The following is a 55982-nucleotide window of genomic DNA, read 5'->3' on the forward strand; positions in this document are numbered from 1 at the left end:
TGTTGCCTCTTACGATATAACCAGTCAAGAGCGTATCGTCCGTGGGCGTATGCCTACGCTGGAAATGATCAACGAGCGTTTCGCCCGTTATACTCGTATTAGTTTATTTAACTTGCTGCGCCGTACGGCAGACGTATCTTCTGGCGGTTTACAAATTATGAAGTTTGGCGAATATGTGCATACTTTGTATGTACCGACAAGTTTGAATTTGGTGAAATTTCGCCCGTTAAGGAGTACGGCTCTATTTATTTTGGATGCCAAATTGGTGTTCAAATTAGTAGATAACTTTTTTGGTGGGGATGGTCGCCATGCCAAAATCGAGGGGCGTGAATTTACCCCTACAGAAATCCGCATCGTTCAACTTATGCTGGAGCAAGTGTTTAAAGACTTGACAGAGGCTTGGGCCCCTGTACTAAAACTTGAGTTAGAATACATCAGCTCAGAAGTTAACCCTGCGATGGCCAATATCGTCAGTCCGAGTGAAGTGGTGGTGGTCTCTACTTTTCATATTGAATTGGATGGTGGGGGTGGGGAACTGCATATTACCCTACCTTATTCGATGATTGAGCCTGTGCGTGAACTGTTGGATGCAGGGGTGCAAAGTGACGTTGATGAAATGGATGACCGTTGGGGGAAATCCCTTGAGCAAGATGTGAAGGACATCAATGTTAACCTCAGAGTCAATGTAGCGAACCGTAAAATTTCGCTTGGTGATGTTTTAAAGTTCAAGGCAGGTGATATCATCCCTATTGAAATGCCCGAGTTCGTGACTGTAAGAGCGAACAATGTTCCTGCTTTTAAGGGAAAGTTGGGGGTTTCGAATGAGCGCTATTCTGTTCAGATGGAAGAAAGTTTTAAATCTAACAAGGTAAATAAGTAATATGGCTGAAGAGCAAAATCCTGATGCAGAGGGGATGGACGAAGGGCTTGCCGATGAGTGGGCGGCTGCCATGTCAGAAGCGGGAGAAACCGGAGGACAAGATGATGTCGATGACGAATGGGCTGCTGCGATGTCCGAGCAGGAGGCAAAGCCTGTTCAGCTAGAGTCACTGTCCGCACCTGCTGTGCCAAGTGGTGGTGTTGGGTCCGATCTTGACCTTATTATGGATATCCCTGTGACGCTATCTATGGAGCTTGGTAACACCGAAATTGCTATTCGAAATTTGATGCAGCTGACACAGGGGTCTGTTGTCGAGTTAGATCGCTTTGCGGGTGAACCCTTGGATGTATTGGTTAACGGTACGCTGATTGCTCATGGTGAAGTTGTTGTGGTGAATGATAAGTATGGTATCCGCCTAACAGATGTTGTTAGTCCTAGTGAGCGTATTAGAAGATTGAAGTAACCTCGTGACTGTTTATAGAAAATCGTACACATTTCTGATCACAGCCATGCTTTGCATGGCTGTTTCCTATGCGCATGCCAATTCTTTAGCCGATTCAGGGTCGATTCCTACCATGACATCGACTTATTCTATCTGGAAAGTGGTTGCGTCGCTGATTTTTATCATTGCTTTCATTCCTGCAAGTCTTTGGGTCGTGAAGAAGTTACAGTTTGCTCAGATGAAATTGAGTAAATCTGATATTCGAATTATTAGTAGTCAATCACTCGGAGCAAAGGAAAAGTTGATTCTTGTGGAGGTGGAAGAGGAGAAAATTTTGATTGGTGTTACACCTCACTCTATTAATCACATCAAAAGTTTCACGCCGAATAGTAAGGCCTTTGCGCAATTAATGGGGGAAGTGTCACTGCAAGACAAGGCTGATAACAGTACTGCTCACGATAATAGTACTTCTCATGATAATAGTATCTCCCCAAATGATGATAGCCCCACGACTCGCGAGGCCTCATCGTGATTCGTCTTCTATTATTGCTTAGTCTTTTAATATTACCTTCTATCTCTTGGGCTGAAGCTGGTTTGCCTGCGGTCAATGTGGTAACGAATCCGGACGGTAGTCAAGAGTACTCAGTATCCCTGCAAATTCTCTTCATAATGACCGCGTTAACCTTGTTACCAGCGGCATTGATGATGATGACGGCTTTTACACGAATTATTGTTGTATTAGCTATTTTGCGTCAGGCGATTGGTTTACAGCAGACACCTTCAAACCAAATTTTGATTGGTATGGCGCTTTTTTTGACCTTATTTATTATGACGCCAACGATGAATAAGATAAATGCAGTGGCTTTACAGCCTTACTTGAATAATAAAATGACCTCGTTACAGGCGGTCGAGGCAGCAGAAAAGCCTATGAGGGACTTTATGCTTGCTCAAACCCGTAAAGACGATATTGCTTTGTTTGTGAAGTTAGCTGGTAAAGAAGGGAAGATCCAGTCACTAAATACCTTACCTTTTACCATTCTAATGCCAGCGTTTGTGACCAGTGAGCTAAAAACGGCATTTCAAATTGGCTTTATGATCTTTATTCCATTTTTGATTGTAGACATGGTGGTGGCTAGTGTTTTGATGGCAATGGGGATGATGATGTTGTCTCCGGTGATCATTTCCTTGCCGTTTAAGATTATGCTTTTTGTGATGGTAGACGGTTGGTCTATGATTATGGGGACGCTTGCAGCAAGTTTTGGGATGTAGTTATGGATCCACAAGTTGTTTTAGATCTCTATGGACAAGGCTTTTATTTAATTGTTGTGATTGTTGCGGCTGTGATGGCGCCGAGTTTGGTTGTCGGTTTGATTGTTAGTGTTTTTCAGGCCGCCACACAGATTAACGAGCAAACCCTATCATTCCTCCCTCGTTTGATCGTGACTATTTTGGTTATTATGCAGCTTGGTCCGTGGATTTTAACTAAATTGATGGATTTTACCACTAACCTTTTTATTAATATTCCAATGATGATTGGCTAATGCTTGAGCTTCATCCGGATCAATTAATTAATCTTGTTATTAGTTTTTTACTGCCCTTTTTTCGTATCGCTGCCTTTTTCATGGCGCTGCCCCTGTTTGGTAGTCGGCTTGTTAATAGCCGTGTCCGTATCGCATTTTCATTTTTAGTTGCTATCATTATTACACCCGTTGTGAAAGTACCTCATTATGATGCGATTTCTCCTGCATTTGTGGTACTTATTGCTGAGCAACTGATTATTGGTTTTGCATTAGGTTTTGTGGTGACGATTTTATTCCAAACCTTTTCTATGGCTGGGCAGTTGGCGGCCATGAAAGCGGGGTTGGGGTTTGCTATGTCAAACGATCCAGCCAATGGGGTGTCGGTGGCGACCATGGGCCAATATTATATGTCGATGGTGGCGTTGGCGTTTTTAGGTACAGACGGTCATTTGGTGATGATCGAATACTTAGCGGAGAGCTTTAAATATTGGCCTATTGGTAGTGGATTTGATAGCCAACACTATTGGCAACTGGTTCAGTTAGGGAGTTGGATGTTTGAGAAAGCGTTGTTAGTAGTGCTGCCTTTGGCTATTGCTGTCCTAATTATGAATTTAGCCTTTGGTGTGGTGGCAAAGGCTTCCCCTCAGTTAAATGTTTTTGCGTTAGGTTTTCCTGTCATTATGCTTTTTTCTCTGTTCTTCTTCTGGATGATGTTAGGGGACTTTTTGGATATCTATCGTTTATTCTTTCATGAGTTAACGATCTGGATGAAAGATACATGGGGAGCTCGTTTACATGGCTGAAAACGAAGACGGTAGTGAAAAAACGGAAAGTGCCAGTAGTAAGAAGCTCGAGGATGCGCGAAAAAAGGGGAATATTGCTCGCTCAAAAGAGCTAAGCTCTGCTCTGTTGCTGATTGTGGCTGCTGTGGCGCTATATAGCACCGGAGTCTTGATGGCGAAGGACCTAGGAAGCGTGTTTCGTTTCAACTTTACGATGGATAGGTCTGACCTGTTTGATGTCAGTCGGATGATTTTTCATCTTTATGGTTCGATTGTTGAGATGATGAAATCGTTAATTGTGACCTTGTTGGTGCTGGCTGTAGCAGGGATTATTGGCAGTATTATGCTGGGAGGGCTGAATTTTTCATGGGAGCCCTTAATGCCTAAGTTCAGTAAGATCAATCCAATTACTGGCTTAAAAAGGATGTTTTCCGTTCAGTCTTTAGTTGAATTGCTCAAGTCAATCGCCAAAGTTGCTCTTGTTGCTTTTGTATCGACACTGGTTATTTATCACTATTTACCCGAAGCACTGGAGTTGACTTTTCAATCCATTCGTCCAGCCGTCTCTCATGGCATTGATATGGTGATGTGGGCGTTTATCTTTATTAGTTTGTCTTTGGCGTTGATTGCCGCAATAGATGTGCCGTTTCAGATTTGGTCCCATAAAGAAAAGTTAAAAATGACCAAACAAGAAGTGAAAGATGAGTACAAGCAGCAGGAAGGGGATCCTCAAGTTCGCGGACGTATTCGGCAGTTGCAACGTCAAGCCGCGATGAATCGCATGATGTCTGATGTCCCTGAAGCGGATGTTATTATTACCAACCCGACACACTTTTCTGTAGCATTGAAATATAATCAAAGTGGGGGGCAAGCTCCCATAATGATTGCTAAGGGAAGCGACTTTATGGCGTTGAAAATTCGTGAAGTAGGCAATCACTATGACATCCCTGTGATACAATCCCCAGCACTAACGCGAGCGATCTATCATCATACTAAGATCGGTGAGGAGATTCCCCATGGACTCTTTAAAGTAGTAGCGCAATTGCTCGCTTATGTTTATCAACTGCGTAACGCACGACATGGCGCGCCAAGGCCCGAAACCATGCCGCGTTTTGATATACCAGAAGAGTTTCAATGGGATGGTAATACCCCATCCTAGCTAAATTGATTGTTAATATCTGCGGGAACCGCGTGTGAATTTTGATCGCCAAAAAATGACTGGTCAGTTTAAAGGGATAGTGAGCGGGAATCTTGGGATTCCTATTTTGCTTCTGTCTCTTTTAGCCATGATGATACTGCCGATTCCAGCGTTTCTGCTTGATGTCCTCTTTACCTTTAATATTGCGCTCGCCATTGTGGTCTTGTTGGTCGCGATCTACTCTTTGCGACCATTAGATTTTGCTGTCTTTCCAACCGTTTTGCTGGTTTCAACCCTGATGCGTTTGGCATTAAACGTGGCTTCTACTCGTGTTGTTTTATTATATGGTCACGAAGGGGGAGATGCAGCTGGTAAGGTGATTCAAGCCTTCGGTGAGGTGGTGATTGGGGGTAACTATGTTGTCGGCTTTGTGGTCTTTGCCATCTTAATGATCATCAACTTTGCCGTTGTGACAAAAGGGGCGGGGCGTATATCCGAGGTGAGTGCTCGATTTACTTTGGATGCCATGCCTGGTAAACAAATGGCCATCGATGCTGACTTGAACGCAGGGATGATTGATGCGGACCAAGCCAAACAACGACGCATTGAAATCGCCTCAGAAGCAGAGTTTTATGGCTCCATGGACGGTGCTTCTAAGTTCGTAAAAGGGGATGCCATTGCGGGTTTGCTTATTTTGGGGATCAATATAATCGGTGGCTTGGCAATTGGGATGTCGCAACATGGTTTGACTTTTTCTGAAGCTATTCAGCGGTATTCTCTGTTGACCATTGGTGACGGTCTAGTGGCTCAGCTTCCTTCTTTGATGCTTTCTACTGCGGCTGCCATCATGGTGACTCGGGTTAACGAGTCGGGTGATATGGGGACGCAAATTGTCTCGCAGATGTTTGGTTCACCAAAGGCATTGTATATCGCCGCTGCGATCATGGGGATCATGGGGATTGTGCCAGGCATGCCGCATTTTGCGTTTTTGTCTCTGGCTATTGCTTTAGGCGGTTTTGCATATTTTCTTGAGTACCGTAAAAAGCGCAAAGCGATGGCAGGAGCTCAGTCTACAAGCAGATCGTCATCGTCGGATGTTTCACCTCCAGCGGAAAGCAAAGACCTGAGTTGGGATGATGTAGCGCCTGTTGATATGTTGGGGCTGGAAGTTGGCTATCGCTTAATTCCTCTAGTGGATAAATCCCAAGGTGGGGAGCTATTAGCAAGGATTAAAGGGGTTCGTCGAAAATTGTCGCAAGACTTGGGGTTTCTAGTGCCCAGTGTTCATATTCGAGATAACTTAGACCTGATGCCCAATGCCTATCGTGTCACCTTGATGGGGGTGAGTTTGGCTGAGGCGGAAGTGCATCCTGATAAAGATCTGGCAATCGATCCTGGGCAAGTATTTGGTTCTATTGATGGTATTGCAGGTAAGGATCCGTCTTTTGGTTTGGACGCTGTTTGGATTGACCCGAAAAAACGCGATCAAGCACAAACCTACGGTTATACTGTGGTGGATGTGAGTACGGTGGTGGCCACCCATATTAACCAAATTATGCACAAGCATGCCTATGAATTAATTGGTCATGATGAAGTCCAGCAATTGCTTAGCTTGCTCAAACAGTACAATCCGAAGTTGGCTGAGGAACTGGTGCCAAATACCATTCCGTTGAGTATTTTATTAAAAGTATTGCAGAACTTATTGATTGAGGGGGTTCCGCTTCGTGATATGCGCACCATTGCCGAGGCTATCATGGGTGTGCAGCCAAAAAGTCAGGATCCTATGGTGTTAACCGCAGCCGTTCGAACGGCTTTGTCTCGTTTAATTATCCAAACCTTAGCGGATGGAGTAGAGGAGATTCCTGTACTAACACTTGATCCTCAATTGGAAAAAATGCTGATGCAAACGGTTCAGCAGAGTCAGCAATCAGGCATTAAGAATGAAGAAGCGCTTATTTTAGAGCCAAAAATGGCTGAACAGTTACAATCTTCTCTTAAACAGTCTGCAGAACAGCAGGAAGCAATGGGAAATACACCTATACTGATAGTGTCAGCACCAATACGACCGATGCTAGCCCGTTTTATGCGCTATGGTATGGTGAATATGTCCGTTTTGTCTTACCAAGAAGTGCCAGATCATAAGCGAATTACCGTTGTTGGTGTGATTGGTCAATAGTCTGTAGCAATTGTGATCAATTAGTCTCTATATTTATCAAAGTCTTTCGGGTAAGCTATGGATTTGTAAGGTTAAATACACTAAAAGGATTCAATTATACATGCAAATTAGGCGGTTTCGAGCTCCCGACATGCGCCAAGCGATACGGAAAGTCCGTGACGCTGTGGGCCCTGATGCGGTTATTTTGTCGAATCAACGCCTCCCCACTGGTGAGATAGAGATTGTTATTGCGCTAGACTATGATGGTTCTTTGCCTTCAAGTATGGTGCAAAAAAAACCTTCTACATCAACGTTTAGACCTTCTGAAGAGCGTCGAAAAGAAGCGTATCAAGACCCTTCGGCTGAGTATTTTGAACGTATAGAAAGAGCAAAGCAGCAAACCCCAACAGACACCAGTCCTAAATCATCGTCGCCATCATTTGATATGCCACCTATCGAGGACGATGAAGACGAACCCGTATTGGAAGAAGCACTTTCTTTAAAACAAAATAAAGAAGGTGATAGTCAGCTTCATGCGATGGAGCAGGAACTACATCGCGTCAAAGAAATGTTGGAGCAACAGCGTCAACAGTCGTCGATGCAACCTAAAGAAAATTCTGTTGAAGCGAAAGCTAGAGAAAAGTTAAAGCGTTTGGGCTTGTCTGATTTGATAACCTCTAGACTATTAGATGATATTGATCTAAAGGGCCGAGAGGATGATTGGAATCGATTGCTTGCTCATCTTGCGGATTATATTCCTGTACGCTCAAGTTCGGCAGAGTTGAAAGGATGCATTGCTTTTATGGGGCCGACGGGAGTAGGAAAAACGACCTCCATTGGTAAAATTGCGGCCCAGCATGTTTTGAAATATGGCTCAGAAAGTATTGTATTAGTCACAACCGATACCTACCGGATTGCCGCCCATGAGCAATTACGTACTTTTGGTCGGATTTTAAATATTCCTGTAGAGGTTGTGAATGAATACTCTGATTTAAATGAAGTACTTGCTAAATACGCCCATTACTCTTTAGTTTTAGTCGACACTGCGGGGATGAATCCAAGGGATTCTAACCTTGAACGGCAATTGCTAATGATCAAAAGAGCGCGTTCCAGTTTGAAAAAACTGTTAGTTTTACCTTGTACAAGTCAAAGACAGGTGCTTAAGTCTGTTGTTGATGTGTATTCTCAAGTTCAGCTTGATGGGTGTGTATTAAGTAAATTAGACGAGTCAGCGTCTCTTGGTGAAGCCATTAGCGTGGTTATCGAAGAGGGCTTACCTGTTGTTTACATCGCCGATGGACAAAGAATTCCTGATGATATAGAACCTGCTCGTGCACATAACTTAATTAGCCGAGCCGTTTATACAGCAGAGCACTACAGCCAGATCTATGGGTCACTAAGATATGGTAGTTAGTAAAATTATGTTATTTGGATGAGCGCGATATGGAACTATGTAGTACAGTTATTCTGTGCATCAGACTCAAATAGTAAAAGGTTGCTGATTTATCTTTATGCAGACCAAAAACGGATACGACACCTATACTAGAAAAGCGACATTATCGATTGATGCCATTGTCGAGCAATACGGCTATTTAGTAAAAAAAATCGCTTATCACTTGTTAGCGCGTTTACCCAATACTGTGGACGTGAACGATCTGACACAAGCCGGAATGATGGGGCTGATAGAAGCCTATAAACGCTTTGAGTCTGATAAAGGTGCCAGTTTTGAAACCTATGCTGGTATTCGGATTCGTGGCTCTATTATGGATGAAATTCGTAAGACTGATTGGGCACCTCGCTCGGTAAGGCGCAATGGACGGGCGGTAAGTGCCGCCATTAAAGAACTCGAGGCTAAAGCTGGGCGTGATGTTTCCGATATGGAAGTAGCGGCCCACATGAATATCAGTATTGAGGAATATCACGACATCATTCACTCATCGATGACGACACAGCTATTTAGCTATGAAGAAATGTTAGAGTCGGATGATGGTGGTGTATTGGATACATTCAGTGACGAAGTAAGCACCACACCTTACTTTTTGGCTGAAGAAAGTGGGTTTCAAGATCAATTAGCAAATGAAATTGATCAATTACCAGAAAGAGAAAAACTGGTCTTATCTTTATATTATAATGATGAATTGAATTTAAAAGAAATTGGCGCTGTTTTAGGTGTTAGTGAATCGAGAGTCAGTCAAATTCATAGTCAGGCTGCTCTTAGATTAAGAGCTCGATTAAGTGATTGGCGAGATTAAATTATGAATTGTGAAATACTACCTTTGGGTTGTGGAGGTTGCATTGGATAAAAACATGAAGATCCTGATTGTTGATGATTTCTCGACAATGAGACGTATCATCAAAAACTTGTTACGGGATTTGGGATTTACCAATACAGTTGAAGCGGATGATGGAACGACAGCATTACCGATTCTTCAAGCAGGGACAATTGACTTCTTAGTAACCGATTGGAACATGCCCGGTATGACTGGAATTGAATTGCTTCGAGCGGTTAGAGCTGATGATAAACTCAAAAGTATTCCTGTATTGATGGTAACAGCGGAAGCCAAACGTGATCAGATCATTTCGGCAGCTCAAGCCGGGGTAAACGGTTATGTTGTTAAGCCTTTTACTGCCGTCGCACTCAAGGAAAAAATTGAGAAAATATTCGAACGAATAGATGCTGCTAAATAGGGGCTTTTGATGTCAAAGAAACTTGAATCAGGCTTGGGGGATTTTGAATCCCTAGTGAAGGATGGTGCTGTTGATCTTTTGAACCACATTGAAGTCGGTGACTTTAGTAGTGCGATAAAGGTTATTCAAGAGCTTAGCGAGGCTCGACATAATAGTTTCTATAAAGAAGTCGGGACGCTAACAAGAAGTCTCCATGACGCAATTCGCGATTTTCAAGTTGATTCAATGGACTTGGTGGTGGGTGAAGGGCACTCTGAATCTGGTAATACTAAAATTACAGATGCCTCTGACCGGTTGAAATATGTTATTGAATTAACAAGTTCAGCGGCCAATAAAACCATGGATATGGTGGATGGAAGTGTTCCTGTTGCAAGTGAGCTACAAAGCCAAGCAAGAGAGTTAAGAAAAGATTGGAATCGTTTGATTCAGCGCGATTTATCACCTCAAGAGTTTCGCGAACTATATAAGCGTATTGATGGTTTTTTAAAGTATGCAGATGACAGTGCGACAACCTTGCATTCCAACCTCAATACAATTCTTCTAGAGCAAGGTTATCAAGATTTAACTGGTCAAGTAATTACAAGAGTGAACGATCTAATTCGAGATGTAGAAGAACGCCTTGTACATCTCGTTGCTGTTGCAGGACGTGTTGATAGTATCTCCGGAATGGAGCATGACGATAGTGAAGCCGAGCACGACGACACTCGTGGTCATGGTCCAGCTATTAATAAACAAAACAACCCAGAAGTACTGAATAGTCAAGACGAAGTAGACGACTTGCTATCAAGTCTTGGTTTCTAAAGGGAGCTGAGGATGAGTTTCGAGGTCGATGAAGAAATTTTACAGGATTTTTTGGTAGAAGCTGGAGAGATCCTGGAACAGCTTTCCGAACAATTAGTAGATCTAGAGCAAAACCCAGACGATAAGCAATTATTGAATGCTATCTTTAGGGGTTTCCATACCGTTAAAGGGGGAGCGGGGTTTTTACAGTTAACGGCACTGGTCGATTGTTGTCATTATGCGGAAAACGTATTTGATATCTTGCGTAATGGCCAGCGTACTATTAATTCTGATTTGATGGACGTGGTACTGCAGGCTCTTGATGCAATCAATGAGATGTTTGAAGCTGTTCGTTCTGGTAATGAACCTGAGCGTGCTGATCCTGATCTGATTCAGGCTCTTAGTGTCTATGCAAAACCGCCCACTGCTGAAGAGTTAGCTGGCGGTAGCGTTGATGCTGATGAGGAGCCAGAAGATGAGTTATCTGATGAAAACATGGCAGTTGAGGAAGACGAGGCAGTTGAAGAAGAGCTAATCGATGATTCATCCGATGCGAGTGAGTCGGATGAGCCTGCGGATATTACCGACGATGAATTTGAATCTTTGCTTAATGCGCTAGGTGGTGAGGATACTCCAGCAGAAAAAGCAGACAGCAATACTGCCGCAGCAGAGGTGAGTTCAGATAATGCTTCTGATGAAATTACTGAGGATGAATTTGATCAGCTGCTTGATAAACTGCATGGTAATAGTGCACCGGGTCTTGATAGTAGCAAGGAGGCACAAAGCGCAGATCACTCCGAAAATGTATCAGAAGAATCGTCTGCCGAGTCTGATGAAATTACGGAAGACGAGTTTGAAAAATTACTCGACCAATTACACGGTGGAAGTGCGCCTGGTTTAGATAGTAATGATCAAGTTCAGGAGAATAAGGCCCCAGAAGCTAAGCCAAAAGAAGGTGGTGCGCCTTCCGAGGACAAAAAACCGGACGCTGAAGCAAGCACCTCTAGTGCTGATTCTGATTTGATCACAGAAGATGAGTTTGAGTCTTTACTGGACAGTCTTCATGGTAAGAAGGGGGCTCCTAAGGGGGATGCTGGTAAGGCTAGTGCTAAGAAAGAAGCGCCAGCGAAACCGAAAGCTGCACCTAAAAAGGTGGAGCCAAAAGTGGAGCCTAAGCCAGCTCCTCGGGCACCTAAGGCAGACGATACTCCTCCGCCATCGAATCATCATGCAAAAGATAAAGTCGCAGGTGTGCCAGTTACACAAGAAGCAACGGTTCGGGTAGATACAAAACGACTTGATGACATCATGAATATGGTGGGTGAGCTTGTTTTAGTGCGAAATCGTCTGGTGCGTCTTGGTTTGCAAAGTGAAGACGAATCCATGGGCAAGGCGGTTTCTAACCTTGACGTGGTAACGGGTGATTTGCAAAACGCTGTAATGAAGACCCGAATGCAGCCAATCAAGAAAGTATTCGGTAAGTTTCCTCGTGTGGTACGTGACTTAGCTCGCAACCTGAAGAAAGAAGTGAATCTCGAGCTTCGTGGGGAAGAAACAGACCTCGATAAAAACTTAGTAGAAGCACTTGCCGATCCACTTGTTCACTTAGTGAGAAACTCGGTTGACCATGGTGTTGAAGCGCCTGATGTTCGGGAAGCTAAGGGTAAGCCGAGAGTTGGTCACGTTATTTTGTCTGCTGAGCAGGAAGGTGATCATATTCTGCTATCCATCGATGATGATGGCGCGGGTATGGACTCTGACGTGCTACGTAAAAAAGCAGTTGAAAAAGGCTTGATGGATACAGATGCTGCGGAAAGGTTATCAGATGAAGAGGCCTTCAATCTTATATTTGCTCCAGGCTTTTCGACCAAAGTAGAGATTACAGATGTATCAGGCCGTGGTGTGGGAATGGACGTTGTTAAAACGAAAATTTCCCAACTAAATGGTACGTTACAGATTAAATCTGTTCTAGGACAGGGGTCACGCTTTATTATTAAAGTACCTTTGACCTTAGCGATTATGCCAACCTTGATGGTGACTTTAGCTGATCAATCGTTTGCTTTCCCGCTTGTTAGTGTGAATGAAATATTCCACTTGAACCTACAAAAAACCAACATTGTAGATGGTCAGCAAGTGGTTGTTATTCGAGGCAAAACACTTCCAATCTTCCATCTTAAGAGCTGGTTGATTAAAGGCGGAACGCGTGACACGACACCAAAAGAAGCGCATGTGGTTGTGGTCCAAGTGGGGATTAATGAAGTTGGCTTTGTAGTGGATCAGTTGGTTGGACAAGAAGAGGTGGTGATTAAACCTCTGGGTCGAATGCTACAAGGAACCGCAGGCATGGCTGGTGCGACGATTACTGGTGATGGCCGTATCGCATTAATTCTTGATGTACCTAGCATGTTAAAGAGTTACGCCTCTAGGTAGATAGATTTTGATTTGGGAGTGGCGGTATGCCGGTAAAGGTACTGGTTGTAGATGACTCCGGTTTTTTCCGACGTCGTCTAGTAGAAATTTTTGAAGCAGACCCGAGATTAACCGTTGTTGGAACGGCTAATAATGGCAAGGAAGCGGTTGATAAAGTGCAGTCTTTGTCGCCAGATGTGGTGACAATGGATTACGAAATGCCTGTTTTAGATGGTATTTCCGCTGTTGCTAATATTATGAAGCTCAAACCAACGCCTGTGTTAATGTTCTCCTCGTTAACGCATGAAGGGGCAAAAGTTACTCTTGATGCGCTTGAAGCGGGCGCGGTTGATTTCATGCCGAAGAATTTCGAGGATATTTCCCGAGATTCTACGGTGGTAAAACATACATTAGTTGAACGGGTGTTGACCGTTTCTCGAACGCGTCTTGGCGGATCAAGAGCCCCTGTCCAGAGTCTTGCGCCACGAGAGGCTCCAAAACCGATCGTCACTGAACGCGGAGTGATTATCCCGCGCTCTAGAAAAAAAGTGAGCTTGGTTGCGATAGGTACGTCAACGGGGGGGCCTATGGCCCTGCAAACGGTACTAACAAAGTTACCTGCTAATTTTCCCGCTCCTTTAGTGCTGGTTCAACATATGCCTGCTGCGTTTACTGGAGCATTTGCTGAAAGGCTAAATAATATTTGTAAAATTACCGTGAAAGAGGCCAAAGACGGCGATCGTTTGCAAGCTGGGGTTGCTTTACTGGCACCGGGTGGTAAGCAAATGATGGTGGATCCTCGCAATGGCGGCTGTGTCCGTATTTTGGATGGTGATGAGCGACTTAATTATAAGCCCTCTGTTGATGTAACGTTTGGGTCTGCCTCTAAATGTTATCCTGGTAAAGTACTGTCTGTTGTCATGACAGGCATGGGGGTTGATGGTCGAGAAGGTGCACGTATGCTGAAAAACTCCGGCTCCCGAGTCTGGATCCAAAGTGAAGAGTCCTGCGTCATATATGGTATGCCAATGGCAGTAGAAAAAGCCAATTTGGCTGATGATATTATCGATCTAAGTCATATTGGTGAGCGCCTAGCGCGTGAGGTTAGCTAGTGGATTTGGTGACGCTGGCTGGACTGCTTCTTGCGTTTGGCTCTGTCTTTTTATCTAACTGGCTTGGCGGAGGAGAAGTGATTCTCCTCCTTAATCTGCCTTCTGCAATTATTGTGATTTTGGGGAGTTTTGGTGCAACTTTGATGCAAAGTAGTATTCACGACGCCTCAAGAGCGATTTCTCTGGCTAAGTGGAGCCTGTTTCCCCCCACCTTTGATTTCTCCTTTGCTCGATCTACCATGATTACCCTGGCTTATAAAGCAAGGCGACTCTCTTTAATAGCTTTAGAAAGTGATATAGAACAGCTCTCAAATGAGTTTGCTATGCGAGCTTTTCAAATGGCTATCGATGGCGATGAAGCAGAGGAACTGGCGGATCGTTTGCACGATGAAGCCAATCGCATCCACGACCGTCGTATGTCCAGTGTGACCTTTATTGAATCCATTGGCGGTTACGCGCCGACGCTCGGTATTATGGGGTCTGTATTGGGGTTGATTCAAGCGATGGCGAATCTTGATAGTCCTGAGGCGTTAGGTCATGGTATCGCTGTGGCCTTTGTTTCTACGCTTTATGGGCAGGGTTTTGCGAATCTTGTTGTCTTCCCCATTGTTAGAAAGCTATCTAGCTACGCAGATCAAGAACTGCTTTATAATCAGTTGTTGATTGATGGTGTTTACGGTATCGCTACAGGTAAACATCCGCAACGTTTAGAGCGAGAGCTAACAAGTTATGAGTGATGAAGCTGTTTCTCCTGCGCCTTCACGTCGTCGACGTGTTCTAAAAAAGAAACGGCCACAGAATACCCAAAGTCGAGATCGTTGGGTGCTATCCTATGCCGATTTTATTACCTTGTTATTTGCCTTCTTCGTGGCTCTCTATTCCATTTCTATCCAGCATAAAGGGGATAATAAAAAAATAGCCGAAACGCTGAATGGTGTGTTTGATGCGGTGCAAAAGTCGATTAAGCCGATTACCGTTGGTAAGCCTATTATAGGTCAGCCAACTGAACAGGCCGCGGTGGACACTAAAATGATTCCAGCCACACCTTCTAAGACAGAGAATAAAGATAGCAATACGGCGCCATTGCCAATGACAATTTATGACGTCCTTAATACTACTATCAGTAATCAATTTCAGGGGCTAAGTGAGTCTGGAAAAATCGCAGTGAGCCAATCAAAACATTGGGTTAATTTGGAATTACAATCTAGCTTATTGTTTGGTGAAGGGGAATATCAGCTGACGAATGAGGCCGTTGCTGTGTTAATGGTTGTTTCAAAGGTATTAAAAGCTTATCCCTCTCCTGTGTTGGTGGTCGGGAATACCGATGATTTACCCGTAAAATCGAGTCGATTAATGTCGAATTGGCATTTATCTAGTTTAAGAGCGGCCTCGGTCGTAGACGAATTGGTCTATCAAGGAGTTAACCCAAAACTGATTGCACCGATTGGGTTTGCCAGTGAAGATCCAAAAGTCAGTAATACCAGTGAGGAGAATAGACGGAAAAATCGTCGTGTCACCTTGCGAATCAGTAAAAGTAACTTTGATAATCTTTATGATTACTTGTTTAAATAGCGCAATACTGTATATGATTGCAATGAAAGTGTAAGCAAAATAATAGCATAGAACTCAGGGGACATAGAGTGCACATTTGGGCAGTGGCAAATCAGAAAGGTGGTGTAGGAAAAACGACCACAGTGGTTTCATTGGCAGGATTATTGGCAGACGCTGGCAACAGGGTTCTGATGGTAGATCTTGATCCACATGGATCATTAACGAGTTATTTCCGTTTTGACCCAGACTCGATAGAACATAGTGCTTATGACCTTTTTCAAGTCAGTGGGAAAATACCAGACACTCTCCCACGCCAACTTATTTTAGAGACAGGCCATCCTAATCTTTCTTTGTTACCAGCTTCAACGGCATTGGCTACCTTGGAGAGACATGCCCAAGCACAAGGCGGTATGGGGTTAGTGATTTCCAAAACGCTTGCGATTTTATGGGATGATTATGACTATGTGTTGATTGATAGTCCGCCAGTGCTTGGGGTGCTCATGATTAATGCATTGGCGGCTTGCCAACAGTTAGTGATTCCGGTACAAACCGAGTTTTTGGCCATCAAAGGTTTGGAAAGAATGGTACGTACGTTGACTATGATTAACCGGGCGAGGAAACGGCCTGTTCCTTATTTGATTGTGCCGACCCTATTTGACCGACGTACACAAGCATCCAATAAAAGTTTGAGAAGCCTGAAAGACTCTTACGAAGAGCTTGTGTGGCACTCAGTTATCCCCGTCGATACTAAGTTACGCGACGCCAGTACCGCAGGAGTGGCTCCTTCTGCGCTTGATGCGAGTGCGCGAGGCGTAAAAGCGTATGCGAGTCTGATGGACTCCTTATTGAACCCAGCGGGTTAAAGGTTATGAAAGAAACGAAAACAAAAGATCAATTGGTTGGTCCCCAACTTGCGGTGCAGCGGTATCTTGATGATTTGCTGCAAGAGGCGACGATTATTGATTCCAATGAGCCAGAACTGTCTGAACAGGACGCCTTAGAAGAAGCATCGGATGAAGAGGTATTAGAGGAAGAAAATCTAGAGGATGAATCTAATGCCGTCGCAGAGGTAGATGAAGGGCGAGAAACAAAAGAAGAGCAGATCACAGAAAAGTCAGAAGATAGTGAGGAGACGTCAGCAGAAGATCGCTTATCTGAGGCTCCCTCTCTTGAAGAGTGGGGGTTAACGGAGGAAGGCGTTGAAAAAGAATACAATGAAGTATCTCTTGAGGCATTAGATGCTTCCTTTGCTGATTTTGAGAATGCCATTTCAGGTATGCAAGAAGTGGCCTTGCAAGAAAGTACAACAGAAGTAGAGGCTATTGAGCCAGAGCCAGAGCCAGAGCCAGAGCCAGAGCCAATAAAAAGCCGATGGGTGGCGAAAACCGAACCTTTGCCTTGGGCTAAGAGTCGTTTTGAATGTCTCTTGTTTTACGTTGGCGGGCTAAAAATGGCGGTTCCCTTAGTTGAACTTGGTGGTATACACCAAAGTAGCCATGACAAACTCACCGCCATTTTTGGACAACCTGATTGGTTTATGGGGGTCGCGAATGTCGGCGATTTCAACTTACGTACCGTGGATACGGCACGTTGGGTGATGCCAAATCACTATCAAGGTGATTTAAAAGAGCATTTTAAATTTGTGATTCAATTGGATCGATCCGATTGGTCTATTGCTTGTGAAAAAGTGGCCGAAGCCATTTCACTAGAACCGTCGCAAGTGAAGTGGCGTAGTGATAGGAGTAAACGACCTTGGTTGGCAGGTACGGTAATTGATCATATGTGTGCCATACTTGATGTGCAGGGCTTTATTGAGCTTTTGGAAGACCCCAACAACGGGTTTAAAAAACACCTCAAACAAAATTGATTGATCATGTAGAGTGATCATGGAGAGAGACGATGACAACAAAAAGCGTAGCGTTAAATGAATCTAAACAATCAGAAGATCCAATTCTTCAGTGGGTGACGTTTCGTTTAGAAAATGAGATCTATGGTGTGAATGTTATGCAAGTTAAAGAAGTCTTGCGATACACTGAGATTGCTCCGGTTCCAGGGGCGCCCAGTTTTGTGTTGGGTATTATCCATTTACGTGGTACGGTTGTCACCGTTATCGATACGCGTCAGCGTTTTGATCTGCCCTCAGGAGATATCACGGATTCGTCTCGTATTATGATTATGGAAGTGGAAGGGCATGTCATTGGTATTTTGGTGGATGCGGTTTCTGAGGTTGTTTATCTGCGCCAGTCTGAAATTGAAGTCTCTCCAAGTGTCGGTAATGACGAATCTTCAAAATTTATTCAAGGTGTATGCCATAAAAATGATATTCTGTTGATTCTCGTGGATCTCGATAAGCTTCTATCGGAAGATGAGTGGTCTGATATAGGTTCAATGTAAATTCGAAGGTAGTTGTACTCGATGGAATCTCAATGGTTGTTTAACCTTCTTCTCGTGCTTCAATTTATAATGTTAGTTGCGTTGGCTGTTTGGGGACTTCGTTTATCTAAGCGTGTAAAACGCATGCAACAAATGCATCAAGAAGCCGATTTGAATCAAAAAAAGCAAGTTCAAGTATTAGCGTCTGGATCAATCGGTATGGGAAGACGTTTGGTTGCCATTGAGAAGAAATTGAATATCGCCGTTGAGCGACAGTCAGAGCTTCTCTCTAAAGAAGGGAATATTTCCTATAATCGTGCGATGGATTTGTTGGAGATGGGGGCTACCGTTGATGACTTGGTATCTAAATGTGGTTTGATTAGAGCCGAGGCGGAGCTGATTAGTTTGTTGAAGAAAGAATCGCGTCGTAATTCAGACTATCACTAAAGTGATTTTCTTTTGGTGGAGATTAAGGCTGGATTGGCCGCCACTTTTGTTATGACCAGCGATGATTCTTTAAATTGTGAGCAAAGGCGATGATTTCTGCAACCGCTAAATAGAGTGATTCGGGAATTTCCTCGCCTAGTTCGACGGTGCTGAGCATTTCAACGAGTTCAGGGCTATGATGGAGCATAACGTCGTGCTCCTCCGCTATTTCTAAAATGCGCCTGGCAATAAATCCCTCTCCTTTCGCGGTGACCTTAGGTGCGCCAGCGTAATCGTATTTAAGGGCAACGGCTTTTTTCATTAAGTCCTCTCATCGATCAAAGTTGTGTGTTTGGGTTTGACTGGCGGATCCTCTTTTAGTTTACCTTGGAAAACGTCCAAACGTTCCACTTCTATGTCCTTTTCCCTAAGCTTTTGTTTCAGTTCTTCCATGTGCTGTCGAATCGCTGTTTGAGTGGTTTTTTGCTCAGCAGCAAAGACAATGCCGACTTTGTTACCCTGTATACTAAGACGAGTATCAAAGCGACCTGTTTCTTCAAAATCAAACTTCAGCTTTACTAGCCAGCGACGCTCTTCTTTTGGGAGTTCTTTGGTGGACGCATCTTGATCGATATCCAATTGTACAAGATGGTTTTGTTGTCCCTCTTTGATGGGTAAATCAATGTGCATGGGGAACATTTGTGCATAGGGCTGATTGCTGTCGGCAAAGTGTCTTAATTGGTTTGTGCTGATACGCTCAATGGCATTGGCAATTTGGTCAGTCGGGAAGGGTTTTAACGAACTGGTTTCTTGGTGTGTTGTATTTAACCTTGAGAGATTCAGCTTTAAATCCGCTGCGGCTAATGGATGGTTGTTTTTAAGCAGTGATTCTGAAAACTGTCCACTTGTTTGTAGCGCTTGCTTCATGGCGCTTGGTGATTGGGTTAGTGTATCGATATTGGGTAGGTTCTGAATGAGTTGCGTCAGTGCCTGTTGTACTTTGGGGGGCAGCGGCGTCGTAGTGTGTTGGATAGATTGCAGTTGTTTCAATAATTGAGCCATTTCGCTGGCCGATAGTTGTTTGGGAAGGCTTTGTTTAAGGGCTTCAATAGACAAACTGCTGGTTTGTCTATTGTTTGAGGGTAAGACCTGTAGTTGATTTTTATTGTCCATGAACACACGAAGGACATCGCCTTTTTTCAGCGCCGTTTGCGTGGTAATCATAAAGTGATTTTGCCCATCCGATACTTGAGCGCTGTACTGTGCTTGACCGTTGGTGTTGGTTTGGACAGAGGCAGAGAGGACGGTTAAATTAACCACACGAGACGCTAAAGCAAGGTTTGTCGCTGCTGCAGATTGAGGCAGAGTAAGGCTGGCTTGGTGGGCGCCATTTAAACGAATTTGTGTGTTTTCATTACCTGAAATTGTGATTGGTTTGCCAGTATTGATCAGGTTGAAGGTCGTATTTTGTTGAGTGGTTGCCTGTAAAAGTTGAGCGGGTTTTCCCTGAAAGATGATTTTTTCACTGCCCGTGAGGCGAATCATGCTCATGCTTTCGATCAGCTTTATCTCACTGTTGAGTTTGCTGATAAGCCCAATTTGCTTTTGTGCCATAGGTTGAGCATTAGGCTGATTTGCTGTCTGGGTGTTGGATCCTTTAATTGTGGGTAGCATAGGCAGACATACTCATTCGGTATTTGACGAACTTTCTCTTATAATAGGCGTTTTTACCTATTTTTGTGTTTTCAAAACACACGATGGCGTTATTATGACCTTAACGGACCAAATGGACATTTCTTTTGCAATCTAATTTATCGTTAACCATATCAGATTTATGGATCGAGCGTGGTGACAGAGATCTTTGTAAGGGTTTTTCTTTAACGGCATCATCAGGCGATATTATTCATATCATTGGGGACAACGGCGCAGGTAAGAGTTCTCTGTTTAAAACACTGTTTGGTCTTGTGTCCCCTGTAGAAGGTGCGGTAAAACTGAATGGCGAGGATGTATTGAGCTACCGTGAACCTTTATTGAAGCAGTCTCTCTATATTAGTCATGCCTTGGGGTTAAAGAGTGTCTTCACTGTGCTTGAGAACATCCGTTGGTATTTCCCTAACGTGTCAGAGACGGACATTGCGCGTGTCTTGTCGTTATTGAAAATAGAAGACTATCTTGACGTTCCGATTAAAGCACTGTCGGCTGGGCAAACTCGACGGGTTGCTTTGGCGAGGCTGTGGTTGTCGGATTTATCGATTTGGTTTCTAGATGAGCCTTTTTCTGCTCTCGATATAACAAGTATTCAGTTATTGGAGGGGCGGATCAGAGAGCATGCTGAACAGGGGGGGATAGTTTTTTTTACCTCTCATCAGCCCGTAACGTTATTATCACCAAGGCGAGTAGAGCTCACGGCATGACGTACTTTTCTTACTTTAAAGCCGAATGTCTAGTATTGTTCCGTCGCAAACAAAATCTTGTGAATGCTCTGTTGTTTTTTACATTAGTGATTGTGTTGTTTCCTCTTGGAGTGGATCCTTCTAAGGCATTTTTAGCCCCTGCGGCAGGGGGAATTATTTGGTGTGCGGCGGCGCTGTCAACGGTGATTTCTTTAGAAAGTATGTTCAAAGAAGACTACGCCGATGGCTCTTTAGAGCAGCTTTTAGTCAGTGGCTTATCCATTTCTTGGTTAGTGCTACTCAAGGTGTTAGTACATTGGTTGGGGATGATAATCCCTTTGTTACTGTTAACACCGATATTTTCTGAAATGTTATTTCTCCCTGACGGTGTGTTGGGCGTACTCATGACGACATTACTGCTTGGTACCCCAGGGCTATTTTTGATTGGTTCAATTGGGGCCTCTTTAACGGTATCCTTAAGGCAGGGTGCGTTATTGATGTTGTTGCTTATTCTGCCCTTTTATTTTCCGATTATTATCTTTTCTACTTCGGCTATACAGGCGGTGGCCTCAGGTCTGCCATATAGCGGATTATTGGCAATCATTAGTGCCATATCATTATTGGCCCTGGTTATGTCGCCATTAATGACACCTATTTGTTTAAGAGCGAGTGTACGTTAATGAATTGGAGCTGGTTTCATAAATTAGGCTCTCCAAAGTGGTTTTTCCAATGGTCAAAAAAGTGGGCTGCCCCCATTTTTTGGTTAGGAGTGCTTGGCATAATAGTAGGAATGATCTGGGGGTTAGCATTCGCCCCTAAGGATTATCTACAGGGTAATGTCTTCCGCATTATTTATTTGCATGTGCCAAGTGCTATTTTGGCTGAGTCTTGTTATTTATCACTGGGTATAGCAGGCTTTGTTTTTCTGGTTTGGCAAATGAAAATGGCCCCCGTTTTTATTAAAGCCATGGCTCCCATAGGCGCAGTAATGGCTGCTATTGCGTTATTTTCTGGCTCTATCTGGGGGAAACCCACCTGGGGAACTTGGTGGGTATGGGATGCCCGACTTACGTCAGTATTGGTTTTGTTTATGCTTTATATGGGGATCATCGCGATCCAGAATACCTTAGATGATAGGGTGTTAGCGGATAAAGCGGCTGCGGTCATTTGTGTAGTGGGGGTCATTAATTTGCCCATTATTAAATATTCAGTCGTTTGGTGGAATACGCTTCATCAGCCTGCCACCTTTAGTTTTACGAAAAAGCCAGATATGCCTGAAGTTATGTGGATGCCTTTGTTGATCTGTGTGGTGAGTTTTTATTTGTTTATCGCGGGTTTGGTCGTGTGGCGAATGCAGACGGAAATATTGCGTCGGGAGCATCGTGCTAGCTGGCTTAAAAAAGAGGTGGTTAGTGATGGTATTTGATAGCTGGACCGCTTTTTTCCATATGGGGAACTATGGGGTATATGTATGGTCTGCTTATGGGTTAGGAGCGTTGGCATTGGTCGGTTTGGGGTTGGACACCTTGATAAGTCGTCGCAAAGAATTGAATAAGCTTAAGAAGCGCTATATAAGAGAGTCTAAATCCTAGTGCACCCCATCAGACGAAAGCGCATTATCACGATTGCTATTATTGTATTAGTTCTAAGCGGTGCCATTGGTTTAGTTCTGTATGCTTTGCAGCAAAATATCAATTTATTTTATACTCCGACACAAATTGCTTCTGGTGAGGCCCCGAAAGGTGTCAATATTCGTGCGGGTGGAATGGTAGTGAAGGGGAGTGTTAAGCGTGATAGCAATACCTTATTTGTCTCCTTTAATGTCACCGATTTTAAGCGTATCGTCCATATTGAATATCATGGTATTTTGCCAGATTTATTCCGTGAAGGTCAGGGCATCGTTGCCCAAGGAAAGTTGTTGCCTAATGGTACATTCCTCGCATCTCAAGTGTTGGCAAAGCATGACGAGAAATACATGCCGCCCGATGTCGCAAATGCACTTAAACAAGCCAAAGGCAACACCCCATCCAAACCCTATAATGATAATTAGGCTTTTTTATGCTTCCTGAAGTGGGTAATTTTTCCCTTATTCTCTCTCTGTTCTTTGCTTGCTGCTTGGCGGTCGTGCCCATTATTGGTTATTGGCGTCATACCCCCATTTTGTTATCCACGGCACGTCCTTTGACCTTATTGATGTCTTGTTTTGTCTTGGTAAGTTTTATCGTCTTGGCCATTGCGTTCTTGACCGATGATTTTTCCGTTCTGTATGTCAGTTTAAACTCCAATAGTAAGCTGCCTATTTGGTATAAATTCAGTGCCATTTGGGGCAGTCATGAAGGCTCTCTATTGCTGTGGGTACTGATATTATGCGGTTGGAGCAGTGTGGTTGCATTGAAAAGCCATACGTTACCCAAAGAGGTGGGTCCCATTGTGCTGAGTGTGTTGGGAATGGTAGCAACGGGTTTTCTACTGTTCATGTTATTCACATCATCGCCTTTTGTTCGTGACTTACCCAATGTGCCTGTTGATGGTGCAGACCTAAATCCGTTATTGCAAGACATCGGGTTGGTGATTCATCCCCCCATGTTGTACATGGGCTACGTCGGCTTCTCAGTGGCGTTTGCCTTTGCGATTGCAGCGTTAATTACTGGTAACTTAAATTCGTCATGGGCACGCTGGGCACGTCCTTGGACGGCTGTCTCTTGGGCATTTTTAACCTTGGGGATTACGCTAGGCAGTTGGTGGGCATATTACGAACTGGGCTGGGGCGGCTGGTGGTTTTGGGATCCAGTCGAAAATGCGTCCCTTATGCCTTGGCTGGCAGGCACCGCCTTGATTCACTCTCTAGCCGTGACGGAAAAGCGTGGGGTGTTTAAAAGTTGGACGGTTTTATTAGCCATTTTCACCTTTAGTCTGTCCTTGCTTGGCACCTTTTTGGTTCGTTCTGGTGTATTAACTTCTGTGCATGCGTTTGCGGCGGATCCAACACGTGGGGTTTTTATTCTTGCCCTGTTGATTGTGCTAATCGGCAGCAGCCTGTTGTTGTACGCCTTACGAGCGTCCCAAGTAAAAGCGGGAGTGGCTTTTGGGGTAACTGGTCGCGAAGCTTGGTTGTTGTTGAATAATATTATTCTAACGGTACTCACACTGACGGTATTGTTAGGCACACTTTATCCCTTGTTGTTTGAAGCTCTTGATCTTGGGCGTATCTCGGTTGGGGCGCCTTATTTTAATACTGTCTTCTCGCCCCTTGCCTTATTACTAATGGTGTTTATGGCCATTGGTCCTCTATCTAAGTGGCATAGCACCAAGCCCTCTTTATTAGTGCGTTTATGCGTGTGGCCTGGCGTTGTCTCTATCTTGCTTGCTGGCATTATTAGCTATATTTATCACTTAGGAGGCATGGCTTGGCTGAGTTTGTCGGTGGCGTTTTGGGTGGTGCTATTAACTTGCAAAGATTGGTTTATAAAGGTTTCCGCTGGGTCGAAAGGAATTATTCCCAGAGCTCGACAGCTACCGCGTAATTACTATGGCATGATGTTAGCCCATTTGGGGCTGGTAGTGAGCTTGATTGGCATTTTGATGGTCAGTACCTGCAGTAAAGAAACCACAGTAAAAATCGCGGCGGGACAGACGGTATCGTTTGCAGGTTATCAATTTACTTTGAATCAGTTTGAGTCTCTAAAAGGGCCCAATTATGTGGCTGATCAAGCTGATATTGCTGTTTATCAGGACGGTAAGTTGGTGGCACAACTTAAACCGGAAAAGCGTTTTTACGAAGCGCGTCGTCAAGTGATGACGGAAGCCTCTCTCAACGCAGGGATAACTCGGGATCTCTATGTGTCTTTAGGAGAAAAGCTTAATGATCAAGCTTGGAGTATGCGTATTTACGTTAAAGCCTTTGTTCGTTGGATTTGGTTTGGTGGCATTTTAATGATGTGTGGTGGTGTGCTGTCGGCTTTAGATAAGCGTTATCGAGCTCGAGTAGAGGGACGTCATGCGTAAGGTTATTTTTTTTATTCCTCTCGTCGTGTTTATCGCGCTAGGGATCGTGTTTTATCTTCAGCTTGGCAAAAACCCTGAATATATGCCCTCTGCTTTGGTTGGTAAACCTGTGCCAGCGATCCACTTGGTTTCGCTCGATACCGATCAAGTTGTCACTAATGTGGAGTTACCAAAAGGGCCCTATTTAATCAACTTTTGGGGAACTTGGTGTCCAACTTGTGCAATAGAACACCCTTATTTGATGAGGCTGGCTAAAAAAGGAGTTCCCATTATTGGCATTGATTACAAAGATGGTAAGGCCAGCGCTGAGCAATGGTTACGTAATAAAGGTAACCCCTACAAAATGGTGTTATTGGATGAATTAGGGAATTTCGGCGTCAATATGGGGGTAACAGGTGCTCCGGAGACCTTTGTTGTCAATAGCAAGGGGATCATTGTGTATCGACATCAAGGTGCGTTGGATGAGGCGGTTTGGAAATCTATACAGGGATATATGCAATGATTGACGCCGCCATTTTTCGTCGCTTGATCAAGCTCGTTGTATGGCTGGTCTTATCCTGTGCCGTCTATGGACAAGCAGAGGAGTTGATGACATTCAGCTCACCTGTTAATCAGACACGTTATGACGCGTTAGTGAAAGAGTTACGTTGTCCTAAATGCCAAAATCAAGACATAGCCGATTCAGGCGCGGGGATTGCGAAAGATCTTCGACATAAAATTCACGACATGATTGAAAACGGTCAGTCGGATAAGGAAATTGTGGATTACATGGTTGCTCGATACGGTGATTTTGTGCTGTATCGTCCCAAACACAATGCAGCAACTTTTGCGCTCTGGTATGGCCCCTTTATTTTGTTAGGAATCGGTTTGGTTATTTTTGCGGTTGTCATTATTAGGAACCGACTTCGCCGCAAAGGAGAGAGTGTATGATGACTGCTTGGTTGGTGATGGCGTTTATACTGGTCGCCAGTATTGTGTATTTATTTATGAGTGTCCAAAAAGGGCAAGTTCGACGATCGGATGTCAGCTCTGATACGTTTGATAATGTGCGACGCCACGAGATACAGATGGAAGAAGAAGTGGGGCGCTTATCTCATGAAGAATCGGCTCAGTTATTGAGAGACCTTTCCTCTGAAACGAAGCGAACACAGGAACAGCAAAGGCAGACTGATATCACGGAGCCGCGTTTCACTCGTATTGTGTTAATTGCCATGGCGTCGTTTGTGATCCTAGGCAGTGTTGGTCTTTACCAATACTTAGGTTATGCCAAAGAGGTTGTGTTTACTGAGCGGTTACAAGCGAAAACGGTAACGCCTCAGCAAGTAGAATCCTTTTTAGCTTACCGTAGCCACCGTTATAATCGACCTGAGGATTGGTACTACGAAGCCAATAACTATATGAAGCAAGGCGAGTTTACCAAAGCCGAGGCGTCTTATCTGAAAACGTTAGCTCTGTTGCCTGAAGAGTCGCCTGATCGCGTGAATGTCTTAGTGGCTTATGCCCAATCCATATTTTATGCGAATGGCAATAAAAGCTCGCCCAAAATGGAAAAAGTGGTGCATGAGGCGTTAGCGCTTGACCCCAATCAAGCAACAGCACTGGGGCTTCAAGGTGTCGCCTATTTTTCTAGTAAAGACTATAAAAAGGCGGTAATAGCTTGGCAAAATGCCGTGCGTCATAATCATAATATCGCGGAGCGAAATACCCTATTATCGGCAATTATGAAAGCGAGGGAAGAAGGTGATATTTCTTACCGAGATATTCCTTCTGTAATTACGAATGCTATTGCCATTAAAATAGAGTGGGATCCGAATAAGGTAACTTGGCATGACGATGATACCTTATTGGTGTATGCACGTATTCCTGGGCAAAAAGTCCCCATTGCAATTCGTAAAATATCACCACAGGCGCTTAATAAGCCCATTATACTGACGAATTTGGATAACCTTATGTCAACACAAACCTTGGCAAGCACAAAAAAGGTCGATGTTTTCGTAAAATTGTCTAGTATTCATTCATCTGACCTGACAAAAGGGCGTGTAATTGGTATAAGAAGGGCTTTGCCTTCAAACAGTGAGTCGATTTATTCAATCAAGGTAAGCTTGTAATTGAATCCTATCGAGCTTCGTTTGATAATACAGTCAACTTTATTGATCTTATTCGGAAAATGTAATGGAATTTAGCTTGCGTGAGTGGCTAATCTTAATTGGCGTCGTGATCATCATCGTCATTTTGATCGATGGATTTCGTCGGTATAAAAAAGGGCAAACCTTTAGCCAAGAAGAAGAGAGTTTTATTGATCCTGATGATCTTGCTAAAGAGGCGGTGATTAAAAGTGAGCTACCAAATGGTGGGGCTCGCCCGGCATCGTCAAAAAGTAAGAAAGCACAGAGTGATCCGGTTGCCAATGCGTTTGAAAACGCCCGTAAAACGGTTAATTCGCCGTTGGCGGATGTGCCGCATAAAGTTTATTCGGGTCCCGCCTTAGACCGTGATGATGAAATGCATTTAGACGATTTAGCCAGTTTGGTTCCTGAACGGAGTGATAGACAGGCGGATATTTCTCATCATGATTACTCAGATACCGATACTCAGCAAGAGGAATACGATGAGTACTATGATGACTTGGATGGAACGGTCAAAGATGATGGTTTGCTAGATCGTGAAGAGATCGTTGAAGAGTCGGATGATGATTATGAACGCAGTTATTCCAGTATCGATATGGACCAAACAACGCTACAGGGAAGGAGTCTCGATGAGGATGAAGACTCAGCTAGCCATGATGATGTCGCTGAGATTGAAGAAGTCATCGTAATTAATGTGTTTGCCCCAGAAGGCGAAACTTTTTCGGGTATAGAATTGCTTCAATTGGTCCTTAATTGTGGTATGCGCTATGGCGAAATGGATATTTTTCATCGTCATGAAGAAGGTTTTGATCGTGGCCGTGTTCAGTTTAGTATGGCCAATGCCATTGAGCCTGGTACGTTCGACCTTGATACCATGGGAGAAAGCAATTGCCCCGGCGTGAGTTTCTTTATGGGCTTACCTGGTCCTAAGAACAGTATGAAGGCCTTTGATTTTATGCTGGAAACAGCACAGGCCTTGGTGCGTAATCTCGGTGGCGAGTTGCGTGATGAAAGACGTAGTCCGATGAGCGAACAAACGATCGCCCATTGTCGACAACGTATTCGTGATTTTGAAAGGCGTCGATTGACGCGACGTAAATCATAAGCCCATAAGTTTTTACAAGGCCCCAAGGGGCCTTGATTGTTTCTAATCTCTTTCCTGTTTTATATCGAGTGTTTTTCTATGAGCAAAGCGTCAACTCCTCCATCTAATCAAATTAGCCAAGAGCAAATGCTCGATCTGATTAATACGTTGAATGACTACAGTTATGCCTACCATGTAAAAGATAACCCATTAGTACCAGATGCCGAGTACGACCGCTGTTATCGTCAGTTACAAGCCATTGAAGCAGAGCACCCAGAGTGGGTTCAATCCAACTCGCCGACTCAGCGTGTTGGAGAAAAGCCAGACAGTGGTTTTGCCAACATTGCTCATACTGTTCCCATGTTATCCCTTGATAATGCGTTTGATGATGAATCATTAAGTGATTTTGACCAGCGCATTCGTAAGTTGATTCGTGAATCCTTAGAGGACGACGAGCAACTAGCATTTGATGGATCCAGTATTACCTATTGTTGTGAACCAAAATTAGATGGTTTGGCGATTAGTTTGCGTTATGAAAATGGGCAGCTTGTTCGTGGTGTCACCCGTGGTGATGGCTTGTCTGGCGAAGATATTACCTCCAACATCAAAACCATTTATTCCGTCCCTTTGCGGCTGCGTACTGAGACGCCTCCTCCTGTTATTGAGGTACGGGGTGAGATTTATATGACCAAAGAAGGCTTTGAAAAGCTGAACCAGCAAGCCGCCGAACGGGGAGAGAAAACCTTTGTGAACCCGCGAAATGCGGCGGCGGGCAGTCTGCGTCAGTTAGACCCGAAAATCACAGCCTCTAGACCCTTAGTAATGTGTGCCTATTCTATCGGCTATGTGGAAGGCTGGGATCAACCTGCTAGCCATTACGAAGGCTTGCTGCAGTTGGGAGAGTGGGGGTTTCGAATAAATAATCTGATGCAAACTGTCAAAGGAGCACAAGGCTGCATTGAGTATTACCAAATGCTCAATGACAAACGCCCGACCTTACCCTACGACATCGACGGCATTGTTTATAAAGTAGATGATATATCCCTTCAAGAGACGCTTGGGTTTATCGCCCGAGCACCGCGTTGGGCGATTGCTAGAAAATTTCCAGCACAAGAAGAAGTTACAAGAATTTTAGGCGTGGATTTTCAAGTGGGCCGTACCGGTGCCATTACGCCGGTGGCACGTCTGGAGCCTGTCTTTGTCGGTGGGGTGACGGTGTCAAATGCGACACTTCATAACAAGGATGAAATTTCACGCCTTGGCGTTCAAGTGAACGATTATGTGGTGATCCGTCGTGCAGGGGATGTCATTCCTCAAGTGGTACAGGTGCTATTCGAGCGTCGTGATGAATCACAAAGCAAGGCCGTTGTGTTTCCAGACAGTTGTCCGGTCTGTGGCTCGGATGTTGAGCAAGTCGAAGGGGAAGCGGTGGTGCGCTGTACGGGCGGATTGGTCTGCGGTGCGCAATTGAAAGAGTCTCTCAAGCATTTTGTGTCTCGTAAAGCCATGGACATTGATGGCTTAGGCGATAAATTAATCGAACAGTTAGTTGAACAAAACTTATTGAAAACACCTGTCGACATTTTTACTCTTCATGAGAAAAAAGACACCTTACTGTCCATGGAAAGAATGGGGCAAAAGTCGGTAGAGAACTTATTGGCCGCTATTGAGAAGTCTAAGAAAACGCAATTTAATCGCTTTATCTACGCACTTGGTATTCGTGAAGTAGGAGAGGCCACAGCGCGTGCCTTAACGACGCATTTTGTTGAGTTAGAGGCTTTGATGTCGGCGGATCAAGAGGCACTAATAAAAGTAGATGACGTTGGACCCATTGTGGCGCAGCATGTACAACTTTTTTTCGAGCAGGAGCAGAATGTCACAACGATTAAAGGTTTGTTAGCGACAGGCATTGAATGGGATACTCAGGTGATTGAATCTTCTGAAGAACGTCCTTTGGAAGGAAAAACCTATGTGGTAACGGGCTCATTGAGCCAGTTTTCTCGTGATCAAGTGAAAGACAAGCTACAGTCCCTAGGGGCCAAAGTGAGTGGTTCAGTCTCTTCGAAAACAGATTGCCTAGTGGCGGGGGAAAAGGCAGGGTCAAAATTAACCAAAGCCCAATCTCTCAATGTGCCTGTGATTGACGAAGCGGGTGTTATCGCATTATTGCAAGAACATGGAGCGCTTTAATTGGATACTTTGATTCCATATGATTCATTAGCAAAAGACACGTTAGAAACAATATTAGACGATATTGTTTCGCGTGACGGAACGGATTATGGCGACTATGAGTTGTCGGCTGAGCAGAAACGTCAGCAAGCGCTAAAGGCGCTCACGTCCGGCACAGCCGTATTATTGTTTGATACGGAAAGTGAAACCATTAAAATGGTACCGAAAGATACGCTAAGCCATTACGACTTTTCATGAAAAGTCGTAATGGCTCTCGGCGCACGTTGTTCTAGCTTTCAGCACATTCTTGTGGATCACGAACACAATGGTTGATGTTGTGGTCCATGTCTCTAGCTGGTTGGGTTCCTGTATTACGACCAACGACTTTAGCGGGAACGCCGGCGACGGTCGTATAAGGCCCTACGGGTTCTAGCACCACGCTACCTGCGCCGATTTTGGCGCCTTCTCCAACCTCAATATTCCCTAAAATTTTGGCACCTGCACCAATTAATACACCAGAGCGAATTTTCGGGTGGCGATCTCCATGTTCTTTCCCTGTTCCTCCCAGTGTAACGGACTGCAGGATGGAGACGTTATCTTCTATGATGCAGGTTTCGCCGACCACCAAGCCTGTTGCATGATCTAGCATGATGCCGCAACCAATGGTGGCGGCTGGATGAATATCTACGCCAAAGACCATGGACATTTGGCCTTGTAAATACAGTGCTAAACTTTTTCTATTTTGCTTCCACAGCCAATTTGCCACACGATAGGTTTGCAGTGCGTGAAAACCTTTGAAGAAAAGTAAAGGGGTGGTGAGGCAATCACAGGCGGCATCGCGTTCTTTTATTGACAAAATATCTTGCTCAATACACGGAACAATGCCAGATTTAGAGTCGCCCATGGCTTCTTCAAACACTTCTCGAAGAACCATCGCAGGAATGGAAATGCTGTCTAGTTTGCTGGCTAACAAAAAGCTTAGTGCTGAGCTTAAACCATCGTGTCGTAAGATAGTGGTGTTAAAGTAGCTGGCAAGAATGGGCTCATCGAGCGAAAGTTTCTCCGCTTCAGCTTGTAAAGACGACCATAAGTTGCCGGATGTCACGGCATTGTACATAGTGTTACTCAAGAGCTATTTACCTATGTTGATTCGAGGCTAGAATATAGGTTATGGGTTAGGATAAAACAAAACAAGGGCTAAGGCGAAGATTGCCGCTGATTTATGGAGATAATATGACTACAAAAACCGTTGCCGATGCACTGCATATCTTTTACGAGTTAAATTCTACGTTTGCAGATGCTTATTGGGAAACCAACGATATTAATCAGAAGGATCGTTTTTTTGCGATGAAAATGATTTTACAAGATGAACTGGACGAGTTGCATAAATTAAGCATGCAAGATCATATTTATCCTTATGAATCCATTAATCTGGGCGTGTTACAGTTAAGTGATCAACTGAAGGGGTTGTTACCAGACTTGAATCGTTGCGTATTGCGTCCACAAACGCGTAACCGTTTTATTGAGTTAATTCCTAGTGCTTGCACCTTGTTTGAGAGTTAATCAATAGGCAAAAAGTAAGTCATAAAAAGCAAGGGATCACATAAAGAGCGCTGTGCTGGTTGTTGGGTAAAGCGCTCTATTTAGATGGCTTGCTTTTTGTTTATTGTTATTGTCGTTTCAGATTCCTCACGGTGAATCGGCTAGGGTGTAATCGATTAATAATCCTTTGCTCAATTGGCGCGGCCTCACCGGTAATTAAACTGGTTAAATAGCTGGCACTAAGAGGTGTGGACACCAAACCACGGGAGCCATGGCCAATGTTTAGAAATAAACCATTGCTCACTTCAGCCACCTTATCGCTTTTCCATTTGGCATTTTTGCTCAATGTTGCGTAATGTGATTCGATTATCTCAGGATTAAAGACGGGCCCAACCATCGGCGTGTAGTCTGGAATCGCGCAACGAAAGGACACCCGACCACCACAATTTTCCACCTTTAGCGTATTCGCTTTGAGCTTTAGGAGAGTTTCCAGCATTCTTAGATTTCTAGCATGGCCTTCTTCTCGTACGTTTTCATCTTGATCTTTTAGGTCATAAGTTGCCCCAAAATGAAAGGTATCCTCAAGAGCGGGAGAAACATAACCTTCTTGGCAAATAACATAGGGCGTGTGTAACTCGTTTTGGCCCTCACAGGCGGCTTGAGCTGCTTCTAATGGCAAGTAAGAGACTTGGCCGCGAATAGGGTAAGCAGGTGTATTCGGTAGATAATCCACTCGATTTGTGTCGTTGGCGGTGCAAAAGACAATATCGGAAAAAGCGTGTGTCCCTGTTTGATGACTCGCTTGCCAAGGGAGGGAAGGGGGCTCCTCTTTGTTAAGAGAGACAAGCTGTGTGTTTAATTGAACCTCTATGTTTTTATGATTAAGCAATGTTTCACACAGACGAGTAGGAATAACCCAGCCAGATAAAGGAAGAAAGAGACTGTCTTTTTCATCCTGTTTGGGTTGCATAACGGCCTTTGGGTAAAGCCCGCTGGCTAGCATGGTCGCGAATCGGGTACGCTCTTTTTCATTGGTTGGCCGTTGAATCAAACCACATTGATCCCAAAACGCCTTATTTTCATCAAGAGACGAATAAAGTTGTGAAGCATACAGGTAAGCGGCTAAATAAAAACGGTTGACTGGCGTGTCCTGTGAGCCAAGTTTAGGGTAAAGCATTCCTTGTGGATTGCCTGATGCCTGACAAGCAATCTCGCCACCTTGTTCCCATACTGTGACTTTGATGCCTTGGTTCGCCAGTGACGCGGCAGTTGTTGCTCCAGCCAAGCCAGAGCCTACTACTAAGACATGTTTGGATGCCTTATGAGAATACGGATGGCTTGATCGAACATTAAACCAAGCCTGTCCTTGTGCCATTCTTTCTGGGAATGAGTTAGTTTGCTGATTCAGTTCGCCTACAGCCATTTCTCTTTTATGGCCAAAACCTTTTACCTTACGTACCTCAAAGCCAACGTCTTGTAAGCCACGGCGAACAATGCCTGCCGCCGTGAAGGTCGAAAAAGTAGTGCCTTGATGGCTTAATCGGTAAATATGTTTGAATAAGGTTGGAGACCACATATCAGGGTTTTTACTCGGTGCAAAACCATCTAAAAACCAAGCATCGATGTCGGCATTAAGCTCCGCGAAGCCGTCTTGTGCTTCACCAAACCAAAGGGTCAGTTGAATGCGCCCCTGAGCCAATTCGATACGGTGAAAACCATGACTTAATGGCGGGTAATGTTTGATCAGCTCTTGGCTTTGGTCTGTAAGAGAAGGCCACATTTTTAAGGCATTGATAAGTTGTTCCCTAGAGAGAGGGAATTTTTCAACAGAGATAAAATGCAGTGTCGCATCCGCAGGAGCCTGTTCAATAAAAGCTTGCCACGCATACAGAAAATTTAATCCGGTGCCAAAACCTGTTTCAGCAATGGTAAAAGAGGGGGTCGTTAAGCTTTTCCAGCGTTCATATAAATAGTTGTGTTGCAAAAAAACATAACACGTCTCTTCTAACCCCGCCTCTTTATCAAAGTACACATCATCAAACTGGTTTGAGTGAGGGGCGCCATCTTCCCCCCAAGTCAGTATGGGTGGCGCTAAACGGTAGCTAGTTAACACGTTTGATGCTCTTAATAATTATCGGTGAGGTTGGTACATTACGGTATGGACCAACCGATTTTGTGGGGACTTTAGCAATATCATCAACGACCTTCATACCGGAAATAACGTGACCAAATACGGTGTAACCGGGGCCACCACGGGCGCCGTCGTTCAAAAAGTTATTATTTTTTAAGTTGATAAAAAACTGAGAGGTGGCACTGTTTGGATCTTGTGTGCGAGCCATGGCAATGGTTCCACGGCTGTTAGTTAAGCCATTATCGCCTTCATAGTCAATGGGGGCTCGGGTGGCTTTTTGTTTTAGATCTTTTGTGAATCCACCACCTTGAATCATAAATCCTGGAATAACACGATGAAAAATGGTGCCGTTGTAAAAGTCTTTATCAACATAGTTGAGAAAGTTTTTGACGGTTTTAGGGGCGGCTTTATTGTTAAGGTCGACCCGAATGGTTCCCTTATTGGTTTGTATGTCGACTTCCGTAGCGTTGGCTTGTATTAAACAAAGGCTGGTCAAAATAAGCCCTGTGATGAGAGTCTTGCGCATTGTGGTTTTCCTTAAATGATGAATAATCCCATAATATGGGGAGCATAACCGTATGCCAAGTGGTTTGGTCAAACTGTCGGTATGTTTAAAAATGGGTATTTTACAGGAGAAATGGTATGCGAACAGCCATTGTTGAAATTGAATATTGTACCTTATGCCGTTGGATGTTGCGGGCAGCATGGCTTTCGCAGGAGCTATTGACCACGTTTGACGATGACATTAAAAGTGTTACTTTGATCCCCACACAAGGCGGTATTTTCAAAGTGCGGGTGAATGGGGAAGAGATTTGGTGCCGTAAAAAGGAAGACGGGTTTCCTGAAGCGAAAGTGTTAAAACAGAGAATGCGAGATGTGATTGATCCAGAGCGGAACTTAGGGCATTCAGATGTAAAAACCTCAAGTTAACGGGCAGATAATACGCTAACAAAAAACGCACTTATGTCCTTATCTCTTATGTGGACGCTAAGCGCATTTTTTGTTGCTAAGCATGGCAAGTAAAGCTCTACCTAGTTAGGAAAAACCTGCTTAAATGGTTTTACCACGACACGCTGATACACGCCAGCGGCAACATAGGGGTCTGCATCGGCCCATTTTTGAGCGTCTTCTAAGCTAGGAAATTCTGCTACCACGACACTTCCTGTAAAACCTGCATCGCCTGGATTATCAGAATCAATAGCTGGGCTTGGGCCAGCGAGTATTAGACGGCCAGCATTTTGTAGCATTTGCAAACGTTCTAAATGAGCAGGACGCGCTTGCTGACGTGCAGGTAAACTGTTGTCGACGTCGTCGCTAATAATGGAGTAGAGCATGGTTATTCCTTATTTTGCATATGAGAAGAAAGGTAGATGCCTTGTAAGATAATAAAGACCACCGTCATACCGAGTAGGCCAAATAATTTAAAATCGACCCAGATATCCTCACTGAATGAGAAGGCCACATAAATATTCACCGCACCAGACAGGATGAAAAAGCCGACCCATGCTAGGTTTAAGGTGCGCCAGACTTTGAAAGGAAGGTCAATTTTATCGCCCATAATACGTTGGATGATGTTTTTATCACCAATGAATTGACTGCCTAAAAATGCCAAGGCGAATAACCAATTCACAACAGTGGGCTTCCACTTAATAAACTCACTGTTGTTAAACAGTACAGTGGCGCCGCCAAGTAGAATCACCAGAGCTAAAGAAACCAAGTGCATTTTTTCTACTGTTTTATGGCGGAACCAGTTGTAGCCAACTTGCAGTATGCTCGCTGGAATCAATATGGCGGTGGCTAAAATAATGTTCCCAGTCATTTTGTAGACAACAAAGAACACTACGATAGGAAGAAAGTCGAATAGTAATTTCATATAAAAACCAATTTATGTATGCTGGACTTATAATAACCATCATTATCATTAAAGAACAGTCTATCTATGCCAGAAGCTGCTAGCTATCGTAAAGTTGATCTTCATACACACTCTATTTGTTCCGATGGGCGTTTATCGCCAACAGAGCTGGTGGATCTTGCTGTTGAGCAAGGCGTGTCCTTATTTGCCTTGACCGACCATGATACGTTAGACGGTTTATCAGAAGCACGCCAGCGAGCTGAGCGGCAGCCATTGAGTTTTATTAATGGCGTCGAATTGTCCACTCAGTGGAAAGGCATTCCGTTGCATATGGTCGTGCTGAATTTTGAGCCAGATAATCCCGCGTTATTATCGATTGTTCAGTCTAATCAAACGATACGCCTGCAGCGGGCGCGACGCATCGCGGATTTATTGGTTAAACAAGGCTTGCCGGATTTGTTTGATGATGCGGTCGCCTTGGCAGGGATCAGCCAACTAGGTCGTCCTCACTTTGCTTCTTTGATGGTTGAAAAGGGCATCGTCAAAGACGCGAATAAAGCCTTTGATCGATATCTAGGGAATAAACGATTGGGGCAGTTACGTGATGTTTGGCCTGATTTGGAAAGCGTATTAACCTGTTTGAAAGATCAAAATATGGCGCTGATTTTAGCGCATCCAAAACGATATCCACTGACCGTGACAAAATTGAAATATTTGCTATCGGATTTTAAAAAATGGGGAGGAACGGCCATGGAAGTCGCCTCTGGCAACGAAAAACCAGATAGTGTTCGACTATTAGAACGTTTGTCCCAAGAATACGCTCTTGAAGCATCGATGGGCAGTGACTTTCATGGGCCGTTTGGTCCTTGGACACAAGTGGGAAAGTTTACTCAGGTGAATGAGGCAGGGTTAGATTTAGTTCATAAGCATTGGTGATGAATCTATAAGAGCAGATCTATTGGGTTTTCGACGCGTTATAGTCTAGTATGTAATTGATGTGAGAGTCTTTTTATTGATCTTTCAAGGTCGATGTTTAAGTACTAGAGTATAGCAATGATTGATCGCTCTAAAATGTTAATGATGAACTAAACGGTGGAACAAGCTGTGAGTCAATTCTTTCAAATACATCCAGAAAATCCTCAAGCACGCTTGGTCAAGCAGGCTGTTCAGGTGATCCGTAGTGGTGGTGTTATTGCTTACCCAACAGATTGTGGTTATTCGCTTGGATGCCAGTTAGGGGATAAATCGGCATTGGATCGTATTCGAGCCATCCGCCGTTTGGATGATAAACATAATTTTACCTTAGTGTGCAGTGATTTATCAGAGATCTCCACCTACGCTCGTTTTGATAATCACTTGTACCGTTTATTAAAAAACAATACTCCAGGTCCTTATACGTTTATTTTTCCTGCCACTTCTGAGGTGCCAAGACGGTTGCTTCATCCTAAACGGAAAACCATTGGTATTCGTGTGCCTGACAGCCGAATAGTGTCTGCCCTGCTGGCTGAGCTGGGTGAGCCGATTATGAGTGTGTCGTTGATTTTACCGGGTGAAACTGAGCCACTGACTGATCCCTACGACATCCGAGATAGCTTAGAGCATGCGTTGGATTTGGTGATTGATGGTGGCTTTTGTGGTTTATTGCCAACAACCGTGGTGATGATGGACACGGAGCAGATTGAAGTGGTGCGTGTTGGCGCGGGAGATCCGTCCGTTTTTAAGTAAATTGTGTGGTAGGACGCTGTCATGCGATGCCATGTACGATTATAATGCTGTTCATATTTATGTTATATCGTTTTATATAATGGGTTGCTGAGAAGCATTCCCTCTAAGAGGTTCGTAATGGACGAGAAATTACAAAAAGTATTAGCGAGAGCGGGCCAGGGTTCGCGTCGTGAAATGGAAAACCGTATTCGTGAAGGACGTGTTCTGGTTAATGACACGGTGGCAACATTGGGTGACCGTGTCAGTTTGACTGATGTCATTGTATTGGATGGCTATCCAATTAAAGTGACAGAAGCGGGTGAAGGACGTCGAGTCATCATCTATAACAAGCCAGAAGGTGAAGTCTGTACACGTAAAGATCCGGAAGGCCGACCAACGGTATTTGATAAGCTTCCTAAATTACGTGGCGAACGCTGGATTGCAGTAGGTCGCTTGGACATCAACACATCTGGTCTTCTTTTGTTTACCACCGATGGTGAATTAGCTAACCGCCTAATGCATCCCTCGACTGAAATTGATCGAGAGTATTTAGTTCGAGTCATGGGCGATGTCTCTGAAGAAAATATTGCTGCATTGAAAAAAGGGGTGACGTTAGACGACGGCCACGCTAAGTTTACCGATATTGTCGATGGAGGTGGTGAAGGTATTAACCACTGGTTTTATGTGTGCTTAATGGAAGGTCGTAACCGTGAAGTACGTCGCTTGTGGGAGTCTCAAGGCGTCAAAGTGAATCGCTTGAAACGGGTTCGTTTTGGGCCAGTTTTCTTACCGTCGAAAGCTAAGGTGGGGCGCTGGGTGGAAATGGATGACTCAGAGGTGGATGCCTTGTGTGCCATGGTTGATATTGAAGTGACGAGTAAACCAAAAACACAGCAGCAAAAACAAGAAGTCAAACGCCAGCAAAATAAAACGACAGCAGGTGGTGCACGTCGTCCGAAAGGATTTGATTGGCAAAGCAGTGATAAGCCAGAATTCAAACCCAAAAAACCGGGTAAGCGATCGTTTCGTTAATAGATATTTGGATGGCTTTTTAATGACGAACTTGGTTTTGGCGTAAATAAGTGAGTTGGGAGTAGTAGAGCATGTTTCGTTGGATGGCAGTAATCGTCGTTGCTTTGGTCATAGGTTTTTTTGTATACGTGAAGTTAAATAACCAAATGCCCGATGATTTGGGTATGACGGCTGGACTGTTTAAATCGTGCCCAACTTCTCCAAATTGTGTCTCCAGTCAGGCTGAAAAAACAGATAAAGTCCACTACACTGATCCCATACCGTACACAGGGAATCGCAAAGATGTTCAATTAGCTATTGAGTCGTACTTTTTGAAAAAAGGTAATGCCGACATTGTTACGAGTCGTCTTGGGTATGTGCACCTTGAGGTAAAAAGTGCTTTGATTGGCTATATTGATGATGTTGAGTTTTACTTACCTGAGTCTAAAAAAGTAATTGAAGTGCGTTCCGCTTCTCGGGTTGGCTATTCCGATATGGGGGTCAATCGTAAACGCATTCAGCAACTCAGGGCATTTCTTGCTAAACAATAATATCAGTAACAACAAAGAATCAAGTATAAGGATGGGGACGGCAAATGAGTGTGGATGATAATCAAACAATTTTAATTGTAGAAGATGACGAAAGATTGGCCTCTTTAACCAAAGAGTATTTGGAAAAGAACGGTTTTTCTGTTGATATTGAAGCAGATGGACGTGCAGCAATTTCACGTATTGTTGATGAGCAGCCCTCGTTGGTGGTATTGGACTTGATGCTGCCAGGGGCTGATGGTTTTACAGTATGTCGCAGTGTACGTAATGACTATAAAGGGCCTATTTTAATGTTGACGGCTCGCAGTGACGATGTCGATCAAATTTTAGGACTGGAAATCGGCGCAGATGATTATGTGTCTAAGCCTGCTAAACCTCGTGTTTTATTGGCGCGAATTCAATCTCTGTTACGTCGCAGTACACAAGATGTGGACTTGGCGTCAGAAGGGTCTGATAAAAAAGAACAGACGCTAACCTTTGGACCGCTTGTGGTGGACAATTCTCGCCGTGAAGCGTGGTTATCGGGTGAAGAAGTTGAATTGACCAGTGCAGAATTTGATTTGTTGTGGTTGTTAGCAAGCAGTGCTGGGCGGATTTTAAGTCGAGAAGAGATCTTCGGAGAGTTGCGAGGTATAGAATACGATGGACAAGACCGCTCTGTGGATGTACGTATTTCTCGTATTCGCTCTAAAATTGGTGATGACCCCATCCATCCTCGTAGAATCAAAACGATTCGCAGTAAAGGCTATCTTTTTGTAAAAGAGGTCTAAGCGTTTCATGCGCGAGGAGATTAAGCGCTTATATCAGCACCTGTTCATTGGGTGTTTGATTATATTAGTCTGCTGCTATGTGGCAGTAGACTTTACTAAGTCTCGCTTTGACAATGCTCGTATAGAGCAACTATTGTGTCTCGATGCTGAGTTAAGTATGGCGTTGTTGGCCACTGGTGTGAAGACATCCCTCCCTGAATCTAAATTTGATTGGCAGAAACCGAAGAAAGTTTTATCTGCATCGGAGGTGGTGTCACTTATCCCTCAGAGGCATTGGGTGCATTTGCCGAATGGGGATTATAAAGTCTCTTTTGGTGCTAAGGATTCCCCCGAGATAACAGGCATTGCTACTGGTAAGAAAGGCAGTGTGTATCAATTTGAGAGCCTTTTAAAAGACCTTTTGTCTTCTTCTCTTCCTCATAAAGAGAAAATTGCACTGATCAAAAGCATGTCTTGTATTTCTATTACTTCTTACCCCAGTTCTAAATACGTTGATTTGTCCGGTATTACTGGTATTTCGCTGGTCCATGGTATTCATAATGAATATGGCTTTTTATGGCGCGGCTCTAATTCTAATCACCTTCACTATCTTTCATTATTGCCTGAGAAGATGGTGTCTTTATCTGTGGCGATAGTGGCGATAGTGGCGGTTGGTATTGCTGTCATGATAGGACTTATTTGGCGTGAGCTTGTGTTACTTGATTTAAAACGTAAGACCTTTGAAAACATCACCCGTCAGATTGCACGTGGTCAAATTGGTTTGCCAAAAGGGATTCCGGATAGCAGTGGCACCTTAAAAGAGTTAGCCTATTCTTTTGACTCAATGTCATCTCACATTCAACGGCTGTTAAAGGTTCAGAGAGAAATGATTAATGCTATCTCCCATGAACTCAGGACGCCGATCGCGCGTCTGCGTTTTGGTCTTGAGGTCGTAAAAGATGAAGTGGATGGTTCGGCCGTTAATACCATTACGGCATTAGAAGAGGATGTTGAGGAACTGAATACTTTAGTGGATGAAGTATTAACCTATGGGAAATTAGAGGAAGGTTCTTTGGCACTTAACTTTTCTTCAACCGGTATTCGAGAGTTGGTTGAAGGTATTATTCGTCATAATGACCCTTTGTTACAGCATTTGACGGTTAAGGTTAGTATTGACAGTGATGATGAAGTTATTGCGGATGCCCATCATTTACACAGAGCGCTACAGAACTTAATCCTTAATGCAGCGAAATACGCAACAAGCCAAATCTGTATTGTTTTCTCTTCTGATAATGACCGCTGGCAAATAGACATAGAAGATGATGGTCCCGGCATTCCATTAGAAGACAGAGATAAGGTTTTTATTCCATTTCAGCGCTTAGATAATAGCCGCACGCGTGCATCTGGAGGGTATGGATTGGGCTTGGCTATTGTGCAGCGTATTGCTTTTTGGCACGGCGGTGCGGTGTTGGTAGACGAAAGTCAGTGTGGTGGAGCAAAATTCAGTTTGATTTGGTCGAAAAGTCAGCATCAGAAATCCCTTTCATAATACTGTAATCCTTGTTATCCCTAGGTTTGCATTGGGTATGCTAAAGCTCGGGTGAGAGAATGCCTTTTAGGTTTTTGAAGCAGGTTTTGCTGGCCGTTGTAATTAAATCTTCCATATAGGCATTCTGACGTTGGTCTCTTCTAATGGCCAAATACAACTTACACCAGACACCTTCTTCACCAAGTGATTTAGTGATGACATATTGGCGATTAGTGTATTCTGTTAGTGCCCAGTTTGGTAAACAGCAAACGCCTCTGCCACTAGCAACCAATTGCATCATCATTAATGTTAATTCACTGTGGCGAATTTTTGCTGGGGAAATGCCAGCTGGATTTAAAAAGTGCTTAAAAATATCCAAACGATCAGACTCAACGGGATAGGTGATTAAAGTTTCTTTGATAAAGTCTTCCGGTGTTAGAAACTCTTTTTTCGCTAAAGGATGATGGCGTGATAAGGCAACTTGGGACTCGTATTGAAAGAGAGGGATGTAATCTATATTTGGCAGCTCTTGTGGGTCTGATGTGACAACAAGGTCAAGATCACCGCGAGCCAGTGCTGGTAAAGGCATAAAACTGAAGGCAGTGGATAAATCGAGCTCCACATCTGGCCAATGCTCACGAAAGTGATCAATGGTGGGCATGAGCCATTCATAGCAGCTGTGGCATTCGATAGCGATATGTAAACGGCCACTTTCTCCTTCAGCAAAACGTTGTATATCTCGTTGAGCAGAGCGAAAAGCCAATAAAACATCATCCGCAAGTTGCAATAAACGCAGCCCTGCGCTAGTGAAGCGGACTGGTTTGGTTTTGCGAATAAAAAGCGCGCAGCCCAGTTTTTCTTCTAGGTCTTTTAGTTGATGAGAGAGAGCGGATTGGGTCAAATGGACGCGCTCTGCTGCTTCGACTAAACTGCCCGTTTCTCGTAGCGCGGTCAGTGTTTTTAAGTGCCTAACTTCGATAATGCTCATAATAATTCACTGTAAGTGAGAGTTATTCAGTATTTATAATAGAAAAAACCCGTGAAAAAGCCTTATCACGGGTTTAATTTATTGTCTTATTGGCACAACAAAAATTCAAGTAGTGCCTTTTGTGCGTGTAGGCGATTTTCAGCTTCGTCCCAGACCACAGAATCGGGGTCATCCATTATATCTGCGCTGACTTCTTCTCCACGATGGGCCGGTAAGCAGTGCATAAACAAAGCATCGTTATGAGCTTGTGCCATTAAGGTTTTATTTACTTGGAAACCTTCAAAGTCCTTCAAACGCTTCTCCTGTTCATCTTCTTGGCCCATTGACGCAAAGACATCAGTCACAATTAAGTCGGCATCTTTTGCTGCATCTATGGCGCTGTGAACGACGGTGACCCGCTCTTTATTTTCTTCAACTAGTGTAGGGTTCGGCTCATAACCTTTAGGGCAAGCAATAACTAAAGTAAAGTTTAATAATGCTGCAGCATTAATGTATGAGTTGCACATGTTGTTGCCATCGCCAACCCAAACCACTTTTTTCCCTTCGATAGAGCCACGGTGTTCTTGATAAGTTTGCATGTCAGCCAGTAGTTGACAGGGATGATAATCATCGGTCAGTGCGTTGATGACGGGAACCGAAGAATATTGTGCAAAAGTTTCTACGATGCTGTGTTCAAACGTGCGAATCATGACGGCGTCGACCATGCTAGAAATGACACGAGCGCTGTCTTCGATGGGTTCACCACGGCCCAGTTGGGTGTCTCGTGAGGATAAAAAGAGCGCGTGTCCGCCAAATTGCGCCATGCCAGATTCAAAGGATACTCTGGTTCGGGTAGAAGATTTTTCAAAAATCATGGCTAACACACGACTTTTTAGCGGTTCGTATAGTGTGCCTTCGAGATGAATTTTCTTAAGCTCTGTGGCTCGAGATAGCAACTGTTTTAACTCCTCAGAAGATAAATCTTTGAGAGTAAGAAAATGTCTTGGCGACACGTGAAACTCCTTAGTATTGATTTTTAAAAGGGGGAATCGGCCAATTTAATATACTCAGGTAGGTGAGTAAAGGATAATTGACACAGAAAACAACAAAGGAAAGGTTGGGGATGGGGTTGTAAACAGTCACATAGACCCAATAAACTGGAGCAAGTTATTTGATTCTTACAATGAATCGCGTGTATTTGTTGTGAGCTAGCAGAATTCAGTGAGGACACTATTATGAGTACGACAATCGACACCATTAAAGAGCAAATTGAAAATAACGATGTTCTGCTGTACATGAAGGGCAATCCTCGTGCCCCACAGTGTGGATTTTCTTCTCAGGCTGTTCAAGCCTTAATGTCGTGTGGTGAACGTTTTGCATTTGTGAATATTTTGGAAAATCCAGATATTCGCGCTGAGCTGCCTAAGTATGCTAATTGGCCGACTTTCCCGCAATTATGGGTCAAAGGTGAGCTTGTGGGAGGATGCGATATTATCGTAGAAATGGCCTCCACGGGTGAGTTGCAGACTTTGATTAAAGAGGCGGTAGGCGACGAGCAAGAGTAAGTGATAATCAGCCTGCTATTAGACGGGCTGATTTTATAATGTTAAATGACGGTATATAAGGGGATTCTATACTATGTCTATTTTGGTTGGTAAAAAGGCACCTGACTTTACTGCACCGGCAGTATTGGCTGATGGTCAAATCGTGGACTCTTTCAACCTAGCCGAGGCTATCAAGGGAAAGTACGCTATCGTGTTTTTCTATCCGTTGGATTTCACTTTTGTTTGTCCATCTGAAATCATTGCTATGTCTCATCGTATGGAGAAATTTCGTGAGATGGGTGTAGAAGTGGTAGGTGTGTCTATCGACTCTCACTTCACTCATAACGCTTGGCGTAATACGCCAGTAGAAGATGGTGGTATCGGCCCTGTTGAGTATACGCTTGCAGGTGATATGAGCCATGCGATTGCTCAAGCCTATGGTATTGAATCAGATGGTGGTGATTCCTACTACCCCGCCGGCGTGGCAATGCGAGCGTCTTTTGTTATCGATCAAAAAGGTGTTGTGCGCTCTCAGATTGTAAATGATGAGCCTATTGGCCGTAATATGGATGAGTTAGTTCGTATCGTGGATGCACTGCAATTCTTTGAAGAGAATGGTCAGGTTTGTCCTGCTGGATGGAACAAAGGGGATAAAGGTATGGTGAACACACCTGAAGGTGTAGCTTCTTACCTATCTGAAAGCAGCAAAAATCTCTAATGATAAAGCCATAATGGCTTCTATATTACTGTTTTAGATTCTTATATTGAGTCGGTTTGGTTGAATATAAGAAAATAAACTACGCCTGCTCATTTCCATGAGCAGGCGTTTTTGATTTGAAACGTCGTTTATTGCTCATAAAGTTCTAGTGGTAGGTTGTCTGGGTCAGCAAAAAAGGTGAAACGCTTGCCTGTTAGTTCGTCTGTGCGGATGTTTTCGACAGGAATATTGTGTGTTTGCAGATGGGTAACGCATTGATCTAAATTTGTGACAGCAAAAGCCAAATGTCTTAACCCTTGCGCTTCTGGCCGTGAAGGACGTTCTGGTGGAGAGGGAAAGGAAAAAAGCTCAATTTGCTCGTGTTCACTGACTTTTAAATCTAATTTGTATGATTGTCGTTCTGCTCGATAGGTTTCTTTGATGATAGGGAGGCCAAGTATTTGATTATAGAAGTGTTTTGAGACCATATAATTTGAGCAAATAATGGCAACATGGTGAATATGGGATATCTGAAACATGCTAATGCCTGTGTACTACAATGGATGCTGTATTGCTAACATCGTTTAGCGTTTTTGTGAGAGTGTCTTGTTGCCTTGGCTCTTGAGTTCTTCTGCTAATTCGATGACTTGCCGCCTAAACCAAATGTGGCTGGCATCGAGGTGCAATAAAGGGCTCCAGATCATCTTCAATTCAATTGGTGCAATGGGAAAAGGTGGTTCCATAATGGCAAGATCTGGGTTGTTAAGCTGAATGAGGGCCACTTTTCTTGGTAAGGTGGCAATAAGATCTTGTTCAAGGGCAAGATGCATAGCTGTGTGGTAGCTGCGAGTGAAGACGCGAATACTGCGCTTTCTGTTTTGTTGCTGTAAGGCTTCATCCACCCAGCCTAATTTTTGAACGTCGGTTGGATCCATACCTACCCCTACACCAAACCCTGTCTTACTGACCCAAATATGCTGTGATTGAAGGTAGCTTTCTAGGTTAAAGTCTTCAATAACCGGATTGTGTGCGCTCATCATGCAGACGAAGTCGTCCATCCAGATACTTTTTTCGTGAAAGGATTGTGGCAACTCTTCAAAGCGGTTAATTGCCATATCAATTTTTCCTGCTTCAACATCATGAAATGTCACGTCGCTTGGGGTCATAATATCCAAGGTAATACCTGGAGCTTTTTCTCGAAGGCGATTCAATAAGCGGGGAATGACAGTCGATGCGGCGTAGTCGCTGGCCATAATTCGGAAAACACGAGTACTGGTGGATTCGTTGAAATCGGCTTCTGGTTGTAATGCTTCCTCCAATTCAAGCAGTACTTTACGAACAATCGGTTGTAAGCGTAACGCTTTTTCCGTCGGTTTCATGCCTTCACTAGTTCGGACCAGTAATGGATCACCTAGTAAATCTCTGAGGCGCTTTAAGCCATTGCTCATGGCAGGTTGCGTAATATTTAACTTACTAGCTGAGCGTGTTACGTTGCACTCTCTGAGTAAGACATCGAGGTAAATGAGCAGATTTAGGTCTATTTTATTTATATTCATCGCTTTGATAGTTATCGCTGTTTACATCTATTTAGTGAATCAATTGTATTGGCTTACTCATAAAGTACAAGAAATTAGATGAGATAGTGTGAATTAATCTGCTGGGGAATTGTTGCTTAAGTCAATGGCTGGCATAATTGGGCTCCTTGAACGGAATGCCGTCTAACAACTTTCTAGCCTTTCCTTTAATTGTTTGTATCTACCATGGGGTAAAAATGAAAGCATCCTGCTTATGTGGTTCTGTTGAGTTTACAATTAATTCCCCCTTTATCAGTGCCAACATTTGCCATTGTTCGCAATGCCGAAAAACTCATGGCGGAGTTGGAGCCGCATATGGCTCATGTTTAAAAGAAGATATTGACTGGGGGAATAGCAAAAAGCGAATTCGTCGTTATGAATCATCCGAGCGTGGGCGTCGAGGTTTTTGTAAGGACTGTGGTAGTCCTATTTATTACTACCACAAAGATTTTCCAAACCACATGGAAATTTCTCTAGGAGTATTAGATGAAGAGCCGAATATTACACCTGAATATCATCTATTTGTGAAAAATAAGCCAGAATGGTATGACATTCATGATGATTTACCAAAATACGATGAATTAAAGTAGTATCAACATAGATAGCTTGGCTAGTTTAGATAGGAGCGCTAAACCGACGTCATCTCGTAACATTGATCCACAAAACCCTGGGCATTTTTGGTTAGTGTTGTATTTTTCGGAATGACAATAAGTAAATTACGATTCAGCTCAAGCGGCGTGTTATATAGCCGAATTAGGCCGGAGTTGAGTTCTTGAGAGATAGCCATACGTGAAAGACAGCCTAACCCCATTTTATGGATGACGGCTTGCTTGACGGCTTCCATATGAGCGAGAGATAAGACAACATTGAGCTGAGTGGTTGATTTACCTATGGCTTGTTCAAGAATGTTACGTGTACCTGAGCCGACTTCTCGCATCACCCAGTCTGCTTGTTGAAGGTCTTCCCAAGATAACTCTTCTTGTCTATCTTCCTGTGAGGAGCCAAAAACAACCAATTCATCTCGTCGCCAAATTTGCGTCGTCAATTCTGCATGTTGGCAATATCCTTCAATAAAGCCGACTTCTGCTTTACCTGTGAGCAATTGTTGAATCACGTGTTGAGTGTTGCCAATGTCTAAATTGAAGCGAATATTAGGGTACTTTCTTCTAAATGAGGCCATCTGCTCTGGTAATAAGTAATTGCCAACACTCACACTAGAAGCGAGATGAAGTGAGCCGCTTAGCTCATCATCACTGCCCATACTTTCGATTTGTTCAATTTGGCTTAAAACCGAACGCGCTTGAGGCAGTAGTAATCTTGCTTGAGGTGTGATTTGCAGTCTTTTGCCATGACGGCGAAAAAGAGGGCGTCCTAGTAGTGCCTCTAATTCTCGTAACGCTTGGCTAGCTGCAGGTTGGCTAATAGAGACCATTTCTGCTGCGGCCGTGACAGAGCCTGTGTGAACCACCGCCTCAAATATCTGTAATTGTCTAAGTGTTATTCTCATGAGCCTATTGTAACGGCAATGACTTTTATTTGAGTAGTAGTTTTTGTCGATACGGTTGTTTATTTTTCTGGCAAAGTATATCGGCCATTAGCTACTAGCATCGTTACTGTGCTTTATTCGAATACTCAGAACTTTTTATGAATATCCGTGTTATGGATTCAATAGCCGCTGACAGTCTTCAGCTTTTCGATGTTTATTCAAATTGTCTACGGTGGTTATAGCGATATGATCGAGTGCCTCTTGAGTAAAAAAGCCTTGATGACCTGTCACGACAACGTTTGGAAAGGTGAGCATTAACTGAAAAACGCTATCTTGTATGATGTGACTCGACATATCTTCAAAAAATATTCTGTTTTCTTGCTCGTAAACATCCATGCCTAAGTAGCCAATTTTTCCGGAGTATAAAGCATCTATGGCTTCTTGGGCGTTAACCAGCGCTCCTCGGCTCGTGTTGATGATCATGACGCCGTCTTTCATTTTATTGAGGCTTTTCCCGTTGATTAAATGATGGGTAGAGGCGTTCAGTGGACAATGTAGGCTGATTATATCGCTTTTCTTATAAAGTGTTTCTAAATCTGTATATTGGCAACCTAAATCGATTAACGCTTCATTCGGGGAAACGTCGTAACATAACACATTACAACCAAACCCTTTCATAATGCGGCAAAAGGCTTGTCCAATGCGTCCTGTGCCTATGCAGCCTACTGTTTTGTTTTGTAAGTTAAAGCCTAATAGCCCCTCTAGCGCAAAATTACCTGCTTTGACTCTTTGATAGGCTATGTGGGTTTTGCGAGTTAGAGTCATGATTAAAGCTAGAGCATGCTCAGCAACAGAAGTCGGACTGTAGTCCGGTACATGGTAAACCTTAATGCCAGCGGCTTTTGCTGCAGATAAATCGACATTATTGAATCCTGCACAGCGTAGTGCGATAGCAGTGATACCTTGTTTGGCTAAGTAGCGGATGACGTTGTTGTTTACGTCATCATTGACAAAACAACAAATGGCGTCAAAACCACTTGCCAGTGTCATTGTTTCTTGGCTAAGCCGACTTTCAAAAAAACTGAACTCAAGTTCTTTTGATGTCTGAGAAAAATGTTCAAGTGTACGTCTGTCATAAGGTTTGCAAGAAAAAATGGCAACTTTCATTATACTCGTCCAGTTAAATCATCATATTAAGTGAAAACGTCAAGCTTAACGTATAGATATGTATGTATTTTCTTCATTAAGCCTAGAGATAAAATATATTTTTTGCGAGTTTCGTTTTGCTAGTCCATTGATTTATCTCAAAATAATTATTAAGTCTCCTTATTTGGAAAAAATTGTTGAAAACATGATTGACCTGATCGCTGTTACAGGTCTACAATCAAATTCGTTTAAAAGAGTTGGCAATATTTATGTCCAGAGTTGCGAATATTACGTCATGTATGTTCGATCCTGTTAAGTCATAAGTAATACCGAGTTTTTTTAGCACAATAGAGCTAACACAGTCGTTAGCGGATAAATTAACTTACCTACAGGATAAAAAGACATGTCTGACGTAGTAACTGGTACAGTAAAGTTCTTCAACGAAACTAAAGGTTTCGGTTTCATCACTCAGGATTCAGGTCCAGATGTATTTGTTCACTTCTCTGCGATCAACACTTCTGGCTTCAAAACTTTGGCTGAAGGCCAAAAAGTTGAATTCCAAGTAGCTCAAGGCAAAAAAGGCCCTGAAGCACAAAACGTTACTCCTTTATAAGGAAGCGTTGCTGAGGTTTTCTCAGTAAAAAAGTCAAAAAAGCGACCTTGTGTCGCTTTTTTTGTTTTTGTACTTAATGAAATCAATGCCTTCTCTATGAGAAGGCATTGATGTATATGTCTGTATCAAATGATGGCATATTCATATGTTATCGTATGGTTACATTGAGTGTTAAAGAGGATAAATATGGCTAAGTCACTGCAAGAGCAGCTATTAGGCGCTGGTCTGGTCGATAAGAAGAAAGCAAATAAGTTAAAAGCAGAGAAGTTACAACATAAGCAAAAAGTAAAAAAAGGTAAGGTGGTTGATCAAGGTGATGCTCAGCGTCAAGCCGAACTCAAGAGGCAGCGTGAGGAAAAGGCGGCGAAAGATAAAGCGCTAAATTTAGAGCGTCAGCAAGAGCTTGAACAAAAGGCCATTCAGGGGCAGATTCGTCAAATGATTTTGCAAAATCGCATCAATAAGCAAGATGGTGAAATTGCTTATCATTTTACGGATCAAAAAAAAGTAAAGAAACTCTATATCAGTCAAGGTATGCATGATGACCTAACGAAAGGGCGTTTGGCCATCGTTGCTCTTGATGGGGGTTATGAATTTATTCCTGAACCTGTGGCCGTAAAGATTGGTGAACGTGATGCTGACTGTGTTTTAGTTTGTAACAATCGGATTGAGACTGTCGAGGATGAAGAAGATCCTTATGCAGATTTTCAGATTCCAGACGACCTCATGTGGTAAAGCTGAGGGTATGGCGGTGGAGTGAAGAGTCAGTCCCCGCCTTGTTTTTGTTTGAATTTTATATATCGTTGATTTGTTAGGCTTTTCTTCATATTTTCTCTTTTTGTTCTTCATATTTTCTCTTTTCATCCTTCTTTTTTGGCTCATTGATGAGCTTAATTTTCTCTTCTATTGACTCCTTCCTTAGTTATTTCTTTATTGATAAAAACTATGATATTTAAATGCTTGATTTGTATTGTTTTTATTTAATACCTGATTATTATGACTTTTTTGTGAATAAAAAGCGCAAATAAAAAAATCAAAATAAGGATAAATTGTGCAAATTGGTCAATCATTGTTGCCTATTTTCTAATAATGTTTAGATTGTTTGACTGTTGCTTGCACATATCAAGCGCTCATAATAATGAACGCAATAACATCATCTATAAGGGAAAATGAGAATGAAAAAATCACTTGTCGCTCTTGCAGTTTCTAGCGCTGCTTTTGCTTCTATCTCGGCTTACGCTGCAGAAGATACGACTGTAGGTTTCTTTGGTAACATCCAGTACGCATACGTTACCAAAGACCCTAAGGTTGGTAACAACACGAATGCTTTCGAAGATAATGGTTCGTCTTTTGGCTTTAAAGGTGAGTCCAAAGTTAGCGATATGACGACTGCGTATTTCTACGTGAAATACAAAGTGCCTGCGACTCGTAATGCAACTACTGGTACATCTGCAGGCGACATTAAATTCAAAATGGATAAAGCCTTTGTTGGTTTGAAAGGTGATTTTGGTAACGTGAAGGTGGGTTCTTTTGACAGCATCTATAACGACGCTATCCAAGATCCAATCGACCAACTTGAATATATTAGTATGACGAACAACAAAACGTCTGCTAAAGGTAAGACGGTTGCTTACTTCTCTCCAACTATCTCTGGCTTCCAAGTTCAGGTATCTGCTGGCCTAGGTGAAGATGATGGTACTGGCGTAAAATCTATCCAATCTAACAGTAATACTACCTACACAGGTGTTGTTAAATACTCTAACGACCTTGTAACGGTTGCTTTAGGTTACGATAGCCTAACAAACCAAAATAAAGCTACCGTAGGTGCTGCTAACGCTCTTGGTGATACAGTGGGTATAACAGCAACAGTTATGCCGATTGAAAATTTATCTGTTTCTGGTAAGTATGAGAAAACAAGTGATGCAGATTCGTCTAATGCAGGTAAAAAAGCTTTTGGTCTAGCAACTCGTTATGGCTATGGCATGGGCGATATGTATGCTTCTTACGAGAACGTTAAGCCAGATGCTGCTGGTTCAGATGACTTTAACGAATACGCATTTGGTGTCACTTATAGCATCAACTCTTCTATGTATGTTTACACTGAGCTAGGTCGTCTTACCTCTAATAAGGTAAAAACAACTGCAATGGGTGTGACTTACAGCTTCTAATTAAGAAGAGGTTGTTTAGCCTAGAGAGCACTCTTTAGGCTTTGATCTTGTTTACTCTAAGGCTTCTTTTAGGAGCCTTATGTTAAACAAGATGTTGTGAAAGAATTATTCTTATAGATGAATAATGAGTAGTATTATGCGTTGGGTCTTCTAAGGTCTGGCGCTTTTTTTTGGCTGGATTTATTGCTATTTAATTCAGTGTTGTTCAGTCTGAAGAGGCTACACTTGCTTTAAGAGAAGTAGCCTACTTTCTCTCCCCAGTAAGATCTTGCATAGCCTAATGCTTGGTACTCACCTTTGACGGCCTCTAGTGTGTTTTTCGCGATTCTTCCCCCGTTTAGATTAATAAAGTGCTGCCTTGTGCAATTCGTTGTTTTAGGTCTGCCATCAAGCCAACTAAGCAACGCTTCTCGAAAGTTATAGCAAAGCCTGTCTCTTAATTCATTATAAAAGCCAGTGTCATCTGGTAACGCATTTCTATCAGTATTCTCTGTGATTCGCGCCATTAAATACTGTAATTCGCTTTCCGAGGGGAGAGCTTCTTCAAGTTTTGTTGGGTAATGACTTTGCTCTATTTCGAATAAAGTTTTGACGCAAGGTGTGACGTTTTTTTTATGGTTGCGGTTTGCATTATAAGTCGTGGTGTTTTTGGCTTGATTCATCTTCTTTAGCTCTTTTTGCGATGGATGATTGTACTTAGCAAGGGTTGTGCCATTTTTTATATTGTCAGTGTTGTTCTAACTTATTGTCTTTTCTTGGGTATTCTTTGGCTGGGGAAATGCCTTATTGCAATACCGTCAAAATGTCAGGATATAGGCATAGGTTTGCCGCTTTTTCTTGATTGTTATTTGAGCAAGACGGTAAACTGAATGTTTACTGACACTTGGTGATGTGATGCTTAACATGGATTTCTCTCGATTAGTCTATGTCGATACAAATGCGGCTGAGTGGGTGAGCAGCCCACTTCCTGGGGTGGATAGAAAGCCTTTGGCGAGAGAAGAGGCAGAAAGAGGTCATGCGACAAGTCTAGTTCGTTATTCTGCTGGGTCTATTTTTCGTGCTCATCCCCATCCATTAGGTGAAGAGATATTGGTTTTAGACGGTGTCTTTTCTGATGAATCAGGGGATTACCACAAAGGAAGTTATTTTCGTAACCCTCCAGGTTCAAGCCATGCTCCCTATAGCAAGCAAGGTTGCTTGTTGTTAGTAAAGCTCCATCAATTTTCCCCGTTTGATCTCAATAGTGTGTCTATTGATGTCTCTGCTATTTGGAGTAGCGATGGTAAGTCCACTAGCGTGCGGCTATATGAATATGGCCCGGAGCGTGTTTATATGATTCGGGAAGATGATAACTCAAGGCTTTTAGCGTCTATTGGTCTTGCCGCTTCTGTTGAATTATTTGTTTTAGAAGGACAGGCTGAATATGATGGTTTGTGCTTAAAGCCTGGAGGGTGGCTGAGGCTGCCTGATTTTGACTTGAGCAAGTGGTTTGTTCAATCATCCTGTTTTTTTTGGCTGAAAACGGGACATTTTTAATGTCTGCTTTGTAGAAAATTATTCTTTGAGTAAGAGTCTCTAATGAACTATATAATAGAAAAATCACCGAGAGTATCTTTGCCTATTAAGGGGAGTGATCAGCGCTACCCTGTTGCTCGTATTTATTGTGTTGGTCGAAACTATGCAGAGCACTCGAGAGAGATGGGGGACGATCCAGATCGTGATCCGCCCTTTTTCTTTTGTAAGGATGCCTCCTGTGTGGTCCCTGTTTTCTTTGATGAGGAAAATTCCATTATTTATCCGTCGATGACCTCTCAACTTGAATATGAAGTCGAGTTAGTGGTTGCTTTGGGGAAAGGCGGCTCTAATCTGACGATGGAGCAAGCAAGAGATGCTGTTTTAGGCTATGCAGTTGGACTAGATATGACTAGGCGGGATCTGCAATCTCTGGCAAAAAAGAAGGGGCGGCCTTGGGAAATTGGCAAATCTTTTTCTCAGTCTGCCCCCATTAGTCCAATTTTTCTAAAACAGGATCTACCTGATGGTGTTGTTTCTCACAGTCAAATTGCTCTAAAAGTGAATGGAGAAGTAAAGCAATTAAGTCATATTGCGAATCTTACTTGGTCTGTCGAAGAAGTAATTTGTAAGTTGTCAGAAGCTTTTGAATTGCGTCCGGGTGATTTAATTATGACGGGCACGCCTGAGAATGTAGGCTCGGTAATTGCCGGAGATGTGATGGAAGCAAGTGTAGAAGGTTTAGGTAATGTTTCTATAAAGGTGCAGGCTCCTTTTTGACAGTTCATGGTGTTGAATAAGTCGTCACTATAGAATGCACCTTGATTGTGTCGGTTTAATTCACAACTTTTTGGTAATACGGTTTTTATGGTGGTAAATCGATGATTTTAATAGTTATTTATTAAAATCATCGAAGCGATTTTTTAGATTGATTGCTTTATTGTGACCTTTTTGTTGCAGTAGGTGGATGACGGTTTCAGCTGTACATAACCCCATATTTTTTTGATTACGTCTTTTGGTGTATTCAGAGACTTTGCCTTGGATTTCATAATGAGGAAATGATTTTAAGTAAGGGGATTGATTATACATTTTTCGTGCCTGCTGCCAGGTTCCATCTAGAATAATAACATTGTCGATGTCTTTTAGGCTTGTAGACTCTTGGGTGCTCTCTTCTTGAGGATAAAGTAATATGGTGTTGCTGATATCGAGGTTTAAGATCTCCTTATTTGGAAGAACACGTGACCATTCGACGATATTACATTCATCAGCTAATGCTTCTTTCACTAGTTTGCCTGTTCCTGTTTTCTTTTTCGTTTCTTCACTGTGGGTTAATAGCCAAATTTTCACTGGAATTGATCCTTTTTTGAATTCTTAAATGGTAGTTATTTGTCCATTAAGTCAGTTATATTATAAAATTATAAAACATATTATTCTCGTTTTTCTTTATTAAATGGTTACGTTTTTTAACAAACTATTCAATCATATATCTTCCATTTTATCTTGAACCCCTTATTATCGAAGGACTGATGTGTGATACATACCATTATTAAATGGGTTCAGTAGCTAAAAATTGCTAAAACCGTTTTAGGTTTTGATTGTAAAAGTAAACTGCTTTTTAGAGCAGTAGAAGTTAGAAATGGGGTTGTTATGTCAGGTCAATTAGTTTCCGGTATTGTTAAGTGGTTTAATGATGAAAAAGGTTTTGGCTTCATCGAACGTGAAGGTGGCCCAGATGTTTTTGTTCATTTTCGTGCTATTAATGGCACTGGCCGTCGTACATTGCTGGAAGGTCAAAAGGTGTCTTTTGAAGTAACACAAGGTCAAAAAGGTCCTCAGGCAGAAAACGTTTCTGTTATTTAAGTTTTAATCCAGTTCCTGAAAAGCCATGCTATCCTGCGTGGTTTTTTTATTTCCGCATTTTGTGTATTGTCATGCCAATTGAAGCGCTCCTTTCTCTATCATTGAGGCAATAGGGGAGCGTTTTATTGATTTCCGCTGCTTTAATTTAGTTTTGGGTGTGATCGTGAGGTTTTGGCTTGGCTGCTGTTTTATATTCTTTTCGTCGTTGTCCCTACGCTATTCGCGCTCGTTATGTATTAGCTTTAGTTGGTTTGAGAGTGGTAGTGCGTGAGGTTGTGCTCAAATCCAAACCTGAGGCGTTGCTTCGCTTAGGTGGCCGTTCTAGTGTACCGCAATTAATTGACTGCGATGGTCAGCGTTATCCAGAGAGTTTGGATATTATTTTTTGGGCGTTAAAACATAGTTCAAACGACAAGTTGAAGGAGGCACTTTGGTGTCCCAAGTCAGTAAGGCAGAACAAGATTATGGCATGGATTCATTATAATGATCGCTTTTTTAAGCATTGGTTGGATCGGTATAAGTATGCCGATCGATATCCAGAGCAAACGGAGGTTTACTATCGACAGCAAGGTGAACGATTCTTGCGACGTTTAGAAAAGCGTCTGGCTCACTCTCGGTATTTACTGGCAGATGGGATGTCATTGGCCGATGTCTGTTTGTTTCCTTTTGTACGCCAGTTTGCCGCTGTGAATGGGCAATGGTTTGAGTCATCAGAATACTTTTCTGTAAAGTCTTGGCTTTCCAGCTTTGTTGGAAGTGACTTATTTCAAAGAGTCATGACGAAATGGTCAGCATGGGAGGAAGGTCAAGAGCCCGTTTATTTCCCACCAGAGAAAGTAGAGGGCTAGAGTGACCGATTGTTATGCATAAAAAAAAGAGCCTATGACTCTGGCTCTTTTTATCGCTTGTTGATTGAGTTAGTTTTTGCTGATTAAGCCAAAACTGATCCAATACCAGAAGCCTGGATCGGCATCGCTTGGTAGTGGTATTGGAATAAAATGACCCTTCTTGTCGACATAGGAAGAATGAGGGTAACTTTTTTTCAGAACCTCTAGGTTGGTTTTGGCTAATAGAGGCAGGTGTAAATCATTGTAAGACTGAATTGTGATAGCAAGCGCATTTTCTACTGACGTTGAGCTTGGATAATGGTCGATTACTACTTGTCCACGACGCAGAGCGGATAGAGGAGCTTGGCGCTTAAGGTAATAGCGAGCAACATCGACTTCATGGCGAGCAATGGTGTTGCGTAAAAAGATCATACGGGCTTTTGCGTCTGGTGCGTATTTGCTTTTCGGGTAGCGGGAAAGAAAGTCAGAA

At 43.2% G+C, this 55982-nt stretch carries 66 protein-coding genes (2 of these 66 only partly in view); 50 read left to right on the forward strand and 16 right to left on the reverse strand.

Annotated features, from left to right (window positions below):
* The 20 genes from fliM to MSP8886_RS12685 form a co-directional block, all read left to right on the forward strand.
* A protein-coding gene (gene fliM, locus MSP8886_RS12590) for a flagellar motor switch protein FliM (RefSeq protein WP_067016930.1) crosses the window boundary here: on the forward strand, nt 1-880 show its 3' portion. It extends 98 nt beyond the left edge of the window; the window shows 880 of its 978 coding nt (coding positions 99-978); its start codon lies beyond the left edge, outside the window; its stop codon occupies nt 878-880.
* Between the two features lies 1 nt (nt 881).
* Entirely contained in the window at nt 882-1343 is a 462-nt protein-coding gene (gene fliN, locus MSP8886_RS12595) for a flagellar motor switch protein FliN (protein WP_067016932.1), read from the forward strand.
* Nucleotides 1344-1398: 55 nt separating this feature from the next.
* On the forward strand, nt 1399-1854 hold the full coding sequence (fliO, locus tag MSP8886_RS12600; protein ID WP_245659097.1) for a flagellar biosynthetic protein FliO: 456 nt from the start codon (nt 1399-1401) through the stop codon (nt 1852-1854).
* Nucleotides 1851-2591 carry a flagellar type III secretion system pore protein FliP gene (gene fliP, locus MSP8886_RS12605; RefSeq protein WP_067016936.1) on the forward strand — a complete coding sequence of 247 codons (741 nt, stop codon included), beginning with the start codon at nt 1851-1853 and terminating at the stop codon, nt 2589-2591. The genes fliO and fliP overlap by 4 nt, the downstream gene beginning before the upstream one ends.
* 2 nt (nt 2592-2593) lie before the next feature.
* Complete coding sequence (gene fliQ / locus MSP8886_RS12610) at nt 2594-2863, forward strand: flagellar biosynthesis protein FliQ (protein WP_067016938.1); 270 nt, start codon at nt 2594-2596, stop codon at nt 2861-2863.
* Nucleotides 2863-3645: a flagellar biosynthetic protein FliR gene (gene fliR, locus MSP8886_RS12615; protein WP_067016940.1), complete on the forward strand. Its 783-nt coding sequence runs from the start codon at nt 2863-2865 to the stop codon at nt 3643-3645. The genes fliQ and fliR overlap by 1 nt, the downstream gene beginning before the upstream one ends.
* A complete protein-coding gene (flhB, locus tag MSP8886_RS12620; RefSeq protein ID WP_067016943.1) occupies nt 3638-4783 on the forward strand; it encodes a flagellar biosynthesis protein FlhB in 1146 nt (381 codons plus the stop codon). Before fliR ends, flhB begins: the two co-directional genes overlap by 8 nt.
* A gap of 34 nt (nt 4784-4817) precedes the next feature.
* On the forward strand, nt 4818-6938 hold the full coding sequence (gene flhA / locus MSP8886_RS12625; protein ID WP_083200944.1) for a flagellar biosynthesis protein FlhA: 2121 nt from the start codon (nt 4818-4820) through the stop codon (nt 6936-6938).
* A gap of 100 nt (nt 6939-7038) precedes the next feature.
* Complete coding sequence (gene flhF, locus MSP8886_RS12630; protein ID WP_067016944.1) at nt 7039-8331, forward strand: flagellar biosynthesis GTPase FlhF; 1293 nt, start codon at nt 7039-7041, stop codon at nt 8329-8331.
* Between the two features lie 97 nt (nt 8332-8428).
* On the forward strand, nt 8429-9169 hold the full coding sequence (locus MSP8886_RS12635; protein WP_067016946.1) for an RNA polymerase sigma factor FliA: 741 nt from the start codon (nt 8429-8431) through the stop codon (nt 9167-9169).
* A gap of 55 nt (nt 9170-9224) precedes the next feature.
* Complete coding sequence (locus MSP8886_RS12640; RefSeq protein ID WP_442399114.1) at nt 9225-9605, forward strand: chemotaxis response regulator CheY; 381 nt, start codon at nt 9225-9227, stop codon at nt 9603-9605.
* Nucleotides 9606-9614: 9 nt separating this feature from the next.
* The gene (locus MSP8886_RS12645; RefSeq protein ID WP_067016948.1) at nt 9615-10406 is read left to right on the forward strand and encodes a protein phosphatase CheZ; all 792 of its coding nucleotides are present in this window, start codon (nt 9615-9617) and stop codon (nt 10404-10406) included.
* A gap of 12 nt (nt 10407-10418) precedes the next feature.
* Nucleotides 10419-12815 carry a chemotaxis protein CheA gene (locus MSP8886_RS12650; RefSeq protein WP_067016950.1) on the forward strand — a complete coding sequence of 799 codons (2397 nt, stop codon included), beginning with the start codon at nt 10419-10421 and terminating at the stop codon, nt 12813-12815.
* Nucleotides 12816-12841: 26 nt separating this feature from the next.
* Nucleotides 12842-13906 carry a protein-glutamate methylesterase/protein-glutamine glutaminase gene (locus MSP8886_RS12655; RefSeq protein ID WP_067016951.1) on the forward strand — a complete coding sequence of 355 codons (1065 nt, stop codon included), beginning with the start codon at nt 12842-12844 and terminating at the stop codon, nt 13904-13906.
* Nucleotides 13906-14643, forward strand: a complete 738-nt coding sequence (locus MSP8886_RS12660) for a motility protein A (RefSeq protein WP_067016954.1) — start codon at nt 13906-13908, stop codon at nt 14641-14643. The genes MSP8886_RS12655 and MSP8886_RS12660 overlap by 1 nt, the downstream gene beginning before the upstream one ends.
* Nucleotides 14636-15478, forward strand: a complete 843-nt coding sequence (locus MSP8886_RS12665) for a flagellar motor protein MotB (protein ID WP_067016956.1) — start codon at nt 14636-14638, stop codon at nt 15476-15478. Before MSP8886_RS12660 ends, MSP8886_RS12665 begins: the two co-directional genes overlap by 8 nt.
* 68 nt (nt 15479-15546) lie before the next feature.
* Nucleotides 15547-16320 (forward strand): ParA family protein, encoded by a 774-nt coding sequence (locus tag MSP8886_RS12670; RefSeq protein WP_067016958.1) that lies wholly within the window; start codon nt 15547-15549, stop codon nt 16318-16320.
* 5 nt (nt 16321-16325) lie between these two features.
* Nucleotides 16326-17324, forward strand: coding sequence for a chemotaxis protein CheW (locus tag MSP8886_RS12675; RefSeq protein ID WP_067016960.1), 999 nt, complete (start codon nt 16326-16328; stop codon nt 17322-17324).
* Nucleotides 17325-17356: 32 nt separating this feature from the next.
* Nucleotides 17357-17851, forward strand: coding sequence for a chemotaxis protein CheW (locus MSP8886_RS12680; RefSeq protein ID WP_067016962.1), 495 nt, complete (start codon nt 17357-17359; stop codon nt 17849-17851).
* 21 nt (nt 17852-17872) lie between these two features.
* Nucleotides 17873-18277 carry a DUF2802 domain-containing protein gene (locus MSP8886_RS12685; protein ID WP_067016964.1) on the forward strand — a complete coding sequence of 135 codons (405 nt, stop codon included), beginning with the start codon at nt 17873-17875 and terminating at the stop codon, nt 18275-18277.
* Between the two features lie 49 nt (nt 18278-18326).
* Here the strand turns inward: MSP8886_RS12685 and MSP8886_RS12690 are convergent, their stop codons facing one another.
* The gene (locus MSP8886_RS12690; RefSeq protein ID WP_067016966.1) at nt 18327-18578 is read right to left on the reverse strand and encodes an EscU/YscU/HrcU family type III secretion system export apparatus switch protein; all 252 of its coding nucleotides are present in this window, start codon (nt 18576-18578) and stop codon (nt 18327-18329) included.
* The gene (gene fliK / locus MSP8886_RS12695; RefSeq protein WP_067016968.1) at nt 18578-19930 is read right to left on the reverse strand and encodes a flagellar hook-length control protein FliK; all 1353 of its coding nucleotides are present in this window, start codon (nt 19928-19930) and stop codon (nt 18578-18580) included. The genes MSP8886_RS12690 and fliK overlap by 1 nt, the downstream gene beginning before the upstream one ends.
* A gap of 125 nt (nt 19931-20055) precedes the next feature.
* On the opposite strand from fliK, the gene ccmA reads away from it, so the two are divergent.
* The 12 genes from ccmA to MSP8886_RS12755 all read left to right on the forward strand — a co-directional run bounded on the left by ccmA (nt 20056) and on the right by MSP8886_RS12755 (nt 30291).
* Nucleotides 20056-20670, forward strand: coding sequence for a cytochrome c biogenesis heme-transporting ATPase CcmA (gene ccmA, locus MSP8886_RS12700; protein WP_067016970.1), 615 nt, complete (start codon nt 20056-20058; stop codon nt 20668-20670).
* Nucleotides 20667-21329: a heme exporter protein CcmB gene (gene ccmB, locus MSP8886_RS12705; protein WP_067016972.1), complete on the forward strand. Its 663-nt coding sequence runs from the start codon at nt 20667-20669 to the stop codon at nt 21327-21329. The genes ccmA and ccmB overlap by 4 nt, the downstream gene beginning before the upstream one ends.
* Nucleotides 21329-22075, forward strand: a complete 747-nt coding sequence (locus tag MSP8886_RS12710) for a heme ABC transporter permease (protein WP_067016974.1) — start codon at nt 21329-21331, stop codon at nt 22073-22075. The genes ccmB and MSP8886_RS12710 overlap by 1 nt, the downstream gene beginning before the upstream one ends.
* Nucleotides 22065-22241 carry a heme exporter protein CcmD gene (ccmD, locus tag MSP8886_RS12715; RefSeq protein WP_067016976.1) on the forward strand — a complete coding sequence of 59 codons (177 nt, stop codon included), beginning with the start codon at nt 22065-22067 and terminating at the stop codon, nt 22239-22241. The genes MSP8886_RS12710 and ccmD overlap by 11 nt, the downstream gene beginning before the upstream one ends.
* Complete coding sequence (ccmE, locus tag MSP8886_RS12720) at nt 22241-22699, forward strand: cytochrome c maturation protein CcmE (RefSeq protein WP_067016978.1); 459 nt, start codon at nt 22241-22243, stop codon at nt 22697-22699. Before ccmD ends, ccmE begins: the two co-directional genes overlap by 1 nt.
* Before the next feature lie 8 nt (nt 22700-22707).
* A complete protein-coding gene (locus MSP8886_RS12725; protein WP_067016980.1) occupies nt 22708-24654 on the forward strand; it encodes a heme lyase CcmF/NrfE family subunit in 1947 nt (648 codons plus the stop codon).
* Nucleotides 24647-25156 (forward strand): DsbE family thiol:disulfide interchange protein, encoded by a 510-nt coding sequence (locus tag MSP8886_RS12730; RefSeq protein ID WP_067016982.1) that lies wholly within the window; start codon nt 24647-24649, stop codon nt 25154-25156. Before MSP8886_RS12725 ends, MSP8886_RS12730 begins: the two co-directional genes overlap by 8 nt.
* Nucleotides 25153-25584 carry a cytochrome c-type biogenesis protein gene (locus tag MSP8886_RS12735; protein ID WP_067016984.1) on the forward strand — a complete coding sequence of 144 codons (432 nt, stop codon included), beginning with the start codon at nt 25153-25155 and terminating at the stop codon, nt 25582-25584. Before MSP8886_RS12730 ends, MSP8886_RS12735 begins: the two co-directional genes overlap by 4 nt.
* A complete protein-coding gene (gene ccmI / locus MSP8886_RS12740) occupies nt 25581-26762 on the forward strand; it encodes a c-type cytochrome biogenesis protein CcmI (protein ID WP_067016986.1) in 1182 nt (393 codons plus the stop codon). The genes MSP8886_RS12735 and ccmI overlap by 4 nt, the downstream gene beginning before the upstream one ends.
* 64 nt (nt 26763-26826) lie before the next feature.
* The gene (gene zipA / locus MSP8886_RS12745) at nt 26827-27885 is read left to right on the forward strand and encodes a cell division protein ZipA (RefSeq protein WP_067016988.1); all 1059 of its coding nucleotides are present in this window, start codon (nt 26827-26829) and stop codon (nt 27883-27885) included.
* A 78-nt stretch (nt 27886-27963) separates the two neighbouring features.
* Nucleotides 27964-30054: an NAD-dependent DNA ligase LigA gene (gene ligA, locus MSP8886_RS12750; RefSeq protein WP_067016990.1), complete on the forward strand. Its 2091-nt coding sequence runs from the start codon at nt 27964-27966 to the stop codon at nt 30052-30054.
* Nucleotides 30055-30291 carry a YheU family protein gene (locus MSP8886_RS12755; RefSeq protein ID WP_067016992.1) on the forward strand — a complete coding sequence of 79 codons (237 nt, stop codon included), beginning with the start codon at nt 30055-30057 and terminating at the stop codon, nt 30289-30291.
* 31 nt (nt 30292-30322) lie between these two features.
* Here MSP8886_RS12755 and cysE read toward each other — a convergent pair whose 3' ends face one another.
* On the reverse strand, nt 30323-31150 hold the full coding sequence (cysE, locus tag MSP8886_RS12760; protein WP_067016994.1) for a serine O-acetyltransferase: 828 nt from the start codon (nt 31148-31150) through the stop codon (nt 30323-30325).
* A gap of 116 nt (nt 31151-31266) precedes the next feature.
* Between cysE and MSP8886_RS12765 the strand changes: the two genes are divergently transcribed.
* Nucleotides 31267-31596, forward strand: coding sequence for a hypothetical protein (locus MSP8886_RS12765; protein WP_067016996.1), 330 nt, complete (start codon nt 31267-31269; stop codon nt 31594-31596).
* 106 nt (nt 31597-31702) lie between these two features.
* Here the strand turns inward: MSP8886_RS12765 and mnmC are convergent, their stop codons facing one another.
* Nucleotides 31703-33688: a bifunctional tRNA (5-methylaminomethyl-2-thiouridine)(34)-methyltransferase MnmC2/FAD-dependent 5-carboxymethylaminomethyl-2-thiouridine(34) oxidoreductase MnmC1 gene (mnmC, locus tag MSP8886_RS12770; protein ID WP_067016998.1), complete on the reverse strand. Its 1986-nt coding sequence runs from the start codon at nt 33686-33688 to the stop codon at nt 31703-31705.
* Nucleotides 33678-34232: a peptidylprolyl isomerase gene (locus tag MSP8886_RS12775; protein WP_067017000.1), complete on the reverse strand. Its 555-nt coding sequence runs from the start codon at nt 34230-34232 to the stop codon at nt 33678-33680. The genes mnmC and MSP8886_RS12775 overlap by 11 nt, the downstream gene beginning before the upstream one ends.
* A 116-nt stretch (nt 34233-34348) precedes the next feature.
* Here MSP8886_RS12775 and MSP8886_RS12780 point away from each other — a divergent pair, with 116 nt between their 5' ends.
* Nucleotides 34349-34636, forward strand: a complete 288-nt coding sequence (locus MSP8886_RS12780; RefSeq protein WP_067017002.1) for an Rdx family protein — start codon at nt 34349-34351, stop codon at nt 34634-34636.
* Between the two features lie 101 nt (nt 34637-34737).
* Here MSP8886_RS12780 and MSP8886_RS12785 read toward each other — a convergent pair whose 3' ends face one another.
* Nucleotides 34738-35040 (reverse strand): YciI family protein, encoded by a 303-nt coding sequence (locus MSP8886_RS12785; protein ID WP_067017004.1) that lies wholly within the window; start codon nt 35038-35040, stop codon nt 34738-34740.
* 2 nt (nt 35041-35042) lie between these two features.
* Entirely contained in the window at nt 35043-35579 is a 537-nt protein-coding gene (locus MSP8886_RS12790) for a septation protein A (RefSeq protein WP_067017006.1), read from the reverse strand.
* A gap of 66 nt (nt 35580-35645) precedes the next feature.
* Here MSP8886_RS12790 and MSP8886_RS12795 point away from each other — a divergent pair, with 66 nt between their 5' ends.
* The 6 genes from MSP8886_RS12795 to MSP8886_RS12820 all read left to right on the forward strand — a co-directional run bounded on the left by MSP8886_RS12795 (nt 35646) and on the right by MSP8886_RS12820 (nt 41119).
* A complete protein-coding gene (locus tag MSP8886_RS12795) occupies nt 35646-36494 on the forward strand; it encodes a PHP domain-containing protein (RefSeq protein WP_067017008.1) in 849 nt (282 codons plus the stop codon).
* A 168-nt stretch (nt 36495-36662) separates the two neighbouring features.
* A complete protein-coding gene (locus MSP8886_RS12800) occupies nt 36663-37283 on the forward strand; it encodes an L-threonylcarbamoyladenylate synthase (protein WP_067017137.1) in 621 nt (206 codons plus the stop codon).
* A gap of 117 nt (nt 37284-37400) precedes the next feature.
* Nucleotides 37401-38294 carry a 23S rRNA pseudouridine(2605) synthase RluB gene (rluB, locus tag MSP8886_RS12805; protein ID WP_067017010.1) on the forward strand — a complete coding sequence of 298 codons (894 nt, stop codon included), beginning with the start codon at nt 37401-37403 and terminating at the stop codon, nt 38292-38294.
* A 71-nt stretch (nt 38295-38365) separates the two neighbouring features.
* Nucleotides 38366-38824: a DUF1499 domain-containing protein gene (locus tag MSP8886_RS12810; protein ID WP_067017012.1), complete on the forward strand. Its 459-nt coding sequence runs from the start codon at nt 38366-38368 to the stop codon at nt 38822-38824.
* Between the two features lie 44 nt (nt 38825-38868).
* Nucleotides 38869-39591 (forward strand): response regulator, encoded by a 723-nt coding sequence (locus MSP8886_RS12815; protein ID WP_067017014.1) that lies wholly within the window; start codon nt 38869-38871, stop codon nt 39589-39591.
* Nucleotides 39592-39598: 7 nt separating this feature from the next.
* Nucleotides 39599-41119, forward strand: coding sequence for an ATP-binding protein (locus MSP8886_RS12820; RefSeq protein ID WP_067017016.1), 1521 nt, complete (start codon nt 39599-39601; stop codon nt 41117-41119).
* Nucleotides 41120-41159: 40 nt separating this feature from the next.
* Here the strand turns inward: MSP8886_RS12820 and MSP8886_RS12825 are convergent, their stop codons facing one another.
* On the reverse strand, nt 41160-42086 hold the full coding sequence (locus MSP8886_RS12825; RefSeq protein ID WP_281197847.1) for a LysR family transcriptional regulator: 927 nt from the start codon (nt 42084-42086) through the stop codon (nt 41160-41162).
* An 86-nt stretch (nt 42087-42172) separates the two neighbouring features.
* Complete coding sequence (gene argF / locus MSP8886_RS12830; protein WP_067017018.1) at nt 42173-43078, reverse strand: ornithine carbamoyltransferase; 906 nt, start codon at nt 43076-43078, stop codon at nt 42173-42175.
* A gap of 222 nt (nt 43079-43300) precedes the next feature.
* On the opposite strand from argF, the gene grxD reads away from it, so the two are divergent.
* Together grxD and MSP8886_RS12840 are read left to right on the forward strand one after the other, a co-directional pair.
* Nucleotides 43301-43630: a Grx4 family monothiol glutaredoxin gene (gene grxD / locus MSP8886_RS12835; protein ID WP_067017020.1), complete on the forward strand. Its 330-nt coding sequence runs from the start codon at nt 43301-43303 to the stop codon at nt 43628-43630.
* Nucleotides 43631-43703: 73 nt separating this feature from the next.
* Nucleotides 43704-44327 carry a peroxiredoxin gene (locus MSP8886_RS12840; RefSeq protein WP_067017023.1) on the forward strand — a complete coding sequence of 208 codons (624 nt, stop codon included), beginning with the start codon at nt 43704-43706 and terminating at the stop codon, nt 44325-44327.
* 128 nt (nt 44328-44455) lie between these two features.
* Here MSP8886_RS12840 and gloA2 read toward each other — a convergent pair whose 3' ends face one another.
* Nucleotides 44456-44845: an SMU1112c/YaeR family gloxylase I-like metalloprotein gene (gene gloA2 / locus MSP8886_RS12845; protein ID WP_067017025.1), complete on the reverse strand. Its 390-nt coding sequence runs from the start codon at nt 44843-44845 to the stop codon at nt 44456-44458.
* A 45-nt stretch (nt 44846-44890) separates the two neighbouring features.
* Nucleotides 44891-45862, reverse strand: a complete 972-nt coding sequence (locus MSP8886_RS12850; protein WP_067017027.1) for a LysR family transcriptional regulator — start codon at nt 45860-45862, stop codon at nt 44891-44893.
* 215 nt (nt 45863-46077) lie between these two features.
* Here MSP8886_RS12850 and MSP8886_RS12855 point away from each other — a divergent pair, with 215 nt between their 5' ends.
* On the forward strand, nt 46078-46470 hold the full coding sequence (locus MSP8886_RS12855; protein ID WP_067017029.1) for a GFA family protein: 393 nt from the start codon (nt 46078-46080) through the stop codon (nt 46468-46470).
* A 38-nt stretch (nt 46471-46508) separates the two neighbouring features.
* On the opposite strand, the gene MSP8886_RS12860 is transcribed toward MSP8886_RS12855, so the two are convergent.
* Both MSP8886_RS12860 and MSP8886_RS12865 read right to left on the reverse strand, forming a co-directional pair.
* Entirely contained in the window at nt 46509-47387 is an 879-nt protein-coding gene (locus MSP8886_RS12860) for a LysR substrate-binding domain-containing protein (protein WP_067017031.1), read from the reverse strand.
* A 150-nt stretch (nt 47388-47537) separates the two neighbouring features.
* The gene (locus MSP8886_RS12865) at nt 47538-48533 is read right to left on the reverse strand and encodes a 2-hydroxyacid dehydrogenase (RefSeq protein ID WP_067017033.1); all 996 of its coding nucleotides are present in this window, start codon (nt 48531-48533) and stop codon (nt 47538-47540) included.
* A gap of 382 nt (nt 48534-48915) precedes the next feature.
* Here MSP8886_RS12865 and MSP8886_RS12870 point away from each other — a divergent pair, with 382 nt between their 5' ends.
* From MSP8886_RS12870 to MSP8886_RS12880, 3 genes are all read left to right on the forward strand, one after another.
* Entirely contained in the window at nt 48916-49125 is a 210-nt protein-coding gene (locus MSP8886_RS12870; protein ID WP_024024079.1) for a cold-shock protein, read from the forward strand.
* A 186-nt stretch (nt 49126-49311) separates the two neighbouring features.
* Nucleotides 49312-49860, forward strand: coding sequence for a DUF2058 domain-containing protein (locus MSP8886_RS12875; RefSeq protein ID WP_067017035.1), 549 nt, complete (start codon nt 49312-49314; stop codon nt 49858-49860).
* A gap of 440 nt (nt 49861-50300) precedes the next feature.
* On the forward strand, nt 50301-51293 hold the full coding sequence (locus tag MSP8886_RS12880) for a porin (protein WP_067017037.1): 993 nt from the start codon (nt 50301-50303) through the stop codon (nt 51291-51293).
* A gap of 230 nt (nt 51294-51523) precedes the next feature.
* On the opposite strand, the gene MSP8886_RS12885 is transcribed toward MSP8886_RS12880, so the two are convergent.
* Nucleotides 51524-51955: a hypothetical protein gene (locus tag MSP8886_RS12885; RefSeq protein WP_067017039.1), complete on the reverse strand. Its 432-nt coding sequence runs from the start codon at nt 51953-51955 to the stop codon at nt 51524-51526.
* Between the two features lie 232 nt (nt 51956-52187).
* On the opposite strand from MSP8886_RS12885, the gene MSP8886_RS12890 reads away from it, so the two are divergent.
* Together MSP8886_RS12890 and MSP8886_RS12895 are read left to right on the forward strand one after the other, a co-directional pair.
* A complete protein-coding gene (locus MSP8886_RS12890) occupies nt 52188-52829 on the forward strand; it encodes a cupin domain-containing protein (protein ID WP_067017041.1) in 642 nt (213 codons plus the stop codon).
* 42 nt (nt 52830-52871) lie between these two features.
* The gene (locus tag MSP8886_RS12895; RefSeq protein ID WP_067017043.1) at nt 52872-53585 is read left to right on the forward strand and encodes a fumarylacetoacetate hydrolase family protein; all 714 of its coding nucleotides are present in this window, start codon (nt 52872-52874) and stop codon (nt 53583-53585) included.
* A 114-nt stretch (nt 53586-53699) separates the two neighbouring features.
* Here MSP8886_RS12895 and MSP8886_RS12900 read toward each other — a convergent pair whose 3' ends face one another.
* On the reverse strand, nt 53700-54152 hold the full coding sequence (locus MSP8886_RS12900) for a tRNA-uridine aminocarboxypropyltransferase (RefSeq protein ID WP_067017045.1): 453 nt from the start codon (nt 54150-54152) through the stop codon (nt 53700-53702).
* Nucleotides 54153-54452: 300 nt separating this feature from the next.
* On the opposite strand from MSP8886_RS12900, the gene MSP8886_RS12905 reads away from it, so the two are divergent.
* Both MSP8886_RS12905 and MSP8886_RS12910 read left to right on the forward strand, forming a co-directional pair.
* On the forward strand, nt 54453-54665 hold the full coding sequence (locus MSP8886_RS12905) for a cold-shock protein (RefSeq protein WP_067017047.1): 213 nt from the start codon (nt 54453-54455) through the stop codon (nt 54663-54665).
* 176 nt (nt 54666-54841) lie between these two features.
* Entirely contained in the window at nt 54842-55513 is a 672-nt protein-coding gene (locus MSP8886_RS12910; protein WP_067017049.1) for a glutathione S-transferase, read from the forward strand.
* A gap of 69 nt (nt 55514-55582) precedes the next feature.
* Here the strand turns inward: MSP8886_RS12910 and MSP8886_RS12915 are convergent, their stop codons facing one another.
* Nucleotides 55583-55982, reverse strand: partial view of an outer membrane protein assembly factor BamD gene (locus tag MSP8886_RS12915; protein ID WP_067017051.1) — the end only. The gene runs 449 nt beyond the window's last position; only the last 400 of its 849 coding nucleotides appear in the window; the start codon falls outside the window, past its right edge; its stop codon occupies nt 55583-55585.

This window comes from Marinomonas spartinae (assembly GCF_900089775.1).
Taxonomy (GTDB): Bacteria; Pseudomonadota; Gammaproteobacteria; order Pseudomonadales; family Marinomonadaceae; genus Marinomonas; species Marinomonas spartinae.

Coding starts and splice junctions, on each gene's coding strand:
- rluB (WP_067017010.1), top strand. CDS start 37,401: ATGGACGAGAAATTACAAAAAGTATTAGCGAGAGCGGGCCAGGGTTCG.
- MSP8886_RS12635 (WP_067016946.1), top strand. CDS start 8,429: ATGCAGACCAAAAACGGATACGACACCTATACTAGAAAAGCGACATTA.
- MSP8886_RS12815 (WP_067017014.1), top strand. CDS start 38,869: ATGAGTGTGGATGATAATCAAACAATTTTAATTGTAGAAGATGACGAA.
- zipA (WP_067016988.1), top strand. CDS start 26,827: ATGGAATTTAGCTTGCGTGAGTGGCTAATCTTAATTGGCGTCGTGATC.
- MSP8886_RS12640 (WP_442399114.1), top strand. CDS start 9,225: ATGAAGATCCTGATTGTTGATGATTTCTCGACAATGAGACGTATCATC.
- MSP8886_RS12790 (WP_067017006.1), bottom strand. CDS start 35,579: ATGAAATTACTATTCGACTTTCTTCCTATCGTAGTGTTCTTTGTTGTC.
- MSP8886_RS12680 (WP_067016962.1), top strand. CDS start 17,357: ATGACAACAAAAAGCGTAGCGTTAAATGAATCTAAACAATCAGAAGAT.
- MSP8886_RS12860 (WP_067017031.1), bottom strand. CDS start 47,387: ATGAGAATAACACTTAGACAATTACAGATATTTGAGGCGGTGGTTCAC.
- MSP8886_RS12780 (WP_067017002.1), top strand. CDS start 34,349: ATGCGAACAGCCATTGTTGAAATTGAATATTGTACCTTATGCCGTTGG.
- MSP8886_RS12665 (WP_067016956.1), top strand. CDS start 14,636: ATGAGTGATGAAGCTGTTTCTCCTGCGCCTTCACGTCGTCGACGTGTT.
- fliR (WP_067016940.1), top strand. CDS start 2,863: ATGCTTGAGCTTCATCCGGATCAATTAATTAATCTTGTTATTAGTTTT.
- cysE (WP_067016994.1), bottom strand. CDS start 31,150: ATGTACAATGCCGTGACATCCGGCAACTTATGGTCGTCTTTACAAGCT.
- MSP8886_RS12820 (WP_067017016.1), top strand. CDS start 39,599: ATGCGCGAGGAGATTAAGCGCTTATATCAGCACCTGTTCATTGGGTGT.
- MSP8886_RS12655 (WP_067016951.1), top strand. CDS start 12,842: ATGCCGGTAAAGGTACTGGTTGTAGATGACTCCGGTTTTTTCCGACGT.
- MSP8886_RS12795 (WP_067017008.1), top strand. CDS start 35,646: ATGCCAGAAGCTGCTAGCTATCGTAAAGTTGATCTTCATACACACTCT.
- flhB (WP_067016943.1), top strand. CDS start 3,638: ATGGCTGAAAACGAAGACGGTAGTGAAAAAACGGAAAGTGCCAGTAGT.
- MSP8886_RS12710 (WP_067016974.1), top strand. CDS start 21,329: ATGAATTGGAGCTGGTTTCATAAATTAGGCTCTCCAAAGTGGTTTTTC.
- ccmD (WP_067016976.1), top strand. CDS start 22,065: ATGGTATTTGATAGCTGGACCGCTTTTTTCCATATGGGGAACTATGGG.
- MSP8886_RS12890 (WP_067017041.1), top strand. CDS start 52,188: ATGCTTAACATGGATTTCTCTCGATTAGTCTATGTCGATACAAATGCG.
- MSP8886_RS12840 (WP_067017023.1), top strand. CDS start 43,704: ATGTCTATTTTGGTTGGTAAAAAGGCACCTGACTTTACTGCACCGGCA.
- MSP8886_RS12810 (WP_067017012.1), top strand. CDS start 38,366: ATGTTTCGTTGGATGGCAGTAATCGTCGTTGCTTTGGTCATAGGTTTT.
- MSP8886_RS12675 (WP_067016960.1), top strand. CDS start 16,326: ATGAAAGAAACGAAAACAAAAGATCAATTGGTTGGTCCCCAACTTGCG.
- fliQ (WP_067016938.1), top strand. CDS start 2,594: ATGGATCCACAAGTTGTTTTAGATCTCTATGGACAAGGCTTTTATTTA.
- MSP8886_RS12850 (WP_067017027.1), bottom strand. CDS start 45,862: ATGAATATAAATAAAATAGACCTAAATCTGCTCATTTACCTCGATGTC.
- gloA2 (WP_067017025.1), bottom strand. CDS start 44,845: ATGTTTCAGATATCCCATATTCACCATGTTGCCATTATTTGCTCAAAT.
- MSP8886_RS12775 (WP_067017000.1), bottom strand. CDS start 34,232: ATGCGCAAGACTCTCATCACAGGGCTTATTTTGACCAGCCTTTGTTTA.
- fliO (WP_245659097.1), top strand. CDS start 1,399: ATGGCTGTTTCCTATGCGCATGCCAATTCTTTAGCCGATTCAGGGTCG.
- MSP8886_RS12865 (WP_067017033.1), bottom strand. CDS start 48,533: ATGAAAGTTGCCATTTTTTCTTGCAAACCTTATGACAGACGTACACTT.
- MSP8886_RS12730 (WP_067016982.1), top strand. CDS start 24,647: ATGCGTAAGGTTATTTTTTTTATTCCTCTCGTCGTGTTTATCGCGCTA.
- MSP8886_RS12875 (WP_067017035.1), top strand. CDS start 49,312: ATGGCTAAGTCACTGCAAGAGCAGCTATTAGGCGCTGGTCTGGTCGAT.
- flhF (WP_067016944.1), top strand. CDS start 7,039: ATGCAAATTAGGCGGTTTCGAGCTCCCGACATGCGCCAAGCGATACGG.
- ligA (WP_067016990.1), top strand. CDS start 27,964: ATGAGCAAAGCGTCAACTCCTCCATCTAATCAAATTAGCCAAGAGCAA.
- MSP8886_RS12905 (WP_067017047.1), top strand. CDS start 54,453: ATGTCAGGTCAATTAGTTTCCGGTATTGTTAAGTGGTTTAATGATGAA.
- MSP8886_RS12885 (WP_067017039.1), bottom strand. CDS start 51,955: ATGAATCAAGCCAAAAACACCACGACTTATAATGCAAACCGCAACCAT.
- MSP8886_RS12735 (WP_067016984.1), top strand. CDS start 25,153: ATGATTGACGCCGCCATTTTTCGTCGCTTGATCAAGCTCGTTGTATGG.
- MSP8886_RS12650 (WP_067016950.1), top strand. CDS start 10,419: ATGAGTTTCGAGGTCGATGAAGAAATTTTACAGGATTTTTTGGTAGAA.
- MSP8886_RS12685 (WP_067016964.1), top strand. CDS start 17,873: ATGGAATCTCAATGGTTGTTTAACCTTCTTCTCGTGCTTCAATTTATA.
- MSP8886_RS12880 (WP_067017037.1), top strand. CDS start 50,301: ATGAAAAAATCACTTGTCGCTCTTGCAGTTTCTAGCGCTGCTTTTGCT.
- MSP8886_RS12855 (WP_067017029.1), top strand. CDS start 46,078: ATGAAAGCATCCTGCTTATGTGGTTCTGTTGAGTTTACAATTAATTCC.
- fliN (WP_067016932.1), top strand. CDS start 882: ATGGCTGAAGAGCAAAATCCTGATGCAGAGGGGATGGACGAAGGGCTT.
- grxD (WP_067017020.1), top strand. CDS start 43,301: ATGAGTACGACAATCGACACCATTAAAGAGCAAATTGAAAATAACGAT.
- fliK (WP_067016968.1), bottom strand. CDS start 19,930: ATGCTACCCACAATTAAAGGATCCAACACCCAGACAGCAAATCAGCCT.
- MSP8886_RS12690 (WP_067016966.1), bottom strand. CDS start 18,578: ATGAAAAAAGCCGTTGCCCTTAAATACGATTACGCTGGCGCACCTAAG.
- MSP8886_RS12725 (WP_067016980.1), top strand. CDS start 22,708: ATGCTTCCTGAAGTGGGTAATTTTTCCCTTATTCTCTCTCTGTTCTTT.
- MSP8886_RS12825 (WP_281197847.1), bottom strand. CDS start 42,086: ATGAGCATTATCGAAGTTAGGCACTTAAAAACACTGACCGCGCTACGA.
- MSP8886_RS12895 (WP_067017043.1), top strand. CDS start 52,872: ATGAACTATATAATAGAAAAATCACCGAGAGTATCTTTGCCTATTAAG.
- MSP8886_RS12870 (WP_024024079.1), top strand. CDS start 48,916: ATGTCTGACGTAGTAACTGGTACAGTAAAGTTCTTCAACGAAACTAAA.
- ccmB (WP_067016972.1), top strand. CDS start 20,667: ATGACGTACTTTTCTTACTTTAAAGCCGAATGTCTAGTATTGTTCCGT.
- MSP8886_RS12765 (WP_067016996.1), top strand. CDS start 31,267: ATGACTACAAAAACCGTTGCCGATGCACTGCATATCTTTTACGAGTTA.
- ccmI (WP_067016986.1), top strand. CDS start 25,581: ATGATGACTGCTTGGTTGGTGATGGCGTTTATACTGGTCGCCAGTATT.
- MSP8886_RS12785 (WP_067017004.1), bottom strand. CDS start 35,040: ATGCTCTACTCCATTATTAGCGACGACGTCGACAACAGTTTACCTGCA.
- MSP8886_RS12645 (WP_067016948.1), top strand. CDS start 9,615: ATGTCAAAGAAACTTGAATCAGGCTTGGGGGATTTTGAATCCCTAGTG.